Origin of the sequence: Acinetobacter sp. YH12241 (assembly GCF_013417535.1) — a bacterium.
In the GTDB taxonomy this organism is placed as follows: domain Bacteria; phylum Pseudomonadota; class Gammaproteobacteria; order Pseudomonadales; family Moraxellaceae; genus Acinetobacter.
Genome location: NZ_VPDQ01000023.1, coordinates 1 through 44759 on the forward strand (window position 1 = coordinate 1; position 44759 = coordinate 44759).

Here is a 44759-nt window from a genome sequence, read left to right on the forward strand (position 1 = left end):
AAATGGACAATGCCTATTCAGGAATGGGGACAAACGATTACTCAATTATCCATTTACTTTGAAGGTCGATTAGATGATATAATTAAAATCTAGTCAAATTTACTGACACAGAATTTTGAACGCCCTCTCTTCTTGCCTACAAAGTGATTGGCACAATTTTTGTTATCTACATTATTATCTTTTTAATCATCTGGCGTATTTCGAAATTTATTACCTCTCCATTAAATGATCTTGCCAAAATGGCAAGTCATTTGAATGATCCAGGTATCACTGAAAAGATTAATCATATTAAGCCTTGGTATTTTGAAGTTTTTAAATTCAAGAAGTCCCTATTATCTAGTGTAAACGTTTTTAATCAGGAGATTGAAGAACTTAAACAGGATACTTTAACCGATCCTTTAACCGGCTTTTATAATCGTCGTGGCTTTGAACTATTTTTAAATGATTTAATTAGCAATAAAACTTATTTTGCTGTGGTGGTTTTGGATATTGACTATTTCAAGAAAATTAATGATCGTCATGGGCATGATATGGGTGATGTGGTATTAACCAAAGTTGCCGGATTTATTCGGGCAAGTTTTCGCGAACAGGATATTTGCTGTCGCGTTGGTGGTGAAGAATTTATTATTCTTGCGCCAGTCAAAGAGATTTCACAAGCCTCTAAAATTGCTGAAAGATTAAGACATAAACTGGCATCGACTTATTTACTTGAAGTAGGAATAGTCACTGCTTCACTCGGTATTGCACACTGGCCTTTAACTTCGTCTGATATCAAAGAAGTTTTAAAACAAGCAGATACGAATTTATATCAAGCCAAACATTTAGGGAGAAATCGTGTGGTGACAGGTGAAAAAAGTGCTCAGTTATAATATTTTTATACAGTTATTAAGTAGATAATTTAAATATATTATTTTGTTATTGTGTTATGGGGTTTAGATCTTTTATTCAAAAAAACAGTATAATTTCTTTAATACTTCTAGGTTTATATAGAGGTTTATACTTAAGGATACAATATGACTTCTTTTTATAATGGAGGCACCAGCCAAGAGATTTTTAATCTGATTGGTCAAGCTGCTGCCTTAGAGGATATCATAGATGCGATTACCGCATGGTTAGGGGACAAAATCCCGGATGCACTGGTATCTGTCATGTTGTATTCGGAACAGGAACAAACGCTTAATTTAATAAAAGAACCAGCCTATTTTTCCAGAGAATATGTAGAAGCTTCAAAAGATCTAAAAATCGGCCCGAATGTTGGCGCTTGTGGTGCAGCTGCATATCATCGTCGTTTAGTGGTCTGTGAGGATTTATTCAATGATCCGAACTGGGTCGCATATAAAGATCTGGTTAAACAAAATGGTTTAAGAGCCTGCTGGTCGGTACCAATTGCCAACGGGAGTGGCAAACTTTTTGGCTCTTTTGGTACTTATTATCGTTCGATTAAGTCCCCTACTCCAAATGAAATTGACCTTCTGCAATATGCGGCTTCGCTGATCGCCTTAACCTTTGAGTTGTATGAAGAACGCAAAAAACGAAATCATCTCAAAGATAAATATCAGTCATTTTTCTCTTTTCATCCCGATGCAATTTTTGAGCATAATCTGGACGGCAATATTGTAGATGCCAACCTGGCCACCAAATTTTTTAACGAAGTTGGTGTTAAATCGCATATCGGAACTAAAATTGATCATTTTATTGAACCTGAACATCGCCCTCTTGCCTTAGAAGCCTTTGAGCAGGCCAAGCATGGTCTGACTGGACACCTTGAAGTTCAGGCACATAACTCGGCAGGACAGAAATACTGGCTCGATTTAACTTTTTTGCCAATTAAAGTGAATGAGGAAATTGTCGGTATTTTTAGCGTGGCACGCGACATTACTGAACGTTATCAAAACAATGAAATGCTGCGCTTAATGAAACGCAGTGTCGATGCAAATCCGCATGGCATTATTTTAACCTCGGCAGAAAATGACCAGCCTATTGAATATGTTAATCCGGCCTTTGAGCAGATTACCGGTTATAGCCTGGAAGAACTCAAAGGAAAAAATTGCCGCATCTTGCAGGGACCTGATACTTCCGCGGAAAGCGTCCAGCAAATCAGCGAAGCCATTCAGAATAAATCTGAAATCAAGATTGTCCTGAAAAATTATCGTAAGGATGGACACTGGTTCTGGAACAAGCTAAACCTAGGTCCAGTCTTTGATGAAAATCATAAGTGCACTCATTTCATTGCCATTCAACAGGATGTGAGTCAGCATGTTGCCCAGCAAGAACTAATCGCTTATCAGGAATCACATGACCATTTAACCGGCTTTATCAACAATAAGCTGTTTGAAGAAGTGGTTCAGGAAAAACTGCATCTAGCGCAGAGTGGTTCTGCAAATCTAGTGCTTTTATATCTGGATCTGGATGATTTTGAACCTTTGAATCAAAGCCTCGGTCATGATATTGGCGATAAAATTTTAAAACTAGTGGGCAATCGTCTGAGCCAAAACCTGGAGCCTGAAGATGTGATTTCCAGATTTTCAGGGGATGAGTTTGCAATTTTATTAACTCAAATGACTGATCTCAAGCAAGTCGCTGTACGTGCCGAAGAAATCATCGCCGGATTATCTCAGCCTTTTCACGTAGATGGTTATGACATTCATCTGAGTGCCAGTATTGGTGTGGCTGATGCTGATCCAGACATTAAATGTGTTAAGCAGTTTATCAATGCTGCTAAAGATGCCATGCGTGACGCCAATGCCGAAGGGGGTAATACCTGGCACTGGTATAATTTCACGAAAGAGCCTTTACCGAAGGTAGATTATGTACAGCTTCGTCATGAACTGATGGTCGCTCTGCATGAACAGCAGTTTAAACTGTTTTATCAGCCGATTCTGGACAGTGAAACGGGCAAGGTCAAATGTCTGGAAGCTTTGATCCGCTGGCAACATCCAGAAAAAGGCTTTATTTCTCCTGCCGATTTCATTCCTTTTGCAGAAAGGACCGGGCAAATCGTCTCAATTGGCGAATGGGTACTTAGACAGGCTTGTGAGGAAGTTAAAGCCTGGAATATGCAGCATGAGACTCAAATTTCGGTTGCCGTCAATCTATCTCCTTTACAGTTTAAAAGAAGTGGATTCCTGAGTGATCTCCAGCAATTATTAGCGGAAATTGAATTCCCGCATGAGTTACTAAAACTCGAAGTGACTGAAAGCATGCTGATTGCCAGCGGTGATAAGTCCATTGAGATCTTAAAAAATGTCCGAGCTTTGGGCATTAAAGTTTCGGTAGATGACTTTGGCACTGGTTATTCGAGTTTAAGTTATTTACGTAGTCTTCCGATCGATGAAATCAAATTGGATCGTAGCTTTGTTCAGCATTTACCTGGCAATCCACGAGATGAGGCCATTATTGAAGCCATGATTACCCTAGCGCATAAGCTGGATCTGGAAGTCGTTGCGGAAGGAATTGAGAATCCTGAACAGGCTGAGTGTTTAAAATCACATCATTGTGATTATCTGCAAGGTTTTTACTATGCAAAACCTGCCCGACTCAATCAGCTGGAGTTAATCAGTTCCTGATTAATATGCCCTTTTTGAGCTGTACAGTTTCGGCTTCTAAGTAAGCTAATTCTTCTAAATGATGAGTCACATAAATCATCGGTAGATTTAGCTCGTCTTTGATCCGTTTTAGGAAGGGTAAAATCTGCTGTTTTAACTGCTGATCTAGGCCCGTTAAAGGTTCATCCAGCAATAAAAGATTCGGTGAAGACAGTAATGCTCGGCCAATAGAAACGCGCTGCGCTTCTCCACCTGATAGCTGATGGGCTTTGCGATAAATTAGAGGCTTTAATTCTAATAATTCCACGATGTCTTCAAACTGGAATTTTCGATCTGCTTTAGATATCAGTTTTTCTGCATAACATAGGTTCTGCTGCACATTCATATGTGGAAACAGCAAAGCATTCTGGAAAACTAATGCAATTTTGCGCTGATGCATTGGAATATTTATTTGCTTTTCTATATTGGTTAAATCCTGCTGATTAAACTGAATATATCCTTGATCAGGTTTCAATAACCCGACAATATTTTTGAGTAATGTGCTTTTCCCACTTCCAGATGCACCGACGATCCCCAATAGTTGCTGCGATATTTCCAGTTTAATATTCAACTCGAAATCGGCTTGTTGATATTGAAAATCACACTTCAACATTTCAGCCTCCTAATTTCCGTTGATAGTTTTGCAAAATAAAATAATTGGCAATTAAGGCAGTAAATGCCAAGAAAATAGACAATGTCACCAGACGCATCGCCATTTCTTCACCATTTGGTTGTTGCAGTAAGGAATAAATTGCGATGGGAATAGTGCGGGTTTCATCCGGAATATTGCCCACAAAAGTAATGGTGGCACCAAACTCACCCAGACTGCGGCTAAAACATAAGATGCTACCAATCAGCATACCGGGAATCGCCAGAGGTAAATTGATACTCCAAAACACTTTCCACGGTGCTGCGCCCAATGAACCTGCGATATGTTCGAGTTGCTGATTCATGAGCTGAAATGACAAACGGATCGGTTGCACCATCAGCGGAAATGCCACAATCATCGAGGCCAATACCGCCCCTTTCCAGTTAAATGCCAGTTGCAATCCGAGTGTATTGAGATATTGGCCAATCATGCCTTGATTACCAAACAGTATCAGAAGCAGATAACCCAAAACCACAGGTGGCAGCACCATCGGCAATTGCAAACATGCTTCGACCAGAAACTTAAGCCGAAATTCATATCTGGCCAAAACCCAAGCCAATGCTACTGCAAAAGGTAAACAGAATAAGGTCGCAAAGCTGGCCACCTTGGCAGACAGGTAGAGCGCACTGAGTTCTTCTGGACTTAACATCTTGCAGTTATTTCTCCAGCCATTGTCTAGGGGTTCAGCCTAAATCCATATTTTTGAAAGATGGCTTTAGCCTGCGCACTTTTTTGTATAAATTGTTCAAATTGCACTGCTTCTTTATTCTGCACACCTTGCCGTGTCAAAGCTAAAGGATAAACAATCGGACTATGTAAATTTGCTGGGAAAGTACCGATGATTTTTACTTTTCGGCTGATCAAGGCATCAGTTTTATAGACAATCCCCACTTCACATTCACCGCGTTCGACGAAAGCCAAAGCCGAGCGTATATCATCCGTTCCAACAATTCGTCCTTTCAAGCCATTTAACCAGTTCAGTTTGGTCAGACTTTGCTTGGCATATTTTCCGGCAGGCACTGATTCCATTTGCCCGGTACATACATAACCTTTAAAGGACTGGGCAAAATTAAAACTGGACTGGGGTTTAAAATGAATATTCAGATGTTTCGGGCTGATCGCCACTAACTGATTTAACAGGATGGGATGAACTGAACTGGAATTTATAAGTTTCTTGTGTACCAGATAATTCATCCAATCCTGATCAGCTGAAAAGTATAGATCACTACTAGCTCCTGCTTCGATCTGTTTGGCTAAAGCAGAAGATGCACCAAATACAGAAATAATCTTAGTTTGTGGATGTTGGGCTTGGTAAATCCTGGAAATTTCGGTCACAGCATTATTTAGACTCGCTGCGGCGTAAACCTTCACTGTTCCTGCATGGACTGAGGAAAACATCATGGCAATGCACATGGATAAAAACAGAGATTTTTTCATGTGCATCTACCCTTATCAGTGAATAAATAAGCCTTGAACAAGATCCCCTTCTTTCAGGCTTTTTCCTGCCGGAATGCGAACCAGACAATTAGCCTGCATAAGATTGCTCAGCATATGTGATTGCTGCTTAGACAGACTTTTAACTCGTAAAACCGACTGCTCAAAGCTGGCAGACATTCTTAAAAAGCGCTCTCTGGTATCCATTTTCAGATCATGGGTGAGTACAGCATTAAACCAGTTCGGCTGAGATTTGTGTCCTTGTAAGGCATTTAATAAAGTTGCGGTGTAGATCTGCATGCCGACATACACTGCTGCGGGATTTCCCGGCAAACCCAGCAGATAACAATGTGAACTATCATTTCGCTGTAGCTGGGCAAAGAACATCGGCTTGCCCGGCTTCTGTTTTACTTTCCAGAATATCTGTTCAAAGCCTAAATCTAGTGCTACAGGCCGAATGAAATCATAATCTCCGACAGATACACCGCCTGTGGTTAAAATCAGGTCATAGCTTGCTGATAATTCTTGAATGAGATTCCGTACTGCCGCCTCAGTATCTGCAACATGAAAAATTTCAACCTGCTGCCCGGCTTGCTGAAACCAGGCTTCAATCAAGGGACCGTTGGCATCAAAGATTTTACCCGCTACAAAGTCTTCTATACTTTCAGCAACTTCATCACCTGTAATGACCACAGCCACTTTAGAATATTGAAAAACCTCAACAGTATTGATTCCCGCCATGCTTAAAGAGGCAATTGCACCGACTGACAGCTGTTGACCTTTATTGGCCAATAATTGCTCGACTGAAATTTCTTCGCCCACATCGCGAATATCGGCATGAGCGCTGAGCTGTTCCATAATTTTGATTTTGGATGAATCAATCACTTGAACAATTTCCTGACGTGCGACCGTAGTAGTCCCAAGCGGAATTTTAGCACCGGTAAAAATCCTGACTGCCTGACCATCCTGAAGTTGCAGCTCATCCTGTTGCCCTGCCCGAATTTCACCGATAAGCTGAAACTCACTTTCTGGCTCAATTGCAGCTTGGGTACACAGTGCATAACCATCTACGGCACTTTGCGAAAATAACGGTAAATTAATCCCAGAATAAATATCTTCTGCCAGATAACGATTCAGGGCCTGATTCAACTTCAGTCGTTCAGTTGCTAACACTTGAGTATGCTGCAAAATCAATTCTAAAGCCTGATCTACTGTAATCAGACCATGGTCTGCTCCGCATCCAGACATTATTGATAACCGCCTTGATGTGGAATATTTTTTTGCACATCAAATAAATGTACCAACGCTGGTAGTACGGCAATTAAAGATTCTTTGGCACCTTGTCGGCTGCCCGGTAAAGTCATTACCAAACTGTTATCAATATAGCCAGCAACGCCACGACTTAAAGCCGCATACGGCGTTCGTTTCTGGCCGAAACTGCGTGAAGCTTCCATGAGTCCATGAATTTCCCGTTTCAGTAAAGGCTGTAAAGTTTCAACTGTTAGATCTTTAGGACCTAAGCCTGTTCCACCTACAGTCAGGATCAATGGATAGTCATTTTTCTGTTGATGAACCAATGCCAATAACTGTTCAGGATCATCTGGAATTACCTGATAGGCAATATTTTCAAAATTGGCTTCTTGTAATATTTCCAGGACATTTTGCCCTGCTGTATCCGGTTTTTTACCGGCAGCGACTGTATCTGAAAGCACAATGATGGATGCTGGCAAGGCTTCTTTTAAGACACGGGTAAAATGCGATTTACCGCCTTTTTTCTTTTGCAATTTACATTGATCCAGACATAGATCTTCCGGTTCACAATGTGGTTTGAGCATGTCATAGAGGGTTAATCCAGCCAGACTAACGGCAGTCAAGGCTTCCATTTCCACACCGGTTGGACCAATAGTCTCTACTGTGGCAATAATTTTGACATGCGCATCAAACAGTTCATATTCCACATCTGCACGATAAATTGGTAAAGGATGACACAGCGGAATCAGTTCATCGGTTCGTTTAGCCCCTAAAATCCCGGCGATGCGAGCTGTCTTTAGTGCATCACCCTTTTCCGTATTGCCATTTCGTAATAACTCAATGCAATGTGGCGGTGCATGCAGAATCCCTGTAGCTACTGCAGTCCGATAACTTTCTGCTTTCATCCCGACATTTTTCATTGCATGTTCCTATAGTTTATTTCTTCTTTAAACGTATGTCTGTTCTAACTTATATCGGCCATTGATAGATGAATGGTGTATTCTCTTTGGCATGATGACAATGTTGATGCGTCTCATCTGAATGTTCTGAATGACGATGCGTATGAGTAATTTCTACATCTTTACGGATACAACACCCCTCAACATATTGACTGCTGCCATCCATATAAAACTCTTCTTTCCAGACTGGCACCTCATGTTTGACCCGCTCTACTGCTTCCTCACAAGCAGCAAAAGCTTCACGTCGATGTGCAGCATAAGCAATTGCAATAATGGCTTTTTCACCAATATCTAGTGCCCCAATTCGATGAATCACCCGCACATAGGACACGCCGTATTTGGCCTGGATTTCTTGTTCAATCTGGCGAATCATTTTTTCTGCAACAGGTGTATAGGCCGTATATTTCAGTGCCTTGACTGCTTTACCTTCATGGTGATTACGTACCGTTCCGATAAATACGCCGACTCCACCACATTCAGGAAAAGACTGGATCGGATCAAAACTTTCCAGATCTAAAGCAGTATCTTGGATCCGGGAAATCTGTTTGAATTTGCTCATTTCAGCCTCCTGCGACAGGTGACAACAGCACCAAAGTACTGTCAGCATGAAGAGGTGTCTGACGTGAAATGATATCTTCACCGATGGCACAGGCACAGCGTTCAATCATGCCAAATGCATCAGGATAATCTTGTCCCACCTGATTCAAAACTTCAGATACGGTACTTTGAGATTTGCAGATAATTTCGAGATCTTGCGGTAACTGTCGCTCTACCGCACCGAAGGCTTCAATTCTGATTCTGATCTGTGACATCTTAGCCTCCTATCATGTGCATACTAATTTTGCGGCTGTTTTGATTCATACTTTGATTTTTTAAACGCTGCTCTATGGCATGAAAGCCCTGTTCTTTGTTCCAGATATATCGGGATAAAGCACCATACAAATTCAACTCACTTAGAGCTACAGATGCATTTAGTGATTTGATTTCCTTTCTAAGATTCAAACCTTGAGGTGCAAACAGGCAGTTATAAAATTCACCTTGTGCAGTCAATCGCAAGCGGTCGCAGCTGCCACAAAATGAATTGGTAATGGTTGAAATAATTCCAATTGGATGGCCATCAATCAGATACTGGCGTGCGGGTTCCGAAGCTGATTGGGCAGAATTATTAGTTTTTTGAGTGAGCGTAAATTCAGTCGCCAAAGTTTCTAAAATGTATTGTTCACTGACTACATGCTCAGTAGACCAATTGTGATCACCATCAAGTGGCATAAATTCGATAAAGCGCAGGACAATGTTTTGCTGAACTGACCAGCGCGCCAATGGCAGGATCTGATCATCATTGATACCCTGCATCAATACGGTATTGATCTTAATCGCTAATCCAGCGACTTGTGCTGCCTGAATTCCTTCCAGCACAGGTGCCAAATCTTTTTGAGTCAGCTGTTTAAACTGATCAGCATCCAGACTGTCCAAACTAATATTCAGGTCATCCAGTCCCGCCTGCTTTAAGGCCTGTGCATATTGTTTTAAGTAATGCGCATTCGTAGTCATGGAAATGCGTTGTAGTCCCAGCTTTTTCAGCGCTTGCAGTTGTTCAACAAAATGCACTACGCCCTGACGCATTAACGGCTCACCACCAGTAATGCGGATATACTGGATGCCATGACGCACCATAAAATCGCAAAATTGATACAGCTCTTCAAAACTGAGCAGATCGTGTTTTTTCATCCATTCAGGATGTTCAGGCATACAATAAACACATTTGAAATTGCAGCGATCGGTCACTGAAATCCTTAGCTTGCGCTTGCCACGACCGAATTGATCGACAAACAAGGCATCATTTTTAAGCTGTGTCATCATATTCATGTTGAACATCCATCTTCAGGCATTGGGCGGGTTGTTGCACATATGTAGTGCGCGAAACTCAAAACGCCCAATCTTGTAATAATAAGATCTGCAATAAGTGTTCCAACTTTGTGCCAAAAGTAAAATATTCAGTTTTTAGTGCAGAAATTTGAGCTGTTGATACTGTTGCAGTTCATCCAGCGAGTTAATACTGTGAAAAAATAGCGCACGATTTTTAAAACGTGCCACTTGTGCGTGCAAATCAGCAAAACAGTGTTTGAGGCTGCGCTGTTCCTGTTCAAGATGTAAGTTCAGGGTTGCCAGACTGCTGCGTTTGACCAGACAAAATGGATAAAGTGGCTTGCCGTTAATTTCCACATAAGCCACTTGAGCCAGACTGTTTTTGGCTAGAGCCTGATGCAACTTGAGCAATACTTTGGAAGGAATATAAGTTACGTCACAAGGGACAAACAGCACGCAATCCGACTGCACATGCGACCAGGCACTTTTGATGCCCATTAACGGCCCCTGAAAGCCTGGCTCATCATCTTGATAATAATGAACACTGGGAATGAGTTTCTGGTAAATGGAATAGTCGCGATGGCTGTTAATCCAGACCTGTGCAACATTCGATTTCAGCTGTTGGTGAATCTTGATCAGCTGAATCTGGTCATCGAATTTCTGCAACAGTTTGTTGATGCCATTCATGCGTCTTGCCTGTCCACCCGCCAGGATCACCAGATCAGTACGCGGATAAGCTGTTTTATTATTTTCTCTCTCGGCTCCTTTTTTCATTCTACCGTCTCCAATTGACATGTTTTAATCAGGCCACGGATTTCAGGTAAACACGAACCACAATTCCCTCCGGCTTTTAAACATGCGGTCACCTGTTTTTCATCCGTAATATTTTTAGTTTTAATGGTTTCAATAATGCGGTTTTTACCGACTTTAAAACAGCTACAGACCAGTGGACCTTCATTATTTGCCATCGACATCGGCTGTCCGGCAAGTAGAGCCTTACGGTGCATAGCACTTAAACGTTCACGTTTAAACAGACTTGCCACCCAGTCGCGGTCCGGCAATAAGGCCTTCGGTGCAATATATAGGCTGGCAATCACATGACCACCCTGAAGTATCACGCTATGACTGATGTGGGCGGTCTGATCTTCAAGATTCAGCCATTCAAAACTTTCATCCTGAAATGGCAATAATTCTTTTAAATGCTCAGTGGTATAGCTAAATTTCTTCCGGTCTGCCAGTTCATAACGTATTGCCTTGCTGGTAGTGATTTTAGTCCACCACACGGTAGCTTCAATCGACGGCTGTACGATTTTTTCAAAGCCTTGACGCACATAAAATACGCCTTGCCACTGACTATAAAATGGATGGATGATGACCGGAGTATGCTTGAACTCAGGTTCACCCGAAATGGCATCCACTACCGGATTTACTACCTTGCCGATCCGGGCATCGGATGCGACCTGATCATTCCAGTGAATCGGGGCAAAGACCTGTCCACGGCGGATATTGTCACTGACAGTCGCACGCAAGACACAATTGCCCCATTGCGATTTGACTTCTACCAGCTCGCTATCTTTAATGCCGTATTTTAAGGCATCATGTGGATGAATTTCACAATACGGCTCAGCACGATGGGTACTTAAATTGGCAGAGAGACCAGTACGGCTCATGGTATGCCACTGATCGCGGATCCGGCCGGTATTCAAAATTAAAGGATATTCACTGGAAATCTGATTCACCGGATCAATTGCCGTGGTAGCAATAAACTTGGCTTTGCCATCTGCATGGCTATACTGGCCTTCGCTATAGAGTCGAGCTACTGAATCTTCTGCCTGATCTTTTCTCCATACTGGCCACTGTACCGGTTTCAGTTCATCATATTCAGCTAGGCTTAAATCGGTTAGGCCTTTTAAATTAAAATAGCGGAAATATGGCGTTTCAGATCGCTGACTTAAATCAGAGTTTTGCTCAGCAGATAATTGGGCATGCTCCAGAAAAATGTCATGGCTATTATTAAAATCAAAACCTGTGAAACCCATCTTCTGAGCCACTTGACTGATCGCCCACCAGTCAGCTTTGGCTTGCATCGGTGCATCTAAAAAAGCACGCTGTCTGGAAATACGACGTTCTGAATTGGTCACGGTGCCATCTTTTTCCCCCCAACCTAAAGCAGGTAACAAGACATCAGCATATTGTGTGGTATCCGTATCCTGACAGATATCAGACACTACCACGAATTCACATTTGTCCAGGGCGCGTTTGACCTGATCTGCATCTGGCAAGCTGACCACCGGATTGGTGGCCATAATCCAGATCGCCTTGATCTTGCCGCTTTCAACGGCCTGGAATAAATCGACTGCTTTCAGTCCTGCTTGTTTAGCAATATACGGGCTTTGCCAGAAATTTTGTACCAGCTGCTGATGTCCCGGATTTTCTAAATCCAGATGTGCAGCCAGCATATTGGCTAGACCACCGACTTCACGCCCGCCCATCGCATTTGGCTGACCGGTCATGGAAAATGGCGCTGCACCGAGTTTGCCGATTTTACCGGTGAGCAAATGACAGTTAATAATACTGTTGGCTTTATTCACCCCTTGCGAAGACTGATTGACCCCCATTGAAAACAGGGTCATAACTTTTTCAGTTTTGGCGAATTTCTGATAAAAAGTTTGCAGTTTCTCGACTGCAATACCGGTACGTTGAGCAACTTCTTGAATCGGAGACTCAGCTTCACTTTGTACTAAGGCTTGCTCCAAGCCTTGTGTATGTTGAGCAATAAATTCTTGGTCTGCGTGACCATTTTTCCAGAGGTACTGCAATAAGCCATTAAACAGCGCCACATCCTGACCTGGCAGAATTGGTAGGTGTAGATCTGCTGCTTCACAGGTACTGGTAAAACGCGGATCTACTACAACCACAAACAGGTCGCGCTGTTCCTTGGCTTTCATGATGCGTTGGTACAATACTGGATGGCACCAAGCGGTATTGGAACCGACCAGTACCACCATATCGGTATGTTCGAAATCTTCGTAGCTGGCTGGAACCAGATCTTCGCCAAAAGCTCGTTTATGTGCTGCAACAGCCGAAGACATGCATAAACGTGAATTGGTATCGATGTTTGCAGTACCGAGATAGCCTTTGACGAATTTGTTTACCACATAATAATCTTCGGTCAGCAGCTGACCTGAGACATAAAACGCGATACTGTCTCGGCCATATTGATCAATGCATTGCTGGAATTTATTGGCAATGGTCGAAACTGCAGTATCCCAACTGGTAACTTCACGCTGATCTTTACGACCCAACATTGGCTGCAGTAAGCGGGTTTCCAGACCTAAAGTATCTGCGAGATTACTGCCTTTGATGCATAACTTGCCGAAATTGGAAGGATGATTGGCATCGCCTTCAACAGTCACTTTCGGACCTGATGTGGTCGGCGTTACATGTGCAGTCACACCACAACCCACGCCGCAATATGGGCACGTGGTCTGTGTGGTTTTAGTTTTTAATTCTGTGGAGCTTTCAATTTCCACAACGGGAATACTGTTCATGGATGCTCCTTAGGAGTTGAAACACAATTTAATTCTTTTCAAAAAAGGTTCATTACAACGGTGTCTTTTCAATGCAACTCATTTATTTGGATCAACCTTCGGTTCGACCTACTTTTCTTTCGGGAAAAGTAGGCAAAACCTGAGCCACACTGTGGCGTAAGATCCGCAAAACTCGCCCTCATCCGGCATGTATCAAAAAGGTCGCAGAAACATTCATTTTCATATTTTGTCTTGGCTCAAACAGTTGCGGATGACGTTTCCGCGGATCTTGGTTTCACCATGACAAATTGATTTTTTACCCTGCTTTCTTTAATGCAAAATCCCGACCAAAAAGCAGCTTGTTACGAATCGTTGCAATTGGGGTTTGATCTGCAATCAGTTCGGCATACCAGGCACCGTCTTCCGTATCACCAAACAGCACCGCACCAATGACTTTATCCTTTTGAATAATAATGCGTTTATAGATCTGACGTTTCTCGTCATTCAGTACGATATCTTCAAAATCATCTTTTGGTTCGAAGTCACCTGCAGAGAACACATCACAACCACTCACTTTCAGCTGAGTCGGAACCGTTGGCGATTTAAAGGTCAGGCTGCCATGCTCGGCCAGATGTGATGCACAAATGAACGCCTGGCCCCAAAGTGGTTCAACCAGACCAAAGGTTTGACCACGGTGCTCGATACATTCACCCATCGCATAAATACTTGGGTCAAAAGTCTGCATGGTGTCATTCACTAGCACACCATGGTTGCAACGCAGACCGGCACTTTGCGCCAATGCGATATTTGGACGAATACCAACTGCGAAGACCACCAAATCAGCAGCCAGCACGGTGCCATCTTTTAGTTTCACTTGGGTCACATGACCTTCTTCACCAATTAAGCATTCGGTATTGGCTTCAGTCAGGATGGTGATACCTTTCTGCTCAATCGCTGTTTTCAGCATCTGACTGGCTTTGCTGTCCAGCTGACGATCCATGATACGATCCATCAGATGCAATACTGTGACATTCATGCCTTGCTGTTTCAGACCGTAAGCTGCTTCCAGACCCAGTAGACCACCACCAATCACCACCGCATTTTTCTTGGTTTTGCAGTAGTCCAGCATGGTATTTACATCATAGATGTCGCGGAAGCTGAGTACACCTTTTAAGTCGCTACCTGGAATTGGCGGAACGAATGGTTTGGAACCCGTCGCCAGAATTAAACGGTCATAACTGATCACTTCGCCTTTTTCGGTATAAACCTGCTTACGCAGACGATCGATACGAACCGCTGGATCACCTGCAACCAGACGGATACCTTTGTCGGCATACCATGCATGCGGATGTAGCATGATGTCATCAATGGTTTTCTCGCCAGAAAGCACTGGCGACAGCATGATGCGGTTGTAGTTACCCCACGGCTCTTCACCAATCACAGTAATTTCATAACGGTCTGGTGCCATATCCAGCAGGTCTTCCAGACAACGCATGCCTGCCAGACCATTACCGACCAGTACCAGTTTCATTTTTTCCGGTGAAACACCGTTGTTGGTGATATAGGTTTTTTGTGGCACGGGGCTAATGAACACCTTGCCATTTTCAATTTTGTTTGGAAAAACCAGCAGTTTTTGATCTTTATCTTCCAGGCAGCGGCCAGTCGCCAAACTAAAATGCTGCTTGTAAATTGGTGAAGCGACTACACGTTCACCTTGCAGATCACCAATGATGCCGCGTGACATCACAAACGCTTTACTAAATGGATCCTGGTTACTGAGTGCATAAACACGTTTTTCTGAACCTACACGAAAGATCGCAATTTGCTGATCTTCCACCAAAGCTGCAACGCCAGTATTAGGCGTGATGTCATCCAGTGCACACACTTCAACCCAATTCAGTTCATTCATATCTTTAAACATTGTCATATTCTTGCTCCTTTATTCTTTGAATCAGGCTTCAACTACCGGAATACGGCTGGCATTGCGTTCAGCTTCAGTTTTTGGACGGATCTGACCGCGCACTTCAGTAAATTGAACGTGCGGATCGTTTTGCTGTTCAGCCTTGGCATTAATAAAGGTTTTGAAACGTTTACGGACTTCTGGATCTTCAACTGCAGTACGCCATTCATCCTGATAAGTGCCCACCACATGCTCCATACGACGCTCGAGTTCTGTTGCCAGACCCAGTGAGTCATTGACGATGACATCTTTCAGATAATCTAAGCCGCCTTCGAGGTTGTCGCGCCATACTGAAGTACGTTGCAGACGATCAGCCGTCTGGATATAGAACATGAAGAAACGGTCGATATAGCGGACTAAAGTTTGTGTATCCAGATCTGATGCCAGCAGTTCCGCGTGGCGTGGTTTCATACCGCCGTTACCGCAGACATACAGGTTCCAGCCTTTTTCAGTAGCAATCACACCAACGTCTTTGCTTTGTGCTTCGGCACATTCACGGGTACAGCCAGACACCGCCATTTTCAGTTTGTGTGGAGAACGTAAGCCCTTATAGCGGTTTTCCAGATAGATCGCCAAGCCCACAGAATCATCTACACCATAACGGCACCAGGTGCTGCCGACACAAGATTTCACGGTACGCAGCGATTTACCGTAGGCATGACCTGATTCAAAACCGGCATTGATCAGTTTTTCCCAGATTTCTGGTAATTGATGCAGTTGCGCACCAAACATATCGACACGCTGGCCGCCAGTCAATTTGGTGTACAGACCATATTCTTTAGCAATTTGACCAATTACGATCAGACCATCTGGAGTGACTTCACCACCTGCCATACGAGGAACGACAGAGTAAGTACCATCTTTTTGAATGTTACCGAGGTAGTAGTCGTTACTGTCTTGCAGGCCGGCATGGCTTGGTTTCAGGACAAAGTCGTTCCAGCAAGATGCCAGGATGTTTGCCACTGTTGGCTTACAGATATCACAGCCCAGACCATGACCATGTTGCTGGATCAGGTCATCAAAGGTCTTGATTTCATTCACACGAACCAGGTGATACAGTTCCTGGCGTGAATAAGCAAAGTGTTCGCAGAGATGGTTATTTACTGTTACGCCTTGACGTTGTAACTCAGATTTCAGAACTTGCGTCACCAGCGGTGCACAGCCACCACAAGCTGTAGCAGCTTTGGTGCATTTTTTCAGAGCGCCTAGTGAAGTTGAACCATCGGCAATCGCTGAACAGATATCCGCTTTAGATACGTTATTACATGAACAGATCGTTGCGCTGTCTGGGAGCAGGTCTACACCGCTACCGCCTGCTTTTGCAGTCGCTTGATCAAAGCCCGGCATGATCAGGCTTTCCGGATTTTCCGGGATTTCCAGACCATTTAGCATCATTTGCAGCAGGTCGTTATATTCTTTGGCACAACCGACCAGCACTGCACCGAGCAGTTTGGTTTTTTCAGCATTAACTACGATTTTTTTGTAGATCTGCGCTGCTTCATCTGCATAGAAGTAGCTCAGTGAACCTGGTGTCATGGCATGTGCATCGCCAACTGATGCAACATCCACACCCATCAGTTTCAACTTGGTGCTCATGTCTGCGCCAGTAAATGAGGCACATTCTTCTTGAAGTACATGTTTCGCAGCAATACGTGCCATGTCATAGCCGGGCGCAACCAGACCAAAAATCTTGTTATTCCACAGCGCACATTCACCAATTGCGTAAATGTCCGGATTTGATGTCTGGCAGTAATCATTGATCACGATACCACCGCGCTCACCAATCGCCAGCCCACTTTGACGTGCCAGTTCATCACGTGGACGGATCCCTGCAGAGAACAGAATGATGTCAGTTTCCAGCTCGGCACCATCACCAAACTTCATCACATGTTTAGCATTTACGCCGTCTTCAATAGACGAAGTTGCTTTTTGGGTATGGACTTTAACGCCCAGATCTTCGATTTTGCTGCGTAATACTTTACCGCCAAGATCATCAATCTGTACTGCCATTAAGCGTGGTGCGAATTCGACCACATGCGTTTCCAGATTCAGGTCACGCAGCGCTTTTGCCGCTTCCAGCCCCAGCAAACCACCACCAATCACGACACCGTTTTTGGCATTCAAGCTCGCTGCACGAATGGCATCCAGATCTTCAATAGTACGGTAAACAAAGCAATTTTCACGATCATTACCCGGAATTGGTGGAACGAATGCATAAGAACCCGTTGCCAGAATCAGCTTGTCATAGGTCAGTTCCTCACCATGCTGGGTGGTTACTGTACGTGTTACCTGATTGATAGAAACCGCTTTAGTGCCTAAACGCAGATCAATACCATACGCATCCGCAAAGTCAGATCGACATAAAGTTAAATCTTTTGCAGATTTGCCGCTGAAATATTCAGTCAAATGGACGCGGTCATAAGCCAGACGCGGCTCTTCTGCCAGAATCGTGATTTCAACGTCATCACCCGCATGCTCAAGCACAGATTCAATAAATTTGTGTCCTACCATGCCATGGCCAATCATTACCAGTTTCATATTCCTTCTCCGAAATTTTCTAAATCTTGTATCTTGTGTTTTAAGCCAGGTTGTTTCGTTCAAGAACAGCTTCTTCATATAGCTTTTGCTCTTTGGCCTTATGCTCAACCGAGAAGCGAATCATCAGAACAAAACTTGCTGCAATCACGACCAGGCCGCCAAGTGCCATCAGACAGGTTTGAATATCCAGCATGCCTTTGAGTAAGAATCCTGCTGCGACCGCACCCACGTTACCGCCTGCACCGATAATGCCGGCCACACCGCCTAAAGCATCACGGTCAATAAATGGCACCAGCGCATATGTTGCACCACATGCCATATGGGTAAATAATGCAAAGACAGTCATTGTGATAATGGCCAGCATGGCACTGTTCATTTGCGAGAATAAAATCAGGAATAAGCCTTCCATCAAGATCATGGCAAACAGCACTTTGGTACGTCCGTCCAGGCCTTTTTTGATGGCAACTTTGTCTGAAACGATGCCACCCAGTGCACGGGCAAACAGGGCTAGCAGACCGAAGATCCCGGCCGTCATACCTGCTTCTTTTAAACCAAAGCTGAAGTTTTCTACGTAGTACATGGCTACGATGTTATGAATGAAGATTTCGATACCGAAACAGGCCGCATAAGCGCCAAATAGAATCCAGACACGGTAGTTACGTGCAGCATGCATCAGAATTGCCATGCCACCTTTTTTCTCGCTACCAACCTGAATTCCTGCTGCACGCAGTTCTTTAAAGTTGCCTTGTGGACAGTCCTGAGTGAATTTCCAGTACAATGCACCGACGATCACCATCATTAGGCCTGGAACGATCAGTGCAATTCTCCAGCCCATCGCCTGTTCAACACCGAACATCACCAACGCAGCTAGAAGTAAAGGCATCAAGGCTTGAGTTGCACCACCACCGGCATTTCCCCAACCTGCACTTGCTGCATTGGCTGTACCGACCACATTCGGCGCAAACATGATGCTGGTGTGATATTGGGTAATGACGAAACTGGCACCAATGGCGCCAATCAGTAAGCGGAAAAACAGAAAGGATTCATAGCTATTCGCAGAGGCCACACCAAAGACCGGGATACTGCCGAGTACGAGTAAGGCGGTATAGGTTTTGCGTGGACCATATTTGTCACATAGCGGACCGACAATCAGTCGAACCAGAATAGTGATTGCGACTGCTGCAATATTGATATTGGCGATTTGATCTTTGGTTAAGCTGAATTCACCTGCGATTACAGGCATCAGCGGTGCACAGGCGAACCAGGCAAAGAAGCAGACAAAAAACGCGAGCCAACTCATATGGAAGGCTCTCATTGCTGCGCTGCTGAAATTCAAAAGACTTATTTTTGTTGCTTTCTTTTCATATAAATTTGAAGACATCACCATCTCCTTCCAGAACTGAACGTATAGGCTTATCTGCTATGCGAATCGCTGCACACCAGATGCGATCAGAACGGACGTCATTGGCCGTCTTACAAATTTCTTTAGAGTCGTCTTTGACTCAAATTCTAATAAGCACAAAGCGTGCCAATAAAATAGTTATACGAATAAGTATTTGTATTTATATTAATTATCTAGAGGTACTTTTATATTTTTTCTAAATTATAGTGACTGAGAACCAAGCTCTTTCTTATTTTCCTGAGAATATTCATATCCAGATTTTAAAATTGCCACTTCACTGCGCCTTTTGGCACAGCTTTAGTGCAAGGAAGCATATAATCAAATTAGGTATTTTTAATTAAAGAAAAACTTGTAGTTAAAATTTAATTTTTTTAAATGAGTTAGTTACTTAAAAATCTAGATGTGTCTAATACAATTCAATGAGGAAAATTTTAATTCAAGATTATGTACTTCACTTGAATTTTGGACATATAGAGAACAATATAAATTTATTCCATATTTTTTAAATAATTACATGGTAGTAACATTAAATAGAGAGCCAATCCAGAAACTGAATAGCATGGCAACGATGCCCCAAATCATGACACGCAGTGCGCCTTTCCACATACTGCCACCGCCTGCATAACTGGCTAATGCTCCCATCATTCCCAGACTAAGCACTCCCACCAGCATAACGCCCTGATCTAGCAAATGTGAAGGCAAAACCAAAATGGATACCAATGGAAATAAAGAACCTACCGTAAATGCTGATGCTGAAGAAAATGCCGCCGTAAAGGGCCGGGCAGCTGTCTGTTCCAGAATTCCAATTTCATCACGCGCATGCGCATCCAAGGCATTATGTGCAGTAAGCTGTTTTGCCACTTCTTCGGCCAGATCAGCTTCTAAACCTCGCTTGATATAAATATTTTTTAGTTCTCTTAATTCATGTACGGGATGCAGATTTAATTCCCGCTCTTCCATGGCGAGATCATTTTTTTCAATATCCTGTTGCGATTTGACCGAGATATATTCCCCAGCTGCCATCGAGGCTGCACCAGAAATCAGGCCAGCAACACAAGCAATCAAAAGTGTTTGTGACGAAGCACCACTGGCTGCCATCCCGACAACCAGACTGGTCACGGAAATAATTCCATCATTGGCACCAAGCACTGCGGCACGCAACCAGCCAGAACGTTGTATATAGTGTTTTTCATGATGATGGGAATGAGGCATGTCTTTCTCGTTCTTCTAGCAGATGAAATAAGATTTTAAATTTTAGTCACTTACTATTTTATCATCTTACATTAAGCCAAATATTTCAAATATGAATCTTCACCTTCAGAGATATCTTCGAGTTTCATCTACTTATTTTAAAAAAGAAAAATTATTTATTGTGAAGGCTTAAATAGATTTTAGCCAGCGGCCGCCATAAGCAACTCACTGGCTATACCTTAAAGGATGAACTTCTGATTATTAACAATGACCTCTCACTTTATATAAGTAATAAGGCCAAACGCTTAAACTAAATACATGGCATTAATCACTGATATCAAGACCATGCCTTAGCCTCGGATGGCAGCTTCAATTGCAGCGACATCAATTTTCTTCATGGTCATCATGGCATCAAAAGCTCTTTTAGCAACACCACGGTCTGAACTGTATGATGCTTCAAGCAAAGCTTTAGGGATGATTTGCCAAGATACCCCCCATTTATCCTTACACCATCCGCATTCGCTTTCCTGACCGCCATTATTGACGATCGCATTCCAATAGCGGTCAGTTTCTTCCTGATCCTCTGTGGCGACTTGAAATGAGAAAGATTCATTATGCTGAAATACAGGTCCTCCGTTTAAACCAATACATGGAATACCCAGTACGGTAAAGTCTACTGTGATGACATCACCTGCTTTACCAGAGGGATAATCTCCAGGTGCAAGAACGATAGCACCTATAGATGAATTTGGAAAAGCTTCTGCATAAAATCGTGCAGCTTCTTCAGCATCATGATCGTACCAAAGACAGATGGTATTCTTTGCAATATTCATGATCTCACCTCTTCTTTCAGAATAGGTTTTAAACTACCTAAGAACTCTTCAATATCTCATCTACTAGTTGAGTCCTACTCTTCCCATCTTTCACCCAAAATTAAGATAAGCCTGTTTTAGAATTGTATATTTATTGATCTAATTGACTGAAAGCGTCATCAAAAAGAATAGTTTTAAAGAGTCGAGAGGAAACCTTTATCACCACTTAATCATAATATGTGATTCTCTTTTTTGAGAATCGATCAAGCTGCTTTAAAAATCCCTCGAAATAATCTTTCTGCTTTTCTTCAGTTCGATAACCTGCATATAAAGTCCGGCGCAGTCCATTCGGGGCTATACAATTCAAACGGCGTGAAGTCACCCAGCCTTTTTGCTCATATTCATTCACTACCCAATCTGGCAAGGCTGCAATTCCCCGACCACTGGCAACCAGTTGAATCAGCATTTGAGTCAAGTCGGTGGTCCGAATTTGTTTAGGTAAAATATTCGCTGGAATAAACAGGTGTGACATGATGTCCAGACGGTGCTTGTCCACTGGATAAGTAATCAGTGTTTCTTCCGCCAATTCCTGGACGCTAATACTTTGGGAACGCACTAAAGGATGAGTATTCGATAGCACCAAACGCGACTCATACTCAAAAATCGGGAAATACTCTATACCCTTCAGTTCAATCGGATCGGCGGTAATAAGCAGATCGAATTCCCCTGTTTGTAACAGTTCATGCGGATTGGCCTCAAAGCCAGAAGCGAAATCCAAATCTACATCTGGATATTGAATACGATATTGATTCAGTAAAGGCATCAACCAGTCGAAACAGCTATGGCATTCGGAAGAAAAAATGATCCGTCCTGTCTGCCCATGCACAATGCGAATGATATCACTCTGTGCAACATGGACTTGAGGCAAAATATCATCTGCCAGCTTCAGCAAGCGCTGCCCGACATTGGAAAAACTGACCGGGCGACTACGGCGATTGACGATTTCGACTCCGAACCATTGATCCAATTCACGAAGCTGATGGGACAAAGCTGAAGGCGTGAGACAAAGATCTCCTGCTGCTGCAACCAGTGAGCCATGTTCTCGTAACGCGACTAAGGTTTTTAAATGACGAAGTTCTAACATGAATGCCCTGAAACCTATCTAATCTGATTCAATCTTAATTAAATAAGCTTACCCTATTTTGAACTTTAATATTATTAAATTTCATTTTAAAATTTATAGAATGAATTTTTCTCAACCAATAAAATCTACCACTCTTACCGATACAAAATAAAAATCTCCGAAATTAGGAGGCTTTTACTTCAGTTAGAGTTTAAGACTCAACCTCTTTTCAAAAGAAGGAAACATCCTAGCTCAAAAATCATGAGACATTTCCTTCTATTCAGGCTTAATAAACTTAACTGTTTTTTATGGACTGAAAGACTTGATAGGCTGCCTTGATTCGCTCTGCATTGGGAATTTTTTTATTCATCATCATCACCAGTCCAAAATTTTCTTCCGGAACAAACAGCACATAGGTGCCAAAGCCATTGGTTGAACCGGTTTTATGAAAGACTTGTGATTTTTCCTGAATAGTATTTTTGACTATTGGATTTGCTTGCATCACGACTTTTTCAGAATTACTTTCCAGCAAAATATCGAGCGTCGTCGGATATGAAAAAGTCTCCCAACCGAGTGCTTGGGTCATTTTTCCAAGCTTAAAATATCCATGATGAGTTTCCAGAAGCGCTTGTTTAATATCAGGCTTATTCTTTTTCAGATTCAGATTGGCATCTAATAATTTCAGCATATCGGGAAGTGTAGATTTCACACCATAAGCCTGGGCATCTAAAGCTCCCGGGTTTACCCGCACCGGATGATTGTTCTGATCATAACCAAAAGCATAATGAACCCTATGTGCTTTCGGAACATTGATATAGGTATTCTTTAAATTGAGTTTTGGAAAAATCATCTGTTCAAGCAATACGCTAAAAGGAACATTCATTGATCTTGCACTTAACTCACCAAACAAGCCAATACTGGGATTTGAATATTGCCGATATTGGCCAGGCGGATGTTTAATCTGCCAATCTTGAAAATACTCTAAAACTTGCTGATCAGTCTTAACCTGATCCGGAAATTGCAAAGGTAAGTTTCCACTCGTATAAGTCGCTAATTCCAGCAAACTGACTTTGTTGATTTCTGAATTCTTTAAATCAGGCCAATATTTAGCTGGATGATCATTAAAAGAAAGCTTGCCCTGACTCTTGGCATAGCCCCCTGCAATGCCCGTAAAGATTTTACTTACAGAACCTAATTCAAAAATTGTTTACCGATTTACAGCTTTATGGTCGATATGAGATTGCAGGCCATAATAGTATTCATGATTTTTTCCCTGATAAATCACCCCGACTGCCATTCCCAATACATCATATTGTTGCATGAGCGGCTTGAATGACTGATCAATAGCAGCCTTAATATAATATCCCTTTGTTTCATCTGCATTTGCCTGAACGCTAAATCCTATAGCCAAGACAATGATTCCTGCCTTAAATCCCTTCAACGTAATTAAAACCATTCTTATTTTTTATCCCATTTAAGAAAGTGGTTATCTTCTCACTTATTTCCCCACTCATCCTTAGTAGATTCTTTATTTCTCTTTCTATTGATTAGTGAATTCAATTTCTGAACTATTCAATCTCTCTTGTCTATAAGTTGCTCCCTCATAGAGGACATATAGTCATTCCAAGCTTTCTCCACTTTTTTATAAAAATGGTAGAACTGGCATACCTATAAAATTTGAAAATAAAATATAAGAGTTAAATGAAAATAAGCTGAATCTAGCCATAACTTTAAATTTAAGATTTTATTTTATTAACTAAAAAATTATTCAATTAAATTTTGATTTCATTATTTATCACAACAACCTCCACAAATAAGGAGGTTTTAAAAATTAAAAATATATTTGAAAAATAAATCAGAATATAAAATACATAAATTATTTTTAAGAAAAGTTGTTAACAAAATAAACTATTGATTATATTTATATTTTAAAAAATAAGCCTAAAGATAAAACTATTCAATTTGCTTAAAAATAAATACTCATTTAAATATATAATCTCCTATACCGCTATTTATCCATCTTGAATTACTACAACTATCCATTAGCATTTTTAAAATCAAAAAACGCTATATAATCATGTATACGCCTTTTATATAGGTTGGATGAATTGTGTGTTTAACCTTTCAGAAAGCTTCTATTATATTCGCCATCTTTGCATGGCTAATGCAGCTTTCTGTCTTTATTACGCCCATTCTGCAAACACATCCTGAGCTTGGGTCTGGAATCTGCAAGCAACTTGCTATTTTCAATCCACCGGAAGCCCATTCTGATCATATTAAATTAGAAGCGACACAGCCGCAGATCCAGAAATCTTTCCTATTAGCTGAACAGCGCAATGTAGAAGAAAAAATCCTGTATAGCGCAGATACTTTTTGTAAATTCTGTCTGGTTTTGGGACAGAATTTTAATCCTGTTTGGCTTGCCTGCCTTCTCATCTTACTGACATTAATTTTGGGCAAAACACCTCATCGTTTACCTGTTTCCAGTCTCAAGCGTTATCAAAAACTTTACTTAACCTTCTTCCAAAATCGTGGTCCTCCACTTTCTATCTAGTTCATAACCTAAACAGTTGTCTTAATTATTTTTAAAAATATTCAAACTACTTACTTTCAGTATGTGGTTCGACATTCCTTTTTTCCTGATTCAGGTGGAATAATAATGAATACACAAAATAATTTATTTAAATTCAGCGCACTTTCACTCGCAATTTTGACTTGTAATCTTATTCATGCAGAAGAAAGTCCAGCAAAGCAGCTCGAACAATTAGCACCTATATCCGTGATGGCCAGCCGTGGCAGTAATTTACAGGATATGGACATGAGTACGACGGTCATTGAACATGAACAGATTCAAAATGCACCACAAAGCAGTATTGACCAGATTATTAACAAAATTCCTGGCGTCTTTACTCCGGCCCGCCTATCGACCCAATTACATCCAACTAGCCAGCTCATCAGCATCCGTGGTTTTGGCACCTCCACCAATGGTTTAAATCTGGTACTTGTCGATGGTATTCCTGCCAATGATCCTTATTTTAGAACTATCAATTGGTCCCAGATTCCTAAAGAACAGGTTGAGCGAATTGAAGTGATCCGTGGCGGTGGTGCGACCAGCTTATGGGGCAATATGGCCATGGGCGGCGTAATTAATATTGTTACCCGTCAGCCAGAACAAGGCAGTGCAATTTATGCAAGTTATGGCAGTTTTAATACGGCTAGTTACGGAGCCAGTCAAGGATGGGAACTGTCAGAAAAATTTAAAATCGGCTTGAGTTATGACGGCAGCCAGTCTGATGGCTATTGGCAGGTACCGAAACGATATCGCCATCCAGACATGAGCAAAACAGAAAGTCAGGTGGATACACTCAATATTAAAGCCATTTATAGTCCCAATCAGCAGGATGAGTATTTACTCGCCTTGCTTGCGAGCGAAACTAAAGAAGAAGGTTTGCAATATAGGGATGCCGAAAATAAATGGAATACGTTTCGTATTGCTGCCACTGGCCTTACCGAGCTGAGCCCAGACTGGAAATTGAATACATTAGCGTGGTATCAAACCAATGATATGCAGACTCAAAATGCTTCTATTCCAGGTTATAGCCTGGCAACTCCAAATAATGGCACATCGATTATCAGCCAGAAGGAAAAAGCGGAATATGACAGTTTCGGTACTTCCCTGACTGCCAATACCCAATGGAAACAATTGGAAGATATTAAATTTGGCGTTGACTATCGCCAGATTGAAGTGAAAGACCCGCTGAATATTTTTAATAGTACCGGTTTTTTGGGCAATATCACCTCAGAAGCAACGCATCAGTTTGCAGGTATTTTTGCCCAAGCTTTGTATCGTCCTGAAACCTTACCTCTGGATATTACTTTGGGTTTACGTCAGGATTTCTGGAAAGCCTCGGATGCAGAAACTTATGGACAATATGCAGGCAGCCCGATTCAAAACCGTCTGACTGACCAAGATGAAAATCACTTTAGTCCCCGCCTCGGCTTTAAATATCATTTCAATGATCAACTGGATCTGCGCGGTGCAGCCTATAAAAACTTCTCTGCACCCGGTCTGAACCAGATGTACCGTAGTTTTATCGGCGGTTCGAATTACACAGTTCCCAATACTGACCTGAAATCCCAAACCAACCGGGGAGCCGAACTGGGTTTTGATTTTAGCGATCATGCTTTAACGCTTTCTGGCACCTATTTTTATAATAAAGTGAAAGATTACATTGATTATGCGGTTGTTCGATCCGACTGTGAGGCAGGCAATAATTACTGTGATACTGGGGTGAGTGCTGCTGCCACATTACGCCAGTATGTCAATGCCGGTGATGCCAAAATGCAAGGATTTGAACTCATCGCAAATGTTCAGGTGAACGATCGTATTAGCCTGAATGCGGGTTATACAAGAACCAAGTCTGAACTGACTCGCTCTAATTTAAGCGTTGCTGTAGCGCCAACCGGCCAGCAGATCGGACAGATTCCGACCTGGAATGCGACTTGGGGTGCATCCTGGCAAGCGACAGACCAGCTGCATCTAAATGTGCAGTTACGAGAGTTTGCCGAGTATTGGAATAACACCGCGCATACCCAGTTGAATGAGGGGACCTTAACGGTTGATTTAAGTGCGAATTATCAAGCCACTCCTCAATTACAGCTATTCGCCATTGCACAGAATATTACAGATCAATCCTATTATGATCAGGGTCTCAGTTATCTGGCAGATGGCAGTCTCAATACTTCAAGTTCAGGTACGATTCCTCAATATGCTTTGCCTTTAAACATCACAATAGGAGCAAAGTATCGCTTTTAAAGCCTGTTTAAATTGTTACCAAGAGATAAACACTCAGCCTGTTTTGATCTCTATTCGAAGATGCCTATCCTTTCAGTCTTGAATGCTGGAACCGGTATGGCCATTAGATATAAATGGATTGTATGACTAAAGCTCTTAATTATTTAAGGGCTTTTTTTTTTGAATATCAAAATAAGTTGAAGCTAAGTTTTTAATATTTCATTTTCTTAAATTTCCATAACAAAAACTTGTGTTCATAAGCCTTTTTGATATGAGTATTCAAAATAGATTTTCCTTACAAAAAACTACATTTCCTATGATTTAGTATCTTGGAATTATCCAAAAAATATTTTTTATGAATAACATTAATTTATGTTATAAATTAACCCGATATTTTAATAAATTATTTATTACGTAATCAAATTACGTATTGAATAATATTCAAGATCCAGTATGATGAGTTAAATTCCTTCTCTTTCTTGTGTGCATCAGGAATCGATGCAGTTCAGCAAGTCAAAGAAGTCAGGCAAACGGATTTGTCTTCTCAATATAAAACGGCAGTGATACCTCCGTAGAGCCTGAACAGACAGTAAAAGATGAGCAATAGGATTGCTTCTAAAAAATGAGGATGTTGTATGAATGAATTAGCCAATCCATTAGAACTGTGTGGATTCGAATTTATTGAATTTGTATCTGAAGATGGTCAGTTGGATCCTGTTTTCCAAGCCATCGGATTCACTAAAGTGGCGAAGCATAAATCGAAAAATGTCTATTTATGGCGCCAGGGCAATATTAATATCATTCTGAATTATCAGCCTGAATCATATGCAGCATTTTTCTATAAAGAGCACGGTCCTTCTGCTTGTGCAATGGGCTTCCGTACCAAGAATGCGGCAAAAGCTTTTCAAAAGGCGATTGAAATCGGTGCAGAACCGATTTATAGCAAAATCGGCCCAATGGAGCTTAACATCCCTGCGATTAAAGGAATCGGTGGTTCTCCAATCTTCCTGGTCGATTGTGACATTTACCAAAATGATTTTATCTTCTTCGATAATGTTCCATCGCGTCCAGTCGGCACAGGTCTGAATGAAATCGACCATTTAACGCATAACGTTTATAAAGGTCGTATGCAGTACTGGGCAGATTTCTATGAAAAGATTTTCAACTTCCAGGAAATCCGCTACTTCGACATCAAAGGTGAATACACTGGCCTGACTTCTAAGGCACTAACAGCACCAGATGGTAAGATCCGTATTCCACTAAATGAAGATTCTGACAAAGGTAATGGCCAGATCGCTGAATTCCTGAATGAATTCAATGGTGAAGGTATTCAGCACATTGCCTTTATCTGTGATGACCTGCTTGAGACCTGGGACAAGCTGAAAGCTTTAGGCACCAAGTTCATGACGCCACCGCCAAGCACTTATTATGAAATGCTGGATGAGCGCTTGCCGAACCATGGTGAGCCTGCGGATGAGCTGCAAAAACGCGGCATTCTGCTCGATGGCAATACCAAAGATGGTAACAAACGCCTGCTGTTACAGATTTTCTCTGAAAATATGATTGGCCCGGTGTTCTTTGAATTTATCCAGCGCAAAGACGATGATGGTTTCGGTGAAGGTAACTTTAAGGCCTTATTTGAATCAATCGAACGTGATCAGATCAAACGTGGTGTTTTAGACATTTCTAAAGCCTGACCTTTTTAAAACCATACCGGTGTCTATGTAGTCTCATATGCATCGGTATGGTTGCCTCTGTTTCAACGTATACGCTCGTATAACACTTAAGATTCTGCATCGATGACGGCATAAAAATAATAAAGCACATCATAGTTCAGCACTTAATCTCACATGGATGATGAATAAAAATGCAGCATATTGAACAAGGAAACCTGAAAAAAGGTTTAAGTAACCGGCATATTCAGCTCATCGCACTCGGTGGTTCAATTGGTACCGGACTGTTTCTTGGAATTTCACAAACGATCAAGCTTGCTGGGCCTTCTGTTATTTTAGGTTATGCCATTGCAGGCTTGATTGCCTTCTTAATGATGCGCCAGCTGGGTGAAATGATTGTACATGAACCTGTGAGCGGTTCTTTTAGTCATTTCGCTTATAAATACTGGGGCAAATTTGCCGGATTTATGTCGGGCTGGAATTACTGGGTACTGAATATTCTGGTCTGTATGGCCGAATTAAGTGCCGTCGGTCTTTATATCCATTACTGGTGGCCAGAAATTCCGACCTGGGTCTCTGCCCTCGGCTTCTTCATTTTCATCAATATCATTAATTTGCTTCACGTGAAATTATTCGGTGAAATGGAGTTCTGGCTGGCGATCATTAAAGTTGGTGCAATTATTGCCATGATTGCGTTCGGCAGCTACCTGCTTGCCAGTGGTAGCGGCCATAGCCAGTCCAGTCTGGAAAATTTATGGCAACTCGGCGGCTTCTTCCCGAATAGAATCATGGGCCTGATTATGGCGATGGCCATGATCATGTTTGCTTTTGGCGGCATTGAACTGGTCGGGATCGCAGCCGCTGAAACCGATAACCCGAAAAAGACCTTACCTAAAGCAGTCAATCAAATTGTCTACCGTGTCCTGTTATTTTATATCCTGAGTCTGGTAGTGATTTTATCACTTTACCCTTGGAACATGATGGCGCAAGGTGGTAGTCCATTTGTGATGATTTTTGATTCTCTCGGCAGTCAGACAGTTGCCGGAGTTTTGAATTTTGTGGTGTTAACCGCGGCGGTTTCGGTATATAACAGTACTAACTACTGTACCAGCCGTATGCTGTTAGGTTTAGCCCAGCAAGGTAATGCGCCGAAGTTCTTAAGCAAGATTAATCAGCGTGGCATCCCTGTGAATGCGGTGATGGTTTCAGCGTTTTTCACCTTGATGTGCGTTTTATTAAATTATCTGGTGCCGGAAAAAGCCTTTAGCATGTTGATGATGCTGGTGGTTGCTGCCATCGTGATTAACTGGCTTGTTATTTCCTATACTCATTTGAAATTCAAGACCTCCATGAATCGTACGCAGACTAGAACCGATTTTCCAAGTGTGGCTTATCCATTTACCAACTATTTATGTATCGCATTTATGGGCGGTATTCTGCTGATTATGAGCAGCACCCCGGACATGCGCGTTGCTGTCATCATGATTCCGGTCTGGATTGGTATTCTCTCGGTTGCCTACTTCTTTAAGCGCAAACAGGAATCTCAGACGGCTATGTTAGACAACAGCAAAATTAGCTCTTTACCAGAAGCGTAATCGCATATTGATTAGATTAGGATAGATTCATGTTTCAACATATTGATACTTATGCCGGTGATCCGATTCTCTCTTTAATGGAAGAATTCAACAAAGATCAGCGTAATAACAAAGTTAACTTAAGCATCGGCCTGTATTACAACGAAGATAATATCGTGCCACAGCTAGACTCAGTGCAAAAAGCCTATACTTACCTGACCCCTGACTATAATAAAGTTCGTGTTTACTTGCCGATGGATGGTCTGAACAGCTTTAACCAGGCTGCACAGGAATTAATTTTTGGAACTTCCAGCCCTGCCCGCGAGCAAGGCCGTGTAGTCACGATTCAGACCTTGGGCGGCTCAGGTGCGCTAAAAGTCGGCGCTGACTTTTTGAAAAAATATTTTCCAGAATCTGAAATCTGGGTGAGCCAGCCGACTTGGGAAAACCATATTGCCATCTTTAATGGCGCTGGTATTCAGACCCATTTCTATCCTTATTATGATGCAGAAACCAATGCCGTTAATGTACCGGCGATGCTGGATTGCTTAAAACAGCTGCCCGCTCAAAGTATTGTGTTATTACATCCATGTTGTCATAACCCGACCGGGGCAGACTTACAGCCACATGAGTGGGATCAAGTCATTGAAGTATTAAAGGCTCAATCCTTAATTCCGTTCCTGGATATGGCATATCAAGGTTTCGGTCAGGGTCTGGAACAGGATGCCTATGCCATTCGTGCACTTGATCAAGCCAGAATGAACTTTATCGTCAGTCATTCATTTTCCAAAATCTTCTCTTTATATGGAGAACGTATTGGTAGCTTAAGTTTTGTCTGTGATGACGCTACAAGCGCACAAAATGTTTTAGGCCAGTTAAAAGCTACAGTTCGCCGGATTTATTCAAGTCCAGCGGCCAATGGTGCGCTATTGGTCAGTCAGGTGTTAAATAATCCTGAACTGTTTCAGCAATGGCAGGCTGAAGTTGAAGAGATGCGCCAGCGTATTTTACGTATGCGTGGCTTACTCAAAGAAAAATTGTCTCAGGCATTGCCAGAACTTGATTTCAGCTACCTGACTCAACAGCAAGGTATGTTTAGCTATACTGGTTTAACTGCTGAGCAAGTGGATCTGTTAAAACAGCATTATGGTATTTATCTGGTTCGTAGTGGCCGGATGTGTACAGCAGGCCTGAACCTCAGCAATATTGATTATGTTGCCGAGTCGATGGCTGCGGTGATTAAAATGGAGAATGAAGCTGAACCATTGATCGCTTAAAAAACAGTAAGTTTTTAAAAGCCTTCTAGCTTGAGTGCTCGAAGGCTTTTTTTATGAATGGTGATTTGATCTTTTTAAATAAAAATAGAGTCAGGTCATGTTCTTGGGCAAAATCCGTAACCACTTGGATATCTATTCTTATTTTCATCTGGATACTTTTTGCTTTGGAATTAATGAGACTATATAAAACAGTGGAACATTGCTTCTTTATTAAGCGTTAAATATGAAAAATCATAAAAAAAGTCCGATCTGTGATGATCGGATTTTTTCTCATACAGTAAAATAATGATTTATAAAAGATAAATTTAAATATTTTTCGTATAACGTGTATTATGTTAATTTTAGAAAGACTTCATAAGTATTAATAAATTTATGTTCCGGGGCATTAAGAATTGATTCAGCTACTATAGTCTTTTATAGGAGCTAAGTATCCACTTTTTCTTAGGGGAATTTTATGCTTAGAACACTTCATATCTGTATAGGGATTGAATATCGACAAAAAGAGTTGTTTAAAAAAGCACTAATTAATAACAATATCAACTTTGAAATGTCTGGAGGAAATCTTCCTAAAAGAGTGGGCCCTTATTATAAAGACTTAGATATTATTCCCTGCCATTATTACCTCCTTGGAAGCAAAGACTGGAAAGAGGTTATTAAGGATCCGAAAAATATTAATCAATATGACGAATTTTCTGAGCCATTTCATATATTTTTATTACAAAATAAGTTTATAAATAACTACTTAAATCAATTCTCTACATTAGAAAAGGTTAAGGATTTTTTCATACCTAATGGCTCTCGCTTAATTTGTAGCTATGATAATTATATTCAGCATGAAGACATCATTTCATTTGGATCAGAAACAATAAATAACTTATCGAGGTTAGGTCTAGGAGTTGATTATAATCATGCACTTTATGATTAAACTTGATGTCTCACCCCACCTATTTAACATAAAGGCTGTTATACAAACTCTAAAGCATCTAAGAGGTAAGAGTCTCTGTTCAACTCTTCTCTTTCGTATCCATTAAAATAAGAATTCTAGTTTTCATAATTAAGCCACTTTTTAATTTCTCTACGATGATCAAAAGCTGGATATAAAAAAGATCCAGTACCTAAATTAGATCTGGATCTATGAAATGACTAAAAGTGATCTGCAATTAATGAAAGAGTTAGACAGCCACCTGTGGATTAAACAAGGCATCAATCTGCTGTTGAATCCCGAGCAGATAATCAATGGCTTGTTGCATCTGGTCTGCTGGCAACTGGTCTTCGGTGCCAATACAGGTAATAACATGATCAAGCTGTCGACTGAAGTTATATACTGGAATCGCCACCGCATGGATGCCTGCCATCATATCGCCGGTTACTGAAGCATAGCCCTGCTGTAGAATTTTCTCTTTAAGCTGCAAAAATTCTTCCCAGTTCGCAGGATATTGACCTGCTTTAGCGCTACTCGCCCACTCTTTTTCCAGCAGAGGCTTGATGATGTATTCTGGCTGCAGGCAGGCATGCAAGCGGCCTGTTGCCGACTTCAGCAAAGGCATGCGCGAGCCGACCCGGGTAATAATATTAAATACATGATTGGATTCAAGCGACTGAACCACGACAGCACCATCGGCAAACCATTTACTGACATGAATACTGCAATTTAAATGCTGCTGAATCTGCGTAATATATTTTTGGGTTAATTCCAGCATATCGGTACGTTTTAAGGCATTGACGCCAAATGCGTGAGCACGCTCACCCAGACTATAACGTCCATCACTGAGCTGCTGGGCATAACCTTTACGTATCAGACTCACCACATAGCGATGCACTTTTGCAGGATGCATAGACAGGACTTCTGACAGCTCTTTTAACATCATCGGTGCATTATGTTCAGTCAATGCATCGAGTACAGTTAATCCTACTTCTAGAGACTGCACTCCTCCCTGTAATTTTTCTTCCTCAACGCTCATCGTTTCATCCTGCATATACGCATTAATTTTCATGGCTCTATAAAACCATTGTACTACTGAAATCAAAAATCTTGCTCAGCCAAATCTGATTCCAGATTCAGATCATAACTTCATTTTAACAAATTTACATTATTCATAATCAAATTATTTATTGCGTAATTTAAAAATATAAGTATGATTCTGTATAGAACTTAAATTTTCCACGGAAAGGATTCATATTTATGACGACGCGTTTAAAGTCATTTGTCGACATCGCTCCTGATTCAGATTTCCCTTTAGAAAACTTGCCTTATGGTATTTTCAGTAATGAGCAAAACACCCAACCACGTGCTGGGGTGGCACTTGGAGAATGGGTGGTTGATCTAGCAGCATTGGAAGCAAAAAGTTATTTAAAGCTGGAACAAGGTCAGCAATTTTTTAATCAGCCAACTTTGAATAGTTTTATTGAGTCGGGTAAAGCCAACTGGTCTAAAGTACGTACGGAATTACAAAAGTTACTGTCAGCGGATCATGCTGAATTGCGTGACAACAAAGAGCTACGTGATCTGGTTTTCTTGAAACAGTCAGATGTCAAAATGCATCTACCGGTGCATATCTCAGGCTATACCGATTTCTATTCATCCAAAGAACATGCCACTAATGTCGGCTGTATGTTCCGTGATCCGAAAAATGCATTGTTAGCAAACTGGTCAGAACTTCCAGTCGGTTATAACGGCCGTGCCAGCTCCGTGATTGTTAGCGGGACAGAAATCGTGCGTCCATCTGGACAGATCAAATTACCGGATTCTGATCGTCCAGTATTTTCAGCATGTCGCAAGCTCGACTTCGAACTGGAAACCGGCTTTATCATCGGCAAGCCAAATAACTTAGGCGAGCCCATTGCGATTGAAAATGCCTGGAATCATATTTTTGGCATGGTGCTGTTCAATGATTGGTCTGCACGTGACTTGCAACAATGGGAATATGTACCGCTAGGTCCATTTAACGCCAAGACTTTTGCCTCTTCGATCTCGCCATGGATCGTGACCATGGAAGCGCTTGAACCGTTTAAAACCAGTTCACCTGCTCAGGAGCCAAAACCGCTGGCTTACCTACGTGAAGATAACAGCAGTAACAGCTATGACATCAATCTGTCTGTGGAAATTCAGCCTGAAAATTCAGACCAGGCTGATGTCATCTGCGAAACCAATTTCAAATATATGTACTGGTCGATGGCACAGCAACTGGCTCATCACACCATTGCCGGCTGTAATGTTCAGGTCGGTGATCTGATGGGTTCAGGTACGATTTCAGGCCCTACGCCTAATTCTTATGGTTCATTACTGGAAATTACCTGGAATGCCACCAAGCCACTGACTTTATCGAATGGTGAACAGCGTACCTTCATTCAAGACGGCGATACCGTGATCATGAAAGGTCATTGTGAAAAAGATGGCCTGCGTATCGGTTTCGGTGCTGTGAGCGGCAAAATCCTGCCAGCAATTGATTTCGGTTTTACTGAATAGTCCGGGGTGAAATCATGACCATGCAACTGTATACCTATTTTCGTAGTTCAGCCGCTTACCGGGTTCGTATTGCGCTCAACCTGAAAGGACTCGAAGCAGAACATATCCCGGTTCATCTGGTGAACAATGGCGGCGAACAGCATAGTGAAACATTTCGTCGGGTCAATCCGGGTGAGCTGGTCCCTGCCTTAATTGAAGATGATTTCACGCTGACCCAGTCGCTCAGCATGATTGAATATCTGGAAGAAAAATTTCCGGAAACTCCCCTGTTGCCCAAGAATTTGCAACAGCGTGCCCTGATCCGGGCCTTTAGTCTGAATATTGCCTGTGACATTCATCCACTCAACAACCTGCGTGTACTTCAGTACCTCAGTAAAACCCTGAATGCCAGCGATGAACAGAAAACCGAATGGTACAGACACTGGGTCGTCACCGGCTTAAAAGCGCTTGAAGCTCAATTAACGCATTCAAATGGCCAATTCTGTTTTGGAGATCAACCGAGCCTTGCAGATTGCTGTTTGATTCCACAGGTATATAACGCCAAACGTTTCAACATCGATCTTTCAGATTTTCCGAAAATTGAATCGATTTATGCCCATTGCAACTCACTGGATGCATTTCAAAAAGCTGCACCTGAAGCGCAGCCCGATGCAGCATAAGAACATATAAGGATATAAACATGACCATTCAAATCGAAAAAATTCACCATGTCGCCTACCGCTGTAAAGATGCCAAAGAAACCGTAGAATGGTACAAAAAAAACCTGAACATGGACTTTATCCTGGCTTTTGCTGAGGATCATGTCCCGTCTACCAAGGCTTTTGACCCATATATGCACCTGTTTTTAGATGCTGGTAATGGCAATGTTTTGGCCTTCTTTGAACTGCCCACCCAACCGGAAATGGGCCGCGATGAAAATACCCCGAAATGGGTGCAGCACATTGCCTTAAAAGTGAAGGATCGTCAGGCACTGGTTCAGGCCAAAGAGCATCTGGAAGCCAATGGCGTAGATGTACTGGGCATTACCAATCACGGCATTTTCCATTCGATTTACTTCTTTGATCCAAATGGTCACCGTCTGGAACTGGCTTATGATGATGAAAAAGCACCACAGAAAATCGCCATGATTACCGAAGAAATGAAGTATGACATGCTGGAACAATGGAGCAAAACCAAACGCGCGCCTTCACATACCCACTTCCTGCATGCGGATGAATTAGACCATAGCGCTCGTGAAGTGAAGATGGACTCTTGAATTTTAAGAAAAGGATTTCTGATGAATAAAGTCATTGCCAATGCTCAGGAAGCTTTAGCGGATATCGTGGCAGATCATCAAACGCTCGCCGTTGGCGGATTTGGTTTATGCGGTATTCCTGAAGCACTCATTGAAGCTTTAAAAAATACTGGTGTGATTGGCCTGACCTGTATTTCCAATAATGCCGGTGTGGATGATTTTGGTTTGGGCAAATTGCTGCAAACTAAACAGATCAAAAAAATGATTTCTTCTTATGTCGGTGAGAACAAGAAATTTGAGCGCCAATATCTGAATGGTGAACTGGAAGTAGAGCTGACACCTCAAGGCACACTGGCAGAAAAATTACGTGCTGGCGGTGCTGGAATTCCTGCTTTCTACACTCAAACAGGTGTTGGCACATTGGTTGCCGAAGGCAAAGAAGTCCGTGAATTTGATGGTAAAGAGTTTATTCTGGAAAAGTCATTAACCGCAGATGTGGCATTGGTTAAAGCCTATAAAGCGGATAAGGCCGGGAATCTGATCTTCCGTAAAACTGCGCGTAATTTCAATCCTGAATGTGCCATGGCCGGTAAAATCACTGTGGCTGAAGTTGAACAGGTTGTAGAGATTGGTGAACTTGATCCGGATGATATTCATCTCCCTGGAATTTATGTAAACCGAATTGTTGTCAATGCTGCACCGGAAAAGCGCATTGAACAGATGACCTTAAAGGCAGGAGCATAATCATGGCCTGGACTCGAAATGAAATGGCTCAGCGTGCGGCACAGGAACTGGAAGATGGTTTCTATGTCAATCTCGGTATTGGCTTGCCAACCTTGGTCGCCAACTATATTCCAGAAAATATCAATGTCTGGCTCCAGTCTGAAAATGGCCTCTTAGGCATTGATGAATTCCCGACTGCAGAAACAGTTGATGCAGACCTGATTAATGCCGGTAAACAGACAGTCACTGCCCGCAAAGGTGCTGCCTTCTTCTCAAGTGCTGAATCCTTTGCCATGATTCGCGGGGGCCACGTGAATATTGCGATTTTAGGTGCGATGGAAGTCTCTGAAACAGGTGATCTGGCCAACTGGATGATTCCGGGCAAGAAAGTCAAAGGTATGGGCGGTGCCATGGATCTGGTAGCAGGCGTGCAGAAAGTTGTCGTTCTAATGGAGCATACGGCGAAAGACGGTTCACCGAAAATCGTTCCTCAATGTACTTTGCCGTTGACCGGTAAAGGTGTCGTCAATCGGATCATTACGGATCTCGGTGTTATAGATATTACTTCACGCGGAGTGGTTCTGGTAGAACTCGCTCAAGATGTCACGCTGGAGCAGATTAAAGCTGCAACTGGGGTTGAGCTCATTACAGATAGGCTTGAGGCTGCCTGATTAATAGTTGGTCACTTTTAACGATCTCTGTTTAGTTAAGATAATGTGAATCTGGTACAAGCTTTTATCTTTATTATCCTATACAAAAAAATAGCCTTAAATCTATTCGATTTAAGGCTATTTTCAATGAGGGTAATGGTAGGAGTTAAATTCCGAAGCCCATCAACTTTAAATCATCATACGTCTAAACAAATTTTACCAATATGTTTGCCATCACGTTGATATTCAAAAGCTGCCTGAATCTCTTCTAGCGGGAACACTTTATCAATCATTGGATGAATATCTGTTGCTTCTAGGGCTCTGATCATATCCTGCTGTTCAGAACGGTTTCCTACCGTCACGCCTTTAATGGTCAGCTGTTTCGCCATAATTGCCGCTGTGGGTACATCTCCACTGATCCCGGTAAACACGCCAATCAAGGTAATGTGTCCGCCTATACGAGAAGCTGCGATGGATTGAGCCAGCGTACCCGGTCCGCCAATTTCAACAACATGATCAACGCCCCGGTTGCCTGTCATCTCAAAGATTTTCTCACCCCAGTTTTCTTCTTCGCGGTAATTTACAACACCAGCAACGCCCTGTTCGAGAAGCCATTTCGCTTTTTCATTTGATGAAGTCGTTGCCCACACCCTTGCACCCATCTTCAGGGCAAATTGAAGTGCAAATATTGAAACACCACCTGTTCCAAGGATTAGCACATCGTCTCCAGCTTTGATTTTTCCTTCCACCACCAGTGCACGCCATGCGGTTAATCCAGCCGTTGGTAGGGTTGCTGCTTCATGATGAGTCCAGCCTTTGGGAGCATGAGTAAACCAGTTTTCTGGTCGCACTACATATGAAGTTGCATAGCCATCAATTCCATCACCTGGCGTATAGCTAAAATCAGCTTGCGGACACTCAGCTTTCACCCAGTTAGGGAAAAACAGGGAAACGACATGATCTCCAACAGCAAATTCAGTCACCCCTTCGCCAATTTCTTCAACGACCCCCGCGCCATCAACAGTCGACCTGATTCTGCAGGAAGAACTCCTATTGCGACGTTATAATCATGGAAATTAAGTGAGTTACTGAGAATTCGAACTCTAATCTCTCCATGACCGGGCTTTCCAGGATCGTTAATATCTGCCAATTCTATTTGATCTAAACCTGGTGTTTGACCTCGTAAAGCTGCTTTCATAAATTCGACTCTATTTATTAAGCGATTGGTTTGCCATCTTATAACTTAGATTATAACGTTGACGTAGTTTTCTCATAAACACGAACAAAAAACGTTTACATCTTTACCCAACCCTGAGAAAAAGATCTGAATGAACTTTTAAAAACTACCTTCTATCGAATTCAAAAAATCCATTCATCTCTCAATCAGAAAGACTAAAATTTCATCAACTCAAATGCCTCAATTAAACAATTATTCATCTAAATTTTAAGATCTCACTTCCTCTACAAATCGATTTTTTACATTCTTTCTTAAATTTTCTGGACTATGAAATAACATGAATAATATTGGAACAAGTAAAATTTTTTAAATCATTTCTGATTAAATTTTAATCAATTTATTCTATTTGAGGATTTTTACTCAGCAACAACTATAAAAAATGCGAAAATTTTTAAGTCTTTATTTATATCAATAAATTTGTCTAAAAATTATTTTATTTACATATATATCAATAATATGATTAAAATATAATAACATTAACTAATAATTAAAAATAATTAAAAATAAAATTATTTAACTGTTTCGTAAATTTTTTTAAGGTTTTTTTATTCAAAAAAAACTATAGTGGCGCAGCAGTTAGCCATCATTAAAAAAATAGGAAATGGATATGAAAACATCAAATAGTTTGGGTAAAGGAATAGTCGTAGCTGCCCTCATTGCTACTACACAAATGAGTTATGCAGAATTTAAAAGATTCTCTGTATCTACCGGATGGTTACATATCAAATCACAAGGAAATGCCAATCCGATGCGAATTAAAACTGGCGTGGAAGAAGGAAGATCTGCTCGAGTAGGAGATATTACAGGTGATACCATCCGATCAAATATTGATTACAACAAGACTGATTTAACACCAGCTGAACAAGGTCTAATTGGGACAATCACCAGACCATTTTTGAATTATCCATCAATGTTTGACTGGATGCGTGATGGTTTTTATAACGAATTCGGGGATGATCCTGAAAAATTAAGAGATGCATTAACCAGTTTAACCGGTACGGCTGAGATTTCTGGCTTATCAAACTGGAACTCAAATGCGGGTATAGAAGTCGAAGATATTGATACTTTGGGCTTAATGCTGGACTACTATGTGAATGAAAATGTTTCTCTGCAAATGATTGGAGGCATTCCACCAAAAGTCGATTTGAAGGGTAAAGGACAAGTCTACGCACCATTTTCAGCAGTAGGTCATCCTATCGCGCCAAACCAGAACTTATATTTGAAAAATGATATTCTCATTACTGACTTAGATAAATATGATACTGCTGCTTCTGCACGTGCTTGGACACCTGCACTTGAGGCGATTTATCACTTTGGCAAACCGGGTGTTAACAAGTTCCGACCTTATATCGGTGCCGGTGTCATGTTTGCTCATTACACTGATATTAAATTAAATGGCGGCGTTAAAAATGATCTGATTGCAGCTGGCCACATGATTCAAAATATCTATGATGGTGAAGCAGGAGCAGCGCTCGAGGGTAGAGTTTCAAGTGGAGATATCCGGGTAAAAACCACCGCAGATGATGCTATTGCACCTATCGTCTCCTTAGGTTTTAACTATGATTTAAACTCTAGCTGGTATGCCACTGCGTCGGTGTCTTATGCAAAATTAAATAATAAGACCGATATCACGGTGACCAATAAAAATACGGGCGAGAAACTGATTCAGGCCTCTACCAAAATTGATGTCGATCCGCTAATTTCCTATGTGGGTATAGGTTATCGTTTTTAATTTTCATCAATTCTTATTTTAATTTTTTCAAGCACTGTCCCTTCTTTCCTTTGAGGCATGCATGATTATGCCACCACACGATCCGTGTGGTTTTTTTTGCATGTCACATTTGTAAGGCTTTCATTATTTCCTATGAAAGCCTTTTTTACTATTTATCAATATGAACTACTTTTCGATATTCTGGATTTCATAAGGAATAGATAAGTCTTCACAATCTTGGCCACTTGCTTCTAGAGGTAAAAATTGTGTGCTCATGCTATGTTTCAGTACGCCTTTCGATGTGTAGTCAAACTGATACATCTGCTGATGAACATAAACCTTATTTTTTTCTAAAGTCGTTATTTCTTCCAGATCACAATTCAAGGCTTTCACAGGCACCTTATCCCCAAGTTCCTGTAACTCGACTAAAAAGTGACATGATGGATGCAGGATTGTTTTAGGCTGCTCTGATTGATTTTCCCAACGGACCTGTAAAACAAGCTGATTCACAACTTCATCAGATGGTGTAACTTCAAGTGACTGATTTTCTTCTATCACTTCTAAAGTAATCGGATCTAAAAATTGAAGAGTACGCTTAACCCCCTGACAATCATCTGTTTTTGGTTTTGACAGCCAAATTGAGTAAGAATCCTTTAAAGGAACTCTCTCAACCACAATATCCACTCCAGAAGGCGGTTTTCCTCCGGTTCCAGTTCCACCTTTTACGACACCTGCTGAAAACTCTTCTCCACAACCAGCTAACAACGTCGCGCAGACAATAGACAATAAAATTCTTTTTTTATGTATCACTTTGATATATCCCTAAACAAAATGTCTGATTCGCATCAGATTTTCCTTCATCCAATTCACTACGTTCTAAAGCCAGTTTGAATAAATCTTCAGAATACTTTTCCCATAATTCGAGTGAATGCTTTTTAAGAATTTCAACTGATTCGCTCGTCAGTTCATCTGCTCGTATACTCTCTTCTAAAAAGCTCGTTTGTTCCGGACAAAAAATATTATGTAAACCCGCCTGCATATGGCTTTGCAAATTATCGGTCAATAGCTTGCGTATATCTTGCGAAGATTGATCCGGAATAAAACTTCTTTTTTCTAAAATGACTTGTTTTTTTTCCTGCCTGACAATTCCAAGACGGACCAATTCATTTAGCACCGATCTGGGATGCATTTCCTTTGAAACCCTATGGACTAATTTTACAAATGAATCTTGATCTGGATTATGAAAAGGCAGCTGTTCTGACCACTCTTCTGCTACCCATATCCCGACTACTCGGCCAGGAATATTCAATGCTTCCGTTTTGCCGGTATCAGTAATTAAGTAGCCATCTTCAATTGCTTGTTTGAAAGTAGTGATATCTTTACGGTGCAATCCTGACAATAAGCTGATTGCAGATATAGTGGCTTTTTTCTCAAGAGTTTCCAGTTCATTCACGGCTTGCAAATAAAAGATAGGCTTTAAAGCGGCAGAAAATTCTGTATAGCCCACCCCGGAGCGAATAAGCCATTTCGTTAAATGGTTCATTAGCAACAAAACTTGCTGTAAATTAAATTCAGTATCGTTTGTGGGTGAACTGCTCATGGGGTCAATATTTTCCCAACTTCCAAAATAAAAAATTTTCTAAGGTTCCATATTTAAAGCTATTTTGATGAATCTTAGAAAGAGAAAAGAATTTATCTTAAAATCTCTCACAATAATAATAAAATCTAATAAATATCTCGACTCGGAAGTCTCTCTATTTAAATACATATCTGGAAAACTAAGTTTTATTCCAGTTTTTAAAATTATCCATTCAATATAAAACCTATCAGCAATTATCAATCATTATTCGCCTTTGAATAATTAAGTTTTAACTATGATTAATTAAATACTTTAAGTAATAAACTAATATTAAAAACTTTTTTCACCCTAAGCTCAATTTTAAGAGTTCTTAATATAAAAAAATGTGGTACATAAAAAAGCCACTTATATAAGTGGCTTTTTTATAACAAGAATTTTGGTGGAGATGGCGGGAGTTGAACCCGCGTCCGCCAACACTACGCTCGAGAATACTACATGCTTAGATATCGTCTATTGTTTTAACACCAAGAGACCCGACGAACAGGGTTCAAGGTGCGATCCTCTAGATTTGGTATAAAGCCCCGAGGCTTGACTCTATACGGACTTGTGTGCGTTCGCTTCAGTCGGGATCTCTAACCACAAGTATTCAGAGATGCGGACAAGCAGCCCTTAGGCTGCTAGAGCGTAAGTTTCGTCGTTTGCGACTATTTAAATGCAAATTTTATTTACGAGAGAAAATGCGCTCTCGGCATGCATCTATGAGTTTCATCATCGGCGTCGAAGCCAAGAACATCCCCAAAGTACAAGCTCATCATAGCATAACTGGCAAAAAATACGATGCATTTTCTACACAAATACACTTTTGAATGCGCCTGATTACATAATTGCGCTAATATTTCATAATTCAAGTCAGCATTTAAAAAAATTATGAGCTATTTATTGGCACTCGACCAGGGAACGACATCTAGCCGTGCAATCATCTTTAATGAACACGGACAGATTCAGGCAACAGCTCAACGCGAAACCCATATTCAGACCCCACACTCCGGTTGGGTCGAACAGGATGCACAGGAAATCTGGAGCTCGCAAATTGCAGTGGTACAACAGGCGCTTGCTACCGCCCGGATTCTGGCCAAAGATATTAAAGCGATTGGCCTGACCAATCAGCGTGAAACGACTGTGGTATGGGATTGTCGTAATGGGAAGCCTCTTGCACCAGCGATTATCTGGCAGGATCGTCGTGCAACAGACTGGTGTAATCAGCTGATACAGCAAGGCCAGATGGATCAGGTACAACAAAAAACCGGGCTACGGATTGATCCTTATTTCAGTGCTGGCAAGCTGGTCTGGTTATTGGAACATGTGGATGGCTTACGTGAACTTGCAGAACAAGGTCATGTCGCTTTTGGCACTATTGATAGCTGGCTGATCTGGAACTTGACCCAAGGGGTTGAGCATATCATCGAAGCCAGTAATGCGTCCCGTACCATGTTGATGAATCTGCATACTCAACGCTGGGATGAGGAACTACTAGACCTATTTAATATCCCTGCTTCAGTCCTGCCACGAATCATCAGTTCCGATTGTCATATTGCAGATACAGCACCGGGTTTGTTAGGAGCCACCATTCCCATTATCGGCATTCTGGGTGATCAGCAATCTGCCTTGTTTGGCCAGTCTTGTTTCGAACCCGGTATGGCAAAAAATACCTATGGCACTGGCTGTTTTATGCTATTTAATACCGGCCATGACATTCAGCTCAGCCAGAATAAATTGCTTTCTACCCTCGCCTGGCAGGTACAGGAACAGACCAGTTATGCCTTAGAAGGTAGTGTTTTTATGGCCGGTGCAGTGGTGCAATGGCTACGTGATGGGCTTGGCATCATTCAAAAAAGCAGTGATATAGAGAAGTTGGCCTGTAAAGTTGAAGATACTGACGGCGTGGTCTTAGTTCCTGCTTTTACCGGATTGGGTGCACCGCATTGGGATAGTGAAGCGCGTGCCCTGCTTTGTGGCATGTCACGAGGAACCAATAAGGCCCATATTGCCCGCGCCGCGCTGGAATCGATTGCCTTTCAGGTCTCCGATGTATTGACTGCGATGCAATCGGATATTGCCCATCCTTTAAAAGAACTACGCGTCGATGGTGGCGCCAGCTGTAATGATATGCTGATGCAGTTCCAGGCTGACCTGCTCAATGTTCCTGTCATGCGTCCAAAAATGCTGGAATCCACCGCTTGGGGTGCAGCAGCGATGGCTGGTTTAAAATCTGGCGTATTTTCCAGCCTTGATGAAATCTCTCAGTCCTGGCAGCTAGACCGGGCCTTTGAACCCAAAATGCAGAATGATGAACGTGAAGCACATTTAGCCAAATGGCAAAATGCTTTGAAACGGGCCAAATCAGATTTATAAGATGGCGGATTCAAGCGGCAAGTGCAACAGTATAAAAACCAGCCATAACTTCACTCGGTGTATACCAACCTAGTGTTTTTCTAGGACGATGGTTGAGTGCAAATTCTATCTGCTCTATTTGTTCGTTTG

Annotated in this window: 35 protein-coding genes, 1 other RNA gene and 2 pseudogenes; 15 read left to right on the forward strand and 23 right to left on the reverse strand. The window is 41.7% G+C overall.

The genetic code is table 11. The features are described from left to right. The first annotated feature begins 239 nt into the window (after positions 1–239). Together FTV18_RS11855 and FTV18_RS11860 are read left to right on the forward strand one after the other, a co-directional pair. Positions 240–869 (forward strand): GGDEF domain-containing protein, encoded by a 630-nt coding sequence (locus tag FTV18_RS11855; RefSeq protein WP_257218597.1) that lies wholly within the window; start codon positions 240–242, stop codon positions 867–869. A 144-nt stretch (positions 870–1013) separates the two neighbouring features. Continuing rightward, the gene (locus FTV18_RS11860) at positions 1014–3566 is read left to right on the forward strand and encodes an EAL domain-containing protein (protein ID WP_180018217.1); all 2553 of its coding nucleotides are present in this window, start codon (positions 1014–1016) and stop codon (positions 3564–3566) included. On the opposite strand, the gene FTV18_RS11865 is transcribed toward FTV18_RS11860, so the two are convergent. The 17 genes and pseudogenes from FTV18_RS11865 to ampC all read right to left on the reverse strand — a co-directional run bounded on the left by FTV18_RS11865 (position 3556) and on the right by ampC (position 23755). Next, positions 3556–4197, reverse strand: coding sequence for an ATP-binding cassette domain-containing protein (locus FTV18_RS11865; protein ID WP_180011441.1), 642 nt, complete (start codon positions 4195–4197; stop codon positions 3556–3558). The two genes, FTV18_RS11860 and FTV18_RS11865, sit on opposite strands and share 11 nt — an antisense overlap. A gap of 1 nt (position 4198) precedes the next feature. Further along, positions 4199–4882, reverse strand: a complete 684-nt coding sequence (modB, locus tag FTV18_RS11870) for a molybdate ABC transporter permease subunit (RefSeq protein ID WP_180002452.1) — start codon at positions 4880–4882, stop codon at positions 4199–4201. 26 nt (positions 4883–4908) lie between these two features. Beyond that, positions 4909–5670 carry a molybdate ABC transporter substrate-binding protein gene (gene modA / locus FTV18_RS11875; protein WP_180011439.1) on the reverse strand — a complete coding sequence of 254 codons (762 nt, stop codon included), beginning with the start codon at positions 5668–5670 and terminating at the stop codon, positions 4909–4911. 15 nt (positions 5671–5685) lie between these two features. Further along, on the reverse strand, positions 5686–6915 hold the full coding sequence (locus tag FTV18_RS11880; RefSeq protein WP_180011437.1) for a molybdopterin molybdotransferase MoeA: 1230 nt from the start codon (positions 6913–6915) through the stop codon (positions 5686–5688). After that, complete coding sequence (gene moaCB, locus FTV18_RS11885) at positions 6915–7838, reverse strand: bifunctional molybdenum cofactor biosynthesis protein MoaC/MoaB (RefSeq protein ID WP_180011435.1); 924 nt, start codon at positions 7836–7838, stop codon at positions 6915–6917. The genes FTV18_RS11880 and moaCB overlap by 1 nt, the downstream gene beginning before the upstream one ends. Positions 7839–7887: 49 nt before the next feature. After that, a complete protein-coding gene (locus tag FTV18_RS11890; protein ID WP_125279282.1) occupies positions 7888–8436 on the reverse strand; it encodes a molybdenum cofactor biosynthesis protein MoaE in 549 nt (182 codons plus the stop codon). Position 8437: 1 nt separating this feature from the next. After that, on the reverse strand, positions 8438–8689 hold the full coding sequence (locus FTV18_RS11895) for a MoaD/ThiS family protein (RefSeq protein ID WP_034170381.1): 252 nt from the start codon (positions 8687–8689) through the stop codon (positions 8438–8440). Position 8690: 1 nt separating this feature from the next. Next, positions 8691–9743, reverse strand: coding sequence for a GTP 3',8-cyclase MoaA (gene moaA, locus FTV18_RS11900; RefSeq protein ID WP_180011433.1), 1053 nt, complete (start codon positions 9741–9743; stop codon positions 8691–8693). A 135-nt stretch (positions 9744–9878) separates the two neighbouring features. Continuing rightward, positions 9879–10517 (reverse strand): molybdenum cofactor guanylyltransferase, encoded by a 639-nt coding sequence (locus FTV18_RS11905; RefSeq protein ID WP_180011431.1) that lies wholly within the window; start codon positions 10515–10517, stop codon positions 9879–9881. Beyond that, on the reverse strand, positions 10514–13294 hold the full coding sequence (locus FTV18_RS11910) for a nitrate reductase (protein ID WP_180011428.1): 2781 nt from the start codon (positions 13292–13294) through the stop codon (positions 10514–10516). Before FTV18_RS11910 ends, FTV18_RS11905 begins: the two co-directional genes overlap by 4 nt. 295 nt (positions 13295–13589) lie before the next feature. Further along, positions 13590–15200 carry a nitrite reductase small subunit NirD gene (gene nirD, locus FTV18_RS11915; protein ID WP_180011426.1) on the reverse strand — a complete coding sequence of 537 codons (1611 nt, stop codon included), beginning with the start codon at positions 15198–15200 and terminating at the stop codon, positions 13590–13592. A 24-nt stretch (positions 15201–15224) separates the two neighbouring features. Continuing rightward, the gene (gene nirB / locus FTV18_RS11920; protein ID WP_218945564.1) at positions 15225–17771 is read right to left on the reverse strand and encodes a nitrite reductase large subunit NirB; all 2547 of its coding nucleotides are present in this window, start codon (positions 17769–17771) and stop codon (positions 15225–15227) included. A 40-nt stretch (positions 17772–17811) separates the two neighbouring features. Further along, complete coding sequence (locus tag FTV18_RS11925; RefSeq protein ID WP_004783163.1) at positions 17812–19152, reverse strand: MFS transporter; 1341 nt, start codon at positions 19150–19152, stop codon at positions 17812–17814. A gap of 531 nt (positions 19153–19683) precedes the next feature. Further along, positions 19684–20385: a VIT family protein gene (locus tag FTV18_RS11930; protein ID WP_180002442.1), complete on the reverse strand. Its 702-nt coding sequence runs from the start codon at positions 20383–20385 to the stop codon at positions 19684–19686. A gap of 329 nt (positions 20386–20714) precedes the next feature. Further along, complete coding sequence (locus tag FTV18_RS11935; RefSeq protein WP_180018215.1) at positions 20715–21197, reverse strand: VOC family protein; 483 nt, start codon at positions 21195–21197, stop codon at positions 20715–20717. Positions 21198–21402: 205 nt separating this feature from the next. Then, a complete protein-coding gene (locus tag FTV18_RS11940; RefSeq protein WP_180011420.1) occupies positions 21403–22320 on the reverse strand; it encodes a LysR family transcriptional regulator in 918 nt (305 codons plus the stop codon). Between the two features lie 274 nt (positions 22321–22594). After that, positions 22595–23755, reverse strand: a pseudogene (gene ampC, locus FTV18_RS11945) (class C beta-lactamase). A 654-nt stretch (positions 23756–24409) separates the two neighbouring features. On the opposite strand from ampC, the gene FTV18_RS11950 reads away from it, so the two are divergent. The 6 genes from FTV18_RS11950 to FTV18_RS11975 all read left to right on the forward strand — a co-directional run bounded on the left by FTV18_RS11950 (position 24410) and on the right by FTV18_RS11975 (position 32543). Continuing rightward, entirely contained in the window at positions 24410–24853 is a 444-nt protein-coding gene (locus FTV18_RS11950) for a hypothetical protein (RefSeq protein WP_180018213.1), read from the forward strand. Positions 24854–24958: 105 nt separating this feature from the next. After that, positions 24959–27115: a TonB-dependent receptor gene (locus FTV18_RS11955; RefSeq protein ID WP_180011416.1), complete on the forward strand. Its 2157-nt coding sequence runs from the start codon at positions 24959–24961 to the stop codon at positions 27113–27115. Positions 27116–27729: 614 nt separating this feature from the next. After that, complete coding sequence (hppD, locus tag FTV18_RS11960) at positions 27730–28791, forward strand: 4-hydroxyphenylpyruvate dioxygenase (RefSeq protein ID WP_004811022.1); 1062 nt, start codon at positions 27730–27732, stop codon at positions 28789–28791. A gap of 170 nt (positions 28792–28961) precedes the next feature. Beyond that, on the forward strand, positions 28962–30362 hold the full coding sequence (locus tag FTV18_RS11965) for an amino acid permease (protein WP_180011415.1): 1401 nt from the start codon (positions 28962–28964) through the stop codon (positions 30360–30362). A 29-nt stretch (positions 30363–30391) separates the two neighbouring features. Further along, positions 30392–31618 carry an amino acid aminotransferase gene (locus FTV18_RS11970; protein ID WP_180011414.1) on the forward strand — a complete coding sequence of 409 codons (1227 nt, stop codon included), beginning with the start codon at positions 30392–30394 and terminating at the stop codon, positions 31616–31618. A 454-nt stretch (positions 31619–32072) separates the two neighbouring features. Beyond that, positions 32073–32543 carry a hypothetical protein gene (locus tag FTV18_RS11975; protein WP_180002435.1) on the forward strand — a complete coding sequence of 157 codons (471 nt, stop codon included), beginning with the start codon at positions 32073–32075 and terminating at the stop codon, positions 32541–32543. Between the two features lie 247 nt (positions 32544–32790). Here the strand turns inward: FTV18_RS11975 and FTV18_RS11980 are convergent, their stop codons facing one another. After that, positions 32791–33612: an IclR family transcriptional regulator gene (locus tag FTV18_RS11980; RefSeq protein ID WP_051065369.1), complete on the reverse strand. Its 822-nt coding sequence runs from the start codon at positions 33610–33612 to the stop codon at positions 32791–32793. A 188-nt stretch (positions 33613–33800) separates the two neighbouring features. Between FTV18_RS11980 and fahA the strand changes: the two genes are divergently transcribed. From fahA to FTV18_RS12005, 5 genes are read left to right on the forward strand one after another with little or no spacing between them, the layout of a single operon-like run. Then, on the forward strand, positions 33801–35084 hold the full coding sequence (gene fahA, locus FTV18_RS11985) for a fumarylacetoacetase (RefSeq protein WP_180011412.1): 1284 nt from the start codon (positions 33801–33803) through the stop codon (positions 35082–35084). Between the two features lie 20 nt (positions 35085–35104). Then, the gene (gene maiA, locus FTV18_RS11990) at positions 35105–35743 is read left to right on the forward strand and encodes a maleylacetoacetate isomerase (RefSeq protein ID WP_180011455.1); all 639 of its coding nucleotides are present in this window, start codon (positions 35105–35107) and stop codon (positions 35741–35743) included. 20 nt (positions 35744–35763) lie between these two features. Next, positions 35764–36339 (forward strand): VOC family protein, encoded by a 576-nt coding sequence (locus FTV18_RS11995; protein WP_180011410.1) that lies wholly within the window; start codon positions 35764–35766, stop codon positions 36337–36339. A gap of 21 nt (positions 36340–36360) precedes the next feature. Further along, a complete protein-coding gene (locus tag FTV18_RS12000; RefSeq protein ID WP_180011408.1) occupies positions 36361–37062 on the forward strand; it encodes a CoA transferase subunit A in 702 nt (233 codons plus the stop codon). Positions 37063–37064: 2 nt separating this feature from the next. Next, positions 37065–37712, forward strand: a complete 648-nt coding sequence (locus FTV18_RS12005) for a CoA transferase subunit B (RefSeq protein WP_180011405.1) — start codon at positions 37065–37067, stop codon at positions 37710–37712. A 176-nt stretch (positions 37713–37888) separates the two neighbouring features. Here the strand turns inward: FTV18_RS12005 and FTV18_RS15850 are convergent, their stop codons facing one another. After that, positions 37889–38674 carry an NAD(P)-dependent alcohol dehydrogenase gene (locus tag FTV18_RS15850; RefSeq protein ID WP_257229521.1) on the reverse strand — a complete coding sequence of 262 codons (786 nt, stop codon included), beginning with the start codon at positions 38672–38674 and terminating at the stop codon, positions 37889–37891. An 861-nt stretch (positions 38675–39535) separates the two neighbouring features. On the opposite strand from FTV18_RS15850, the gene FTV18_RS12015 reads away from it, so the two are divergent. After that, the gene (locus FTV18_RS12015) at positions 39536–40660 is read left to right on the forward strand and encodes an OmpW family protein (protein WP_180011402.1); all 1125 of its coding nucleotides are present in this window, start codon (positions 39536–39538) and stop codon (positions 40658–40660) included. A gap of 165 nt (positions 40661–40825) precedes the next feature. Here the strand turns inward: FTV18_RS12015 and FTV18_RS12020 are convergent, their stop codons facing one another. From FTV18_RS12020 to ssrA, 3 genes are all read right to left on the reverse strand, one after another. Next, the gene (locus FTV18_RS12020; RefSeq protein WP_180011400.1) at positions 40826–41449 is read right to left on the reverse strand and encodes a hypothetical protein; all 624 of its coding nucleotides are present in this window, start codon (positions 41447–41449) and stop codon (positions 40826–40828) included. Next, positions 41439–42239 carry a DUF6502 family protein gene (locus FTV18_RS12025; protein ID WP_180011398.1) on the reverse strand — a complete coding sequence of 267 codons (801 nt, stop codon included), beginning with the start codon at positions 42237–42239 and terminating at the stop codon, positions 41439–41441. The genes FTV18_RS12020 and FTV18_RS12025 overlap by 11 nt, the downstream gene beginning before the upstream one ends. Before the next feature lie 416 nt (positions 42240–42655). Beyond that, positions 42656–43015: a transfer-messenger RNA gene (ssrA, locus tag FTV18_RS12030) on the reverse strand. Between the two features lie 130 nt (positions 43016–43145). Between ssrA and glpK the strand changes: the two genes are divergently transcribed. Then, positions 43146–44630: a glycerol kinase GlpK gene (gene glpK, locus FTV18_RS12035; RefSeq protein ID WP_180011397.1), complete on the forward strand. Its 1485-nt coding sequence runs from the start codon at positions 43146–43148 to the stop codon at positions 44628–44630. Between the two features lie 10 nt (positions 44631–44640). Here the strand turns inward: glpK and FTV18_RS12040 are convergent. Beyond that, positions 44641–44759, reverse strand: a pseudogene (locus FTV18_RS12040) (IS30 family transposase); the annotation flags it as partial.

What these genes read in the sequence shown, in the direction of transcription:
- FTV18_RS11975 (WP_180002435.1), top strand. Translation starts at nt 32,073, where the DNA reads ATGCTTAGAACACTTCATATCTGTATAGGGATTGAATATCGACAAAAA.
- FTV18_RS12025 (WP_180011398.1), bottom strand. Translation starts at nt 42,239, where the DNA reads ATGAGCAGTTCACCCACAAACGATACTGAATTTAATTTACAGCAAGTT.
- nirD (WP_180011426.1), bottom strand. Translation starts at nt 15,200, where the DNA reads ATGACAATGTTTAAAGATATGAATGAACTGAATTGGGTTGAAGTGTGT.
- glpK (WP_180011397.1), top strand. Translation starts at nt 43,146, where the DNA reads ATGAGCTATTTATTGGCACTCGACCAGGGAACGACATCTAGCCGTGCA.
- FTV18_RS11955 (WP_180011416.1), top strand. Translation starts at nt 24,959, where the DNA reads ATGAATACACAAAATAATTTATTTAAATTCAGCGCACTTTCACTCGCA.
- moaCB (WP_180011435.1), bottom strand. Translation starts at nt 7,838, where the DNA reads ATGAAAAATGTCGGGATGAAAGCAGAAAGTTATCGGACTGCAGTAGCT.
- FTV18_RS11980 (WP_051065369.1), bottom strand. Translation starts at nt 33,612, where the DNA reads ATGAAAATTAATGCGTATATGCAGGATGAAACGATGAGCGTTGAGGAA.
- FTV18_RS11890 (WP_125279282.1), bottom strand. Translation starts at nt 8,436, where the DNA reads ATGAGCAAATTCAAACAGATTTCCCGGATCCAAGATACTGCTTTAGAT.
- FTV18_RS11905 (WP_180011431.1), bottom strand. Translation starts at nt 10,517, where the DNA reads ATGAAAAAAGGAGCCGAGAGAGAAAATAATAAAACAGCTTATCCGCGT.
- FTV18_RS11925 (WP_004783163.1), bottom strand. Translation starts at nt 19,152, where the DNA reads ATGTCTTCAAATTTATATGAAAAGAAAGCAACAAAAATAAGTCTTTTG.
- FTV18_RS11935 (WP_180018215.1), bottom strand. Translation starts at nt 21,197, where the DNA reads ATGAATATTGCAAAGAATACCATCTGTCTTTGGTACGATCATGATGCT.
- FTV18_RS11965 (WP_180011415.1), top strand. Translation starts at nt 28,962, where the DNA reads ATGCAGCATATTGAACAAGGAAACCTGAAAAAAGGTTTAAGTAACCGG.
- fahA (WP_180011412.1), top strand. Translation starts at nt 33,801, where the DNA reads ATGACGACGCGTTTAAAGTCATTTGTCGACATCGCTCCTGATTCAGAT.
- FTV18_RS11895 (WP_034170381.1), bottom strand. Translation starts at nt 8,689, where the DNA reads ATGTCACAGATCAGAATCAGAATTGAAGCCTTCGGTGCGGTAGAGCGA.
- maiA (WP_180011455.1), top strand. Translation starts at nt 35,105, where the DNA reads ATGCAACTGTATACCTATTTTCGTAGTTCAGCCGCTTACCGGGTTCGT.
- nirB (WP_218945564.1), bottom strand. Translation starts at nt 17,771, where the DNA reads ATGAAACTGGTAATGATTGGCCATGGCATGGTAGGACACAAATTTATT.
- FTV18_RS12005 (WP_180011405.1), top strand. Translation starts at nt 37,065, where the DNA reads ATGGCCTGGACTCGAAATGAAATGGCTCAGCGTGCGGCACAGGAACTG.
- FTV18_RS11970 (WP_180011414.1), top strand. Translation starts at nt 30,392, where the DNA reads ATGTTTCAACATATTGATACTTATGCCGGTGATCCGATTCTCTCTTTA.
- FTV18_RS11880 (WP_180011437.1), bottom strand. Translation starts at nt 6,915, where the DNA reads ATGTCTGGATGCGGAGCAGACCATGGTCTGATTACAGTAGATCAGGCT.
- hppD (WP_004811022.1), top strand. Translation starts at nt 27,730, where the DNA reads ATGAATGAATTAGCCAATCCATTAGAACTGTGTGGATTCGAATTTATT.
- FTV18_RS12015 (WP_180011402.1), top strand. Translation starts at nt 39,536, where the DNA reads ATGAAAACATCAAATAGTTTGGGTAAAGGAATAGTCGTAGCTGCCCTC.
- FTV18_RS11930 (WP_180002442.1), bottom strand. Translation starts at nt 20,385, where the DNA reads ATGCCTCATTCCCATCATCATGAAAAACACTATATACAACGTTCTGGC.
- modA (WP_180011439.1), bottom strand. Translation starts at nt 5,670, where the DNA reads ATGAAAAAATCTCTGTTTTTATCCATGTGCATTGCCATGATGTTTTCC.
- FTV18_RS11910 (WP_180011428.1), bottom strand. Translation starts at nt 13,294, where the DNA reads ATGAACAGTATTCCCGTTGTGGAAATTGAAAGCTCCACAGAATTAAAA.
- FTV18_RS12000 (WP_180011408.1), top strand. Translation starts at nt 36,361, where the DNA reads ATGAATAAAGTCATTGCCAATGCTCAGGAAGCTTTAGCGGATATCGTG.
- FTV18_RS11940 (WP_180011420.1), bottom strand. Translation starts at nt 22,320, where the DNA reads ATGTTAGAACTTCGTCATTTAAAAACCTTAGTCGCGTTACGAGAACAT.
- moaA (WP_180011433.1), bottom strand. Translation starts at nt 9,743, where the DNA reads ATGAATATGATGACACAGCTTAAAAATGATGCCTTGTTTGTCGATCAA.
- FTV18_RS11860 (WP_180018217.1), top strand. Translation starts at nt 1,014, where the DNA reads ATGACTTCTTTTTATAATGGAGGCACCAGCCAAGAGATTTTTAATCTG.
- FTV18_RS11865 (WP_180011441.1), bottom strand. Translation starts at nt 4,197, where the DNA reads ATGTTGAAGTGTGATTTTCAATATCAACAAGCCGATTTCGAGTTGAAT.
- FTV18_RS11995 (WP_180011410.1), top strand. Translation starts at nt 35,764, where the DNA reads ATGACCATTCAAATCGAAAAAATTCACCATGTCGCCTACCGCTGTAAA.
- FTV18_RS11855 (WP_257218597.1), top strand. Translation starts at nt 240, where the DNA reads ATGGCAAGTCATTTGAATGATCCAGGTATCACTGAAAAGATTAATCAT.
- modB (WP_180002452.1), bottom strand. Translation starts at nt 4,882, where the DNA reads ATGTTAAGTCCAGAAGAACTCAGTGCGCTCTACCTGTCTGCCAAGGTG.